The organism is Cognatundibacterium jejuense, from assembly GCF_014284255.1.
Classification (GTDB): Bacteria; Pseudomonadota; Gammaproteobacteria; order Burkholderiales; family Burkholderiaceae_D; genus Undibacterium; species Undibacterium jejuense.
On sequence record NZ_JACOFV010000006.1, the window covers coordinates 173,015 to 226,688 of the forward strand.

Below are 53,674 nucleotides of genomic sequence, written 5' to 3' on the forward strand. Positions count from 1 at the left end.
CATCACGCCATGATTGACCAGTAAGCGCAAGCGGGCAAGCTGGTCAGCTTGTTGCAAACAATCGGCGAGCTCGGAAGCTTGCTCAGTTGTCCCATGTTTTCTGGCAATCGCGCGTAATACTGGTTCAGGGAATTCCCATTGTTCGCCAACATGTAAAGTGAGTAGTTCAGCCTGTTTAAAAAATGCCGCCTGAAAACCAGCAGACATCGGCAATTTTTCTGTGACGCCGGTTCTATCGACCAGCCTGAAAGCAATCACTAAGCCGACGTTTTGTAATAAGCCTGCGAGGAAAGCTTGGAAACTATCGAGTTGTCTTTGCTGCGCGAGCAATTGACATGCAAGTGAGCTCTTTTCAGAGTGCTCCCAGATAACTGGTGCGAGTTCTTTGGCAAGTTTTCCACTTTGCGTCTGGATAATCGGGCGAAATGCGGTACGCGCAATCAGCATACGCAAGCCATTAAAACCAAGTAACTGTATTGCACTATCAAGGCTGGTCACGCGGTTGATCGGACTGTAATAAGCACCATTAACCTCATGCAACAGTTCCGCGACCAGTGCCACATCTTTAGAAATTTGATGTGCCAGATCGCTAGCAGACACATTGCTTTCACGCAGGCTTTTTAATACCTGTAATAAAACGGTGGGAACCCTGGGCAATAACTGAGAAGCGGCAAGATCGGATTGGCGTAGTTTTTCTAGTCCTGAGAGTATGGTTTTTTCCACATAAGGGCTGGCTGCACCAAGGTGGTTTGACATCATCCATTTTAAATATAAATGATCAAACTTTTTATCTGGATTCCATACTTCTGGTGGTTTTTCGATGATTTCAGGTACTGGTACTGTCGCAGGTTCGATTTTCGCGACGACGGCAACTGGCGGCTGAAATGTTGCCGGTTGCGCAGTCTTTCCAAAAAGTCGTCGAAAAATATCTATCACTACCAATTCCTATCATAGCTTGAAGAACGGAAGACAAGAAAAAACGAACACGGCGCGATCTGGAAAGGATCGCCACGCCATTGATGCATTTTAGATAAAAAGATATGGCCATGGTATCCGATATCATCAGCATTACACAAGGTTGCGCCTATATTCTGTGGGTTTCCGGATATGGCATACTGTGCACGCATTTTGCGTTAGTCCAAAGAAAGTACCCACCTATGAACACAGAAGAACGCCTGGTTGATCTGGAAATTCGTTTGTCGCGCCAGGATGATCTGGTCGATACTTTAAACACCCAAGTCTATCGCCAACAGAAAAAAATTGATGAACTAGAAGCTTTGCTGACTGCCATGGCGGGCAGAATGCGGGAATTGGCGGTAACGGCTAGCCAAAGGACTGCGGTAGTAGACGAGCGTCCACCTCACTATTAAAAAGGACTTCGGCAAAAACGCCCCAGCTACGTTATGGCGCCTTGTCGTACGCATGTACTGCCCGCGTCGTCATTCCTTGCTGGAACGCTTTTGCGAAAGTCCTCGACGGAGCGCAAAAACGCCGCAGCTTCGTTCTTGTCTATTTATTTTAATTGGCCAGACTGGCAATCAGTGACTGCAAATCGTCATCAGATTCGGTAAGAATTTGACGCAATGAGGTCTCTTTAAATGGAAAGTCGATGGTAGCAGCGGTTTGCTCAACCATCACCACATCGCGATGATCAAGCGGTGAGGAACAACTCGCCAAATCATTGGCCAGCAGCAAGGTCTCGCCCAGCGTTTCTGGCGGTGTCGCCCGCGCTCCATACCAGAGCGTTTCTATCGCGCTGACAATTCGTTTGGGTGCAAGCAATTGATGCAAAACTGATCTTCCGATATAGATTTCGTGATCTTCATCGAGAATATCGTCTTTGTCGGTCTGATGGGGCTCAAGCAGCGACGGAAATTCTTCGGCGCGGGATAGGAGGTAAAAACTACTGACTTCGTGAACAACACCTGCAAATAATGCTGTCTCCGGGTCAATTTTGCTGACCTTTCTGGCCAGTAAATGCGCAAGCGCCGCGACATGTGCAGAGTGTAACCACAATTTTTCTATTATGGCTTTGATTTGAGGATTTTTGCTCATTTGGCTCAATTGTCGCATGGCGACTGCAACGACAACTGAGCGCAATGTATTGAAGCCAAGAATCGTAATTGCGGTTCTGATATTCGTAACGCCACCACCAAACCGGCTGTAGGCTACCGAATTGGCGATAGCAACAACTCGTACGGCAATCATTGGCTCTTTAGTGACCAGTTTGGCTGCGGTTTCAATTCCGCAGTCAGGACAATTTAAAGCCTCTTGAATCTCAAGCGTGGCCTGTATATTCGCAGGGAAAGTTAAGTCTCCCGTACGTGCTTGCTCAACAATTTTTTTTAATGCTTCCGATTTTTTCATAGATGTATATCGGCTGATGAGCAAGGCCGCACAAAAACCGAATTAATTAGTTAACATGAAGTCCCAGTGCTTTAATTAATTTTCCTTTTGCGGCAGACAAGCCATTTTCCGCTGCTGGTTCGACTTTGTGAATATTAATACGGTTCCCTGTGTTTGCGGTCGGTGGCGTTCCAAGTTTAAAAGCAGAGACTGCACGCGCGAGATTTTCGGCTTGTTCTTCCATACTTTCCGCAGCCGCAGCCGCTTGTTCTACCAGTGCGGCATTTTGTTGCGTCATTTCATCCATTTGCGTAATGGCACGATTGACCTCTTCAATGCCAGCACTTTGCTCCTGACCGGCGGCAGTAATTTCTGACATGATATCGGCAACATGTTTAACTGACGTGACAATTTCATTCATGGTTTTGCCGGCTGCATCAACTAATTTTCCGCCAGACTCTACTTTTTCTACCGAATCACCAATGAGTGTTTTAATTTCTTTGGCGGCGCTGGCACTACGTTGTGCCAGATTACGTACTTCAGATGCGACCACCGCAAAACCACGCCCTTGTTCACCAGCACGTGCGGCTTCGACGGCTGCATTCAAAGCCAGAATATTGGTTTGGAATGCGATGCCATCAATGACGCTAATGATATCGACGATTTTGCGTGAACTTTCTTTAATCGAGTTCATGGTATCGACCACTTTACCGACTTCTTCACCACCTTTAATCGCAAAGTTGGACGCAGACGTTACCAACCCGTTTGCTTGCCGTGCATTATCTGCATTGTGTCGCACCGTGGCAGTAATTTCTTCCATGGAGCTCGCGGTTTCTTCGAGTGCGCCAGCTTGCGTTTCGGTGCGTGAAGACAAATCGGAATTGCCGGTCGAGATTTCGCCAGAAGCAATCGCAATGGCATCGGTTCCTTGCCGTACTTCACTGACGATATTAAATAAATTGTCGCTCATTTCCTTTAGCGCATTTAATAATTCGCTGATTTCATCGTCACCGGTATCTGCTTCACGGTGAGTTAATTCACCCGCCGCTACGCGTTTTGCAATTTGTACTGCTTCATCAAGTGGTCTGGTAATGCTACGTGTAAGGACGATTGAAAAAGAAATACCCATCAACAAAACGACACCGCCGATAGCGAGCAGAACAGTCACCAGTTTACTAGCGTTGCTTTCAGCGCGACTCGACAATTCGGCAGCCGCGGCATCTTCAAGATCAACCAGTTTATTAATCTCAAGTAAGGCTTTTTGTTGCAGCGGATCGATTTGTGTTGAAATCAGTTTGACTGCTTCTTCACCGTTAAATGATAGCAACATTTTGAATGCTTCTTTGGTCGGGGCATCGACCTGTTGGTCTATGCTGGTGACCGTATCAACGATTTTTTTCTCTTCGTCATTCAAACCTAAAGCCAGCAATTTGTCATGTGCGTCGTTGAATTTGGCGCGCTGATTTTTAATGACTATTTTTTGTTTATCGATTTCGCCGAGATCGGTTTGCATGCCAATATTTCGGATGGCTAAGCCACCTTCGAGCATGCTGCTTTTCATGTTCGCTGCCAGCGCCGTTTTACTATGAGAAAGTTCAATTCCTTTCATCATTGCCTGGCGATTTCGTGCGCTGAGCACGCTACCGGCAATCAGTATCAAAATTAAAGAAATTAAAATAACCCCAAACCCAACAGCAAGACGTGTTCCAATGCGAAGTTGACGAAAATTCATAGTGACCTCCAATATATAATTCTTATAGAACTGTTGCACACTAGCTCCGGTATCTATTTTTGAACGAGCAAAAAAGAGATTAGTTATGAGGAGGTATTAAGCAGTTCGATCGTTGACGATCATGTTGATCAAATAATGCCCATATAAAATGCTAAGAAAAATCAAATCTGACGCTCAGTTATTTCTCAGTTCAGTATGGAGAATTGCAACATCGCAAAAACACTGATCCAAGCTGTGGCGCTAGTTCAATACTATGCCAAAATTTCTCAGGTGCAAAGCCTGATTTGTTGTTGAGCTAATACGTGATCAGATGTTCTGGTTCTTCCCAAAAGAACGATAAAGGGCGAGAAAATTTCTGAGTGGTATTAAGATCTAGCGTAAATCTTCGTTATTTTTGTCCGAACATTGCTTTTTTTACGATGAATGAAAATTAAATCGTTAACTAGTTGATAGCTCGTAAAAAAAAATTGCTCAAATTGGGGAGTGTCCCTGTTCAATAACCTTCATTCGGCAGCTTATTTTGATTTTTAAGGTGCCTCGCTTTTAGGTCGAATTTACATTTGTTTTCAATCATTACGAAACACAACTCCTGCAGAACATCAGAGATCAAACTTTCCGTGGCGACAATAAGCTCGCCACGGTGAACTCGGATCAGTGATATTAAATTTTCTTTTTGCTTAATTCCTGTTCTTGCAAAGTGCGCCACATCACTTTTCCGGTTGCCGATTTCGGCAAGGCGTCGACAAATTCAACGACGCGTGGAACTTTATACGCGGCCATTTTTCTATGTGCCCAAAACATGATGTCTTCGTCTGTTAGCGTGGCATTTGCTTTCTTGACGATGACTGCCTTGACAGTCTCTCCACGGTATTCGTCATGGGTGCCGATGATGCAACAGTCCTGAATCGCTGGGTGCTGATACATCATGGATTCCACTTCAGCGGGCCAGACTTTGAAACCACTGGCGTTGATCATGCGTTTGAGCCTGTCGGTGAAGAAAAAGAAACCGTCTTCATCGATGTAACCTAAGTCACCGGATCGGAAAAAACGCTTGCCGTCGAGTTCTGCGAATGCGTCCTCGGTTTTTTTGGGATCATTCCAATACCCTTTAAACACCTGTGGACCATGTATCCAGATTTCCCCTTGTTCTCCTTGTGCGACTTCTTTACCCGTCGCAGGATCAACAACGCGTGCATCGACGTTAAAAACAGGAATTCCCAGACATTGTTGCTTCATGCGCTGCGGAGGATTGACGTGCGACGGTGCCATAGTTTCGGATAAACCGTAGCCTTCCATATAGACCTGACCCGTCAAATCGAGAAGTTTTTGTGCAATAGCGGCAGGCATTGCTGCACCGCCGCCAGAGACTCGAGTCAGTTTGGAAATGTTATATTGTTCCAACCGTGGATTAGACAAAAAATCAATCATCATCGATGGCACCAGAGTCCAGTTGGTGACCGCATAACGGGTGATCAACTGACCGGCAACGTCGCGATCCCAGCGTGGCAATATCACCAATGTGCCGCCACAATAAATTGTTACATTCATCACTGACTGCATGCCCGTCACATGAAAGAATGGTAAAACTGCCAGGGCAACCTGATTAGGAACGGCGGCACCGGTCCAGACCGGGCTGGCAGCGATATTGAACATAACGCTGCTATGCGTATGGATACAACCTTTGGGATGGCCTGTCGTGCCAGAGGTGTATGGCATACACGCCAGATCGTCGGGTCCAGCGCCATGCTCCGTGGGTGCTAAATTTGCTGCTAAAGCATTTTTCCAGGCAACAATCCCTGCCTGCTGAGGAACATCTGCTGGCGCTCTGACAAATTCAGGAACTGTGAGGCTGGTCTCACTGATCAGATAATCAGAATAAGTACTGACAATGATGTGTTGCAGATGTGACGGTTTGAGTAAGCCTATCAATCTCGGCAATACTTCTTGTGCCACGATTGCTGCTTTTGCCCCACTGTCATCCACATAATGGACCAACTCGTCCTTCATCAACATCGGATTGACAGGAACTACCATCGCATCCGCTCTCAGAATGGCATAAAAGCTGATAACGAATTGCACGCTATTTTGCATATTGAGTAGAACGCGATCGCCTTTTTTTACACCGCAAACCTGTTGCAGGTAGCCTGCCAAAGCTAGCACTTCATCGTTCAATTGCCGATACGTGAGAATGGAGTCATAAAAAATAAGCGCAGGCTTATCTGGATAACGCAATGTCGATATGTGTAAGTTCTGATACACACTGGTCGCCGGGGCGATCAATTGATACGGCAAACCCGGTGGCCAATGCGCGTAATGCTTGGTATTCATAAAGCGTCTCCAGAGCAGGAAAACTGAGATTCCAGATTGCCACAATTGCGAGCTGTTTGCACTAGTCTTTGTAAAAATGAATATATAAATATCTTGAATTTTATGATTTTGGCAACGTATGAAGGCGGTAGATGAGGCTACAATGAAATCAATTCACCTCTTTCTCACCATTGTTCATACCGGAGCCATTGTGTATTCCAACATCAGATTTGTTCGTCGCGCACTGATCGTCAACTTAGCCTTTGTTTTATCAGCATGCGGAGGAGGAAGTAGTAGTGGTAGTAGCAGCGGATCCAGTACAAGCAATGGCGTAGTCTCTGTCTCTGTCCCGGCACCGATGACAGTTTCGACTGGGGATCCACTAAGCTTTGTTGGACATGCAAGTAGCAGTGCTGGTGGTATCTCCAATATGTACTGGCAGGTCAATACGCTGACTCTTGGTGCAAATCCCGTCACTGCAGTTGGTAACAGCAACTGCGCGACAACACAGGCGGATGCTAGTGGCAATGGTGTCAATTGCACCTTAACTTTGTCTCCACCTGCCTTACTCACCGCTGATAATACTTACCAACTTACTTTTTTTGCGACGGATGCAAAAGGCAATACCAACAGCTCTTCAACCACGCTTAAAGTTTTGCAATCGGCATCAAGTACCGGTAACCCAGTAGTTACTGCAGGAGCAAATGCCAGCGTTACGTCGGGTGATACAGTACCTTTAACTTGCTCTGCTGTAGCGGGATCGACGGCGCCGAGCGGTGTGACTTTCGCTTATCAGTGGGTGATCAATGATGGCGCCGGTTTGACCTTTAATCTGATCAATTCAACGACAGCGACTGGTAGTTTTGTAGCACCGGTCGTGACGCAAGCGACGACCGTCAAATTGCAATGTCGCGTGACAGACAGTAATCAAAAAACCGGCACAGCGATTCAGACTGTGACGATTAATCCTATCGTGTTACCTACAGCAGTGCCAATTTCAACGAGTGGTGGCAATGTGTTGCCAGGTGCGACACAGCAACTGGATGGCACCGCGAGTAAGTTGTACGATGTGAATGGGAAAGTAACTACCGGCACCATTTATTATTTGTGGAAATACACATCGGCGAATCCCACCACGTCGTCGCCGATTACCGTGATCAATCCAAATAATGCCGTTGCCAGCATTGTTTTTCCTACTGTAGTCACAACCCCGACGACCTACACGTTTACTTTGTATGTTTCAAGTTCAGCGATAGATCCGACCAATCTCAGTGCGTTGAAACAATATCCCGTTGTGTTTTATGTCAGTGCTTTACCGCCTATCGTACTGACGATAACCTCTCCTATTCAGCAAGTTAATAGCGGCGCGTCGGTGTACATTACTGCAAATACGTCTGGCACGTCGACGAATAACGGTACCATTACCCTGCCACCGATCTACTACACCTGGGTGACACTTAAGGTACCAGTAGACCCAGGATTACTGAATATCAATTCGCCAACGACACAATTTATCGCACCGACGTTCCCTGCTGGAACAGCTCCGCAAAACTTTTTGCTGATGGCGTGCGCTTCTTATCAAACTCCTGTTCCATGCCCGGGACCAGGTAGTGCAACTTATAATGCGCTGGTCGTAGTGAGTCCTTAAGCAGACATCAATATCAGCGCGGCAAACGTCGTATTTTGTCGCGCTGATGTTGACGTGAGAGCGTCAGCGTCGCTACAAAAATTTCCCGCATAAAATAAATAAAACTACCAATCAGCGATAAAATCCCACCGACGAATAAGGCTGCAATCAATTTGTCGAGTGTAAGTCCAGTAGCGTCACCCAGAAACAAAGCTGCAATCACCAGACAAATGAGCAAGCCGGTTGTCGTACTGAGGGTGATTGCACGGTTGATCAGATGCGAACGTTGATAAAGTTCATCCAGCTCCTCTTCTAATTCTGCCTCAAGTTCGATTCGCTTGCCTTCCTCTGTACGCAATAATTGTTCGACCGCTCTTGCCCTATCAATGATACGGGCCAGACGGCTGGTTAAAACGGATAATTTGGTTCCTACACCAGTCAATAAAAATACTGGTGCAATTGCAAGTTGGATAGTGTGACCAACGTCGCCAAGTTGCAGACTGATCATAGTAATTTCCTTTCTTATTTTTAGAGGCGAGGCAGCGCTGTCAATGATACGACAGCACCGGGCATGGCGAACCATTCGAGTATCCGATCGTCATCGGGTGAGTGAGCTTGCAACGTGCCTCATTATCAGCCGGAAGCCGAATCTTAGCTATGGTACTCAATACCACAAACTAACGCAAAATCGCATTATTATTTTCACGCATGCGGACAAAAGCTTCCGAGCAGAAAGCGCGGTAAGTTAGTCCTTAGGGGGAATCTGGCGTGTGTGTAGCGGCGTTGCTCCGCTATGATGGTGTCTTAGCCTTGTGTATCGGTCGCCATCATCTGCTCATCGATTCCTGATGGATGTCAGACTTTGGATGAGGTAGCTTGAATCGGGAGTATCAAGCTCACTTCCAGACCGCTCTCGGGCAAATTCGCGAGTTGTAATTTTCCACCATGCTGTTGAGCGATATTTTGCGCAATGGTTAGACCCAGGCCTGTGCCGCCTGATTCGCGTGAGCGTGAAGTCTCCATGCGAAAAAATGGTTCAAACACCTTTTTCTGAAATTCAACTGGAATTCCCGGGCCGCCATCACAAATCGATACCTTTAAGACATCCTCAGAATCATCTTTTGCCATAGACATGCTGACTTTTGCATATTGCCCATACTTCACAGCATTGTCGATTAAATTGGTGAGACAGCGTCTTAAAGCCTGAGGTCGCGCCAAAACGGTGATTCCCGGAATACCCGTAAAGGTGACATTTTGTCCGGCTTCAATGGCATCGCTACAAACACTGTCTAGCAGCGAATCAATATCTAAAGGTCGTAGCGCTTCGCTACTATCCATACTACGTGCCAAATCCAAGCCTTCCCTGATCATCATTTGCATGGCTGACAAATCGCCAATTAATTTATCGCGTAGTTCGGAGTCGTTGACTTTTTCTAACCTTAAGCGCAAACGTGTCAACGGTGTTTGCAAGTCATGCGTAATTGCAGCCAACATGTGAGTGCGTTGAGAAATATGGTGGCGAATGCGGCCTTGCATTGCGTTGAAAGCACGTGTGGCCTGCACAATTTCGCTGGTACCAGTTTCTGGCAATGCTGGGCTATTGATGTCCTGACCAAGGGCTGTTGCGGCTTCTGCCATTTGTTGCAAGGGACGCATTGCCATTTTAGCGATCGCATATGCCAACACCGCAATACTGACAAGAAACAGGGCTATATACTGGATAAAATCACTGTTTAGAGGTGGTTGAACTAACCTTGGCGGTGTCACTACCAGCCGTAAAGCGGTGCCATCATGCAGCACAATGCCCAATGTCTCACAAGGCAGACGAATAACATTGTTGTCTTTTGATTGGCGCGGACACTTATTGGGATCAGTAGGTATGGAGGTAACGTGAAAACTCTTGCCTAATTTTTCACTGACCGCCTTAGCATAGTCGGATTCAGGATAAATATTATTGGTTTCCGCTGCCGTTGACGCAACCTGCAAACCCATAGGTGGTGCGGTTGCCAGAAAACTTTCCCGGCTGGCAGTAGGCAATACATCTAAAGCACGCGCCATTTGTTCGGTACGTTCAATATAGTGCGTGACCCGATAGTCCATGAGCGTTTTTTCACGCTCACCAAATGCCAGCCAGCCAGTCAATGCGGTCGATGAAAGCATACCTATCATCAATACGGCGAATACCCGCCCCCACATTGACGACAAGATCTTCATGTATTCTTTTCGGTAACTACGCTGACCGCTAATACATAGCCACCGTTGCGAACGGTTTTAATGATTTGTGGGGTGCGTGCATCTTCACGCAGTTTTTGTCGTAACCGGCTAATTTGAATATCAATCGAACGATCAAACGGATCGGCATCACGTCCATGTGTCATGTTCAATAACTGGTCACGATTCAGGATGCGGTTCGGGTGTTCAAGGAAAATATTGAGCATCCGGAATTCTGCACCTGACAAAGAAACCACCATATCGTCGGGGCTGATCAGATGACGTGCTGTCATATCTAGCGTCCAGCCAGCAAATTTAATTTTTTGCAAACTCTCATTGCCAGAATTTGAATGCGTATGTTGAGTGCGGCGTAGTACGCTGCGAATACGTGCCAATAATTCGCGCGGTTCAAAAGGTTTTGGCAAATAATCATCGGCTCCCATTTCCAGACCGATAATTCTATCCAAGGGTTCGCCGCGTGCGGTGAGCATAATGACCGGCACATTCGATTTGCCGCGTAAGTTACGACACAAAGTGAGTCCATCATCACCGGGAAGATTTAAATCCAGTACGACTAGTTCAAATTGATGTTCTAATAAAGCTGCCCACATGCCAGGGCCATCAGCAGCCATCACTGTGGAATAGCCATTATGGTCAAGATATTCCGCCAGTAAAGTGCGGATTTCGCGATCATCGTCGACGATAAGAATTTTGTTTGATGTATCCATATGTCCCATTATGTGCTCGGTTCCCAGGAAAAAAATAGTGATTTTGTATCAGCTTGTTATGATAAACCCAAGTGTAGAAACTTAGAAACATCAAAAGCGCTATTTAATTCCGATATGTTACTCAGGGATACAAACCAGCGCATAATTGATATTGTGAGGATACAAGAAAGGAACACTATACATCCAAATTGAGGTGGCTTTAAAAATGGCCAACCCAATTCATGTTGCTCAATCGCAGGTCAATTTTTTTTACCAATGAATTTCTGCAAAGTTTGGGCTTTTTTAGTATCGGAAAAAGAGAAATGATGAAAAATATTCCGCAAACTTTGTTAATGGGTCTGATTTTTGCTGCATCTACTGCAACGTCAATGGCATACGCGCAAATGTCTGCATCTGCTTCAATGGGACCTTCAAACCCAGATATGATGAGGGCACATTCGGCTGAAAATGCCGAAAAAATGAAGGAGCATATGGCAAAGCATCAGGCCGAAATGCATGATAAATTAAAAATCACCAGCGCTCAGGAATCAGCCTGGACCAGCTTCACGCAAGCGATGATACCGACCAATATGCCTGAACGCCCACAAGAGAAGGATATTGAAAAACTCAGTACGCCAGATCGTATGACACTCGCTCTTGAGCGCATGAAGCAGCACGAGGCCTTCATGCAAACGCGCTTGAAAGCCGTAAAAAGCTTATACGCGATATTAACGCCGGAACAGCAAAAAACCTTCGATGAGAGCCATAACAGGATGAGAAAAGATATGCAAGAACGTATGGCAAAACAAATGGACAGAGATGGTAAGTAGGGTGTAATCCTTTTATAAAAAATGGGCTACGGCAGGTGCCGCAGCCCATTTTTTTGTGCGAATTATTTACTCGCCATGCCGAACTCTTTAATCCACTCCAGTAACAAATCTTCTGGCATTGGTCGCCCCATTAAAAATCCTTGACCTTCATGACAACCCATCGCACTCAAAACGTCCCAATGCGTTTGTGTTTCTATACCTTCGGCAATCACCGTTAATCCTAGTTTTTTGCCTAATTGCGTGATGAGTTCAGCAATCCTTGGACCTTCGGGGGTATCAATTTGCTGTACAAACGCACGATCAATTTTGAGCCTGTCCACAGGTAATTTATCGAGATAACTTAAGGATGAAAAACCGGTACCAAAATCATCGATTGCGATATGAATACCCATGTTTTTCAGTTCGTGCAAACGTGCTTCAAACATGCTGGCACTGGCCATTGTGACGGATTCAGTAATTTCTAATTCCAAATGATTTGGCGGTAAGCCGCTATCGTTCAATGCCTTACGCACGTTGTCGACAAAATCATCCTGGCGGAATTGCACTACTGAGACATTGACGGCTATACGCTCAGGTGATATTCCTGCTTTTTGCAGTCTTACCATTAAAAAACAGGCAGTACGTAACACCCAGGCACCAAGGCTAACGATCAGACCAGAATACTCCGCCAGTGGAATAAATTCGGTCGGCGGAATCAATTGTCCATCATCTGTACGCCAACGTATCAATGCTTCCAGACCGATAAAACGCTTGGTACTTAATTCAATTTGTGGCTGGTACATTAAAAAGAGACGCTCGGCATCAAAGGCTTCGTGCAGATGCTGCATCAGGGTTGCACGTTCACGGATCTCCAGTCCCATTTTCCGGGTAAATAAGGTGTAGCTGCCACGCTGGTAGGTTTTACAGCGTTTTAAGGCGATGCTGGCATCTTTTAACGCTTCAGCTCCATCGCTTTCATAACCGGATAATTCGACCATGCCAATAGAGGTGGAGACGGCATGTGCGGTGTCATCAAAAACAAAAGGTGAAATAAACAGTGCTTTTAATAACTCCGGACGCAATTGTGACTCATGACCAAGCAGACCAAACACATCACCTGAAATGCGCGCCAAAAAAATATTTTCGCCAAGATCTGAGCGCAAACGGTCTGCAACAGCCTTGAGTAATAAGTCTCCGTAGTGATGGCCTAGTACATCGTTAATTTCTGCGAAGTCATCAATGTCTATCAACGCCAGCACTTGATGCGCGGTTTTATTTTTGATAATGTCATTGATCTCATCAATAAACTTCAGACGATTTGGAAGTTTGAGTAATTGATCGCGATACGCATGATTTTTAAGTTGATTGACGAGGCTGAGATTATCGATACAAACACCAAGATTAGAACAAAACACTTCTAATAAATTGTGATTGATCTCAGACAGTGCATAGGGCAAATCAATATATGCTGCCAGCGGGCGATTGCCTCTGCCAGCAAAATATAAGGTCATATTATTTTCGCTGAACAGTGATTCACGGTTGGTCAGAACGTATTTGAGTGCATCCCTGATCTTCATATTATCGATATCGTCGATAGCACAATTCATGAGATTGCTATAATGACCAGCCGAGGCAATGACATTGAATTGCTGGCCAGCTTCACCTTCGTTTAATTCACCTTGAGCGCACAGCAAACCTTCTGGTGGCACGCCGCAAAGTGCTGCAATTTGCGTGATGACACCCGCAGCAAATGCCTGGATACCATGATCAAACGTGAATGAAGCGCTGGAAAGGATGATTTGGTGCAAACCACGCCGGCTGGCATTAATGGTACAAATCTGCTCGTAGGAGCGAATCGCTGCCGTCAATGACGTCAGCAGCTTTTTGCGCGTCAGTTCATTCTTGGTCTTGTAATCGTTAATATCGAAATCGCGGATCGCATCTTCTTCAGGTGCATAGCCAGGCTGGCCAGTCCGCAGGATAATGCGGGTGTCACGCCATTGCAATTCATCCCGAATGTAGCTGACCAACTCCAATCCGGCCTGCTCCGTTTCCATGACGACATCAAGCAGGATCACCGCGATATCTGATTCGGTGGCAAAGACCCGACGGGTTTCTTCTTTGGAATAGGTATGGATGAATTCCAGGGGGCGATTCAGGATTTGTGTATATTGCAGCGCAAAACAAGTTGTTTTGTGAACATCTTCGTCGTCGTCGACAATGGCAATTTTCCAGCTACGAACTGGTACGGCAGATCCTGATAATGAGCCTTCATTTGAATCGTCTTCAATGAACAAAGCATCGTCGTCGATAGGCATGCTACCCCCGGGTTGGGAAAATCGATAGGATTACTTCGATAAGTATATCCTACAGATTGCAAACGAAAAGACCGGGGTTAAGTAAATCGGCGTGCTGCATCCAAGCCTAGCCCGGCACCAATACTTCCAAATAAATCACCTTCAACTTTACGTGCATCTGGAACAATTGCGGCGATTTGCTGGCGCAAACCACGCACGCCGCTAGAGCCACCAGTAAAAAACACCGTATCAACCTGGTCTGCCCGTATTCCGGCGTCTTGTATCACCTGAGATACAGCGCCGGCAATACTTGCGCTCAGATGTCCAACAGCTGATTGTAAGTCTTTTTGCTCCATGACCAGTGAGCAGCTTGCGGACGCTTGTTTGCTGCGTAAGCGTTCTAATCTCAGATCGATACTGTCGACATCCGACAGCAAAATCTTCGCTTCTTCGGATTTAATTGCCAGCCAATGTCCATCACGGTCTTCGACCAGATTGAGCAAGCGTTCAAAGCGCATGCGGTATTCCGGATTCTGAATATCACGATATACATCTAACAACTCGCGTCCTACTTTTTGCGTGTATACCTGATTAATTGTATGCCAAGTGGCAAGATTAAAGTAATAACTCGATGGGATATCCGTCTGATTTGACAATCTTCCACCAAGTCCAAGTAAAGGCATGATTTGCGCCAGGCTCAGATACTTATCAAAGTCTGTACCACCAATATGGATACCGCCATTGCCTAAAATATCGGCACTCCGGTCTAGCACGTGTGAACGTTCGGGTGACAAACGTACCAGTGAGAAGTCCGAGGTACCACCGCCAATATCGGCAATCAACACCAATTCTTCTTTGGCAATACGTGACTCGTAATCGAAGGCAGCAGCAATTGGCTCAAATTGGAAATGGACTTCCTTAAAACCAACGGCAAGTGCAATATCTTCCAAGGTGTTTTGCGCAATTCGGTCGGCATTTCGGTTGTCATCAATAAAATGCACCGGGCGACCTAACACGGCGTAGTCAAACGCCAGGCCAGCGGACGTTTCTGCGCGTCGTTTCAATTCACCGATAAATTGCGCCAATAAACCACGGAAAGGTACAGATTTACCCAGTACCTCGGTCTGACCGTCCATCAAACTGGTGCCTAGCAAGCTTTTCATGGAGCGCATCAGGCGCCCTTCATAACCTGCCAGATAATTCGTCAGCGCAGCGCGACCATAGCTTACTTCATCATCTTCGGCATTAAAAAACACCACCGATGGCAAGGTGACTTTATCTTGCTCCAGTGTTAACAGTGCTGGCTGATTGGCTTGATGCCAACCCACTGTTGAATTTGAGGTACCAAAATCTACTCCGCAAGCTTGAGACATGAAACTTTCCTGATAAAAAACGAAAACGCCGTCAACCTGATGCTGGCGGCGTTGAAATTCTGCAAATTATTTTTAAGACGCTGGTGCCTCGTCGACACGAACCACCAGCAATTGATCGATACGATAATGGTCAATATCGACGACTTCAAATTTGTACGCACCCACCATGACGTAGTCAGTACGTTTCGGTATTTTTTTGAGCATCGTCATCATGAAGCCTGCAATAGTCTCATAGCTGCCCTGCTCGGGCAAGGAATCAATATCAAGCGCCCGGCAGACATCTTCAATTGTTGTCGCTCCATCAATGAGCCATGAATTACCATCGCGCTGTACGATCTGATCTTCAAGGAAAGGATGCACCAGATTGCCCATCAAGGTACTTAATACATCATTCAAGGTGATCACCCCGACCACCAGTGCATATTCATTCAAAATTACTGCAAAATCTTCACGCGTGCCTTTAAATTGCTCCAGCATCTCAGATAAAGTTAAAGAGTCCGGCACTGCTAAGGCGGTACGTATTGACAACTCCTGGACTTTTGAGAACGCTTGATTGGTTAATACCCGCTTTAAAATATCCTTAGACTCAACATAGCCAACTACGTTGTCAATATGTCCATCACAGACCAAAAATTTGGTATGTGGATGCTCGGCAATCTTTTGGCGTATCACGACATCGCTGTCTTGCAAGCTGAAATAGACAATGCTATCTCGTTGTGACATCGCGCTGGGTACTGTCCGGCTTTCCAGTTCAAACACATTGCCTATCATGTGATGTTCACGTGCTTGCAGGACACCGGCTTCGGCACCGGCATCGACCATTGCATAAATTTCGTCAGATGTAATCTGCTCGTTTCTTTCTGTTGGCAAACTTAATAACCCGAAAATCAGATTCGACAGCCCGTTAAACACCCACACTAAAGGCTTAAACACACGAACGCATAACAACATCGGCGTGACAACAAAAATTGCCACCGCTTCGGGTGCGATCATTGCCATTTTCTTGGGCATCAAATCAGCAAAGAGAATAAAAATTGAGGTAACGAATAAAAAAGATGTCAGAAAACTGACTGTATCAACCCAGGCAAAATCGCCTAGTAAGGCATGAAACACCTTGGCAAAATAGGGCGTTAAAGCTTGTTCACCCAAGATACCGCCGAGTATCGCTACACCATTCAGGCCAATTTGGACTACCGTAAAAAAGTGTCCGGGCTCTTGCTGTAACTCTAATACTTTGGCAGCACGTAATTCGCCTTCGGACTCCAACACTTGCAATTTCACCTTACGTGCCGCTGCCAAAGAAATTTCTGACATTGAAAAAAACGCACTGATGGCGACTAACAATGCAATCACCAAAAAGTGATCAAATAAGGGCATAAGTGCTCCTGAATACTTATAAGCTGGTTTACCCTGTGCAATATGCTTCAAGGGTAGAGTAATGACTTTTTGGCAAACAATAATTTTGCTTAAGTTCTATGATTTGAATCATATACTATTGCGATTGCATGGAAATGACAGCAAACAACCGGATTGTTGTTTCATTGCTGCATGCTATGCGTTTATATACTAAACGCTGACCCCAACTGAAAGCCCGCACGGATGACTACGCCAGACCAACCTCACTCCACCTCTAGCTTAGCCGCACCAGCAGCTCCGATAGTCCCGACGAACGTTCGTTTCGTTCTGATTACTGTATTTCTGGATATTTTAGGAATCGGTTTGATTATTCCGGTACTGCCACGTCTGGTTGGTGCTTTTACCCAACAAGCGGATGCGCAAGCGCATTGGTATGGGGCGATCGTCGCCATTTACGGTGTGATGCAATTTTTCTTTGCGCCGGTTATTGGCGCCTTGAGTGACCGTTTTGGACGCCGCCCCGTCTTACTGACTTGTGTGTTTGGTTTGGGTCTTAATTTTATCTTACTGACCCAGGCAACCAGCATTTACTGGCTACTCATCATACGTGCTTTAGGCGGCGTAACGGCGGGAAATCTGTCCGTTGCCAACGCGTATATTGCCGATGTATCAAGTCCTGAAAATCGCAGTAAAGCTTTAGGTAAAATTGGGGCGATGTTTGGCTTAGGATTTATTTGTGGTCCTGTTACTGGTGGTCTGTTGGGTGAGGCGAATATACATTATCCGTTTTATCTGGCCGCTGCGGTGTCCTTATCTAACGTGGTGTATGGTTATTTCTCTTTACCAGAATCCTTGCCATTAGCGAACCGCAAAGCATTTTCCATTAAATCCGCGAACCCGTTCGCAGGGCTGAGTGGTCTTGCTCATTTACGCGGCGTAGGTTCTTTGGTCTGGGTCTACGGTTTAACCATGTTTGCCCAATTCACATTACAAACCACCTGGGTTTTATCGACTGAATTGCGCTTTGGCTGGACGCCTATGCAGAATGGTCTTTCCTTGTTTATGGTCGGCATTTCCAGCGTCGTGATGCAGGGCGTGTTCCTTGGTCGCTATATCAAATTGGTGGGTGATGCGAATGCTATCTTGTTTGGTCTGATTTCTTCTTGTGCCGCATTGACCTTGTACGGCTTGGCCACGCAAGGCTGGATGATGTACGTGCTGATATTGTGTAATGTGCTGGCCTTTGCTGCAGGACCGGCTTTGCAGGCGTTTTTCTCACGAGCTGTCGATGCACGTTCGCAAGGCGTTGCGATGGGTTCTCTCAGTGCGCTGGCAAGTATCATGAGTGTTGCTGCGACCTTAGCTGGCACCAGTTTGCTGGCGCAGGTCAGTCATGCGCCGCGTGGTAGCCTTCTTCTCGGAGCACCGTTTTTTATGGCTGCTTCAGTTCAATTCATGGCTTTAATTTTGGCTTTTCTACATATGCGAAAAACGAAGCAGTCCACAGTGAAAGACTGAATGAAAATTTAATGAATAAAAAAATAGCGAACCCGAAGTTCGCTATTTTTTTTCAACTCATAATCAGAAAATTACGTCAGAGAATTACATATGCTTGGACGTTGAAATCATCGCTTCGTGTTCGTCCTGATGTTCAAGTTCAGCGACTGGTTGATTGTTTAAGACCTGATTGAGGCGCTGCATATCAACATCGTTACCCCATTTACCAACCACGATCGTTGCCACACCATTGCCGACCAGATTCGTCAACGCGCGGGCTTCTGACATAAAGCGATCAATCCCAAGGATCAGTGCCAGACCTGCAACGGGCACATCACTGGCAGCTGACAAGGTTGCGGCCAAAACGATAAAACCACTTCCAGTGATGCCGGCAGCGCCTTTGGATGTCAGCAACAGAACCGCGAGTAAAGTGAGTTGTTGCAACAAGCTCATCGGCGTATCTGTCGCTTGTGCAATAAATACCGCAGCCATCGTCAGATAAATCGAAGTGCCATCGAGGTTAAATGAATAGCCTGTTGGGATCACCAGACCCACCACTGACTTTTTAACACCGAGCTTTTCCAGCTTGCCAATGATGCCCGGCAATGCGGATTCGGAAGAAGACGTACCAAGCACAATCAGTAGTTCTTCTTTGATGTATTTGACAAATTTCCAGATGCTAAAACCATGGAAGCGTGCAATTGCACCAAGAATGACGAAGACAAAAATCAGGCAAGTGCCATAAAAGGTTCCCATCAGGTAAATCAATTTCACGATGGAGCCGACACCAAATTTACCAATCGTAAATGCCATCGCACCAAAAGCACCAATCGGCGCGACTTTCATGATGTAGCCGACAATCGCAAATAAGACTTGAGAGATTTTTTCGATGAAATCAAACACCAGCGTGCCACGACCACCAAAACGGTGCAAAGCAAAGCCGAAGAAAACCGCGATCAGCAACACTTGCAAGATCTCGCCTTTCGCAAAGGCGTCGACAATGGTTGAAGGAATAATCGCCATCAGGAATTCCACCGTGGTTTGCATCTTACCCGGTCCTGTATAAGCTGTAATGCCTTTGGTATCGAGAGAATGCACATCGATGTGCATACCTACGCCGGGTTGCAGAATGTTGACCATGAATAATCCCACAACCAGCGCTAAGGTACTGACAATTTCAAAATATAGTAAGGCCATGCCGCCGGTTTTTCCGACTTTTTTCATGTCCTCCATACCCGCAATACCGATGACTACCGTACAAAAGATAATTGGTGCAATCATCATTTTGATCAGTTTGATAAAGCCATCACCGAGCGGTTTCATGGCGGCGCCAGATTCGGGGTAAAAGTGGCCAAGTGCGACGCCCAAAATGATGGCGACGATCACCTGAAAGTACAGGGATTTGTAGATTGGTTGCGGCTGCATATTGTCTCCGTTATGTAGGAAGGTGTCGCCTTGGGTGATTCTGGCAACCCTGACGCGGAATATTGTTCCGTCGCTTGACTCATTATCAAAAATTACGCCCTACCCGGATATTGTGGCTTTCCACACCGTGTTGTTTTAAAAAACTAATTAATTAACAACGGTTTGAGTGATTTGTATAAATTAATTAACGATTGTTAATCGTTTGCGGAAATTTAAGCAGAAGCCACTTTTTTTATACGTGCCAGATCAAGCACGATACGTCCTAAAACACCTAAAGCTTCTTCCAATTCGTGCGAATAATGTGTGCCGCAATTGAGTCTGAGGAAATGATCAAACCGGTTTGAATTCGAATACAGCAAACCAGGTGATACCAAAATATCCTGACGTAATGCTGCATCAAACACGGCGCGCGATGAGACTTGCGGTGGCATTTCTACCCACACCGACACGCCGCCATCAGGCATCGTCAAGCGAGTGCCTTCCGGAAAATAAGTCGCAATACCTTCCGCCATTTTTTCACGTTGTTGTGTCAAGGTGGTGCGCAGCTTACGTAAATGACGGTCATAGCTACTGGATTGTAAAAAGGTCGCGGCGATCAACTGCGATAGTTCTTCGTTGTAGCGAGTTTGTGCGTATTTGAACATGCTGATACGTGCCTGCCAGCGACCGCCAAGCATCCAGCCCAAGCGTAAGCCGGGCGCTAAAATTTTATGTAATGAAGCACAGTAAATCACGTTGCCAGTTTGATCCCAATGTTTAGCGGCGGTCGGGATTTTGTCGCCATTGGCCAGCGCACTGTAAGAGTCATCTTCAATCAAGGGGATATTCTTTGCTTCGCAAAGCGTAACCAATCTTTGTTTGTGCGAATCTGGCATGATGCTGCCAAGCGGGTTTTGCAGATGAGGTACAACGACGACTGCTTTAATGTTGTCATAGGTTTGCATCGCCAGCTCTAGGGCTTCAAGTGAGATGCCTGTACTTGGGCTGGTTGGTATTTCCAACGCCTTCATACCCAAACTTTCCAGCACTTGTAGCAAGCCGTAAAAAGTCGGCGACTCGACAGCGATGACATCACCAGCGTGGGCTACGGCGCGCAAAGCGAGATTCAATGCTTCGATGCAGCCATTAGTAACGATTACTTCATCAGCACTGGTGCTAATCCCCACATCGAGCGCGCGTTTGGCTAATGCTGATTTTAAATCACGGTTGCCACCCGGCGAAATTGCTTTGGTCAGCAACAATGGATACTGGCGCAGCAGGCTACTCGCGAGTTGCCGCAACTGTTTGTGCGGATACAAATCCGGCGCACCAGTTGCGCGAGCCAGGTTGATTTTAACCGGACGCTGTCCCTGGGCAATGATGGACGATACCCGTTCATGGATGCCGACAAATTGCGCCGGATCGATTACTGTTGCTGGTTTTGGCTCTAAAGCGGGTGCCAGACGTATGCGTCTGGGTTGGCGTACAAAATAGCCAGATCGTGGTCGTGCCTCCAGCCAGCCTTCAGCTTCTAAATAGCGACACATTTGCAAGGCTGTCGATAAGCTGACCTCATGTAATTGCATCAGTTTTCGCACTGATGGCATACGGTCACCTGTGGCTAAGGTGCCATGACGAATTGCGCTGAGATAATGTTCCGCCAGTTGTCGGTAAAGTGTAGGTGCTTGCATAAAACAGATCTTGCGTCGTCAGTGGTTGCTGGCAAAGATACAGTTCGCAAAAATTGCGACCATAACAGATGAGGATTTTACCGCATGATGCGATACAGATAGTGAAATTCTGTACCTGTTCGCCTATTCTTGCGGGTCGTATGCTGTGCACCTAATCAAGCATTCGTGAGAACCTGCCATGCAAACGATATCTATCCAACGTCATCAGACGCTGTCTTTTTATGCAAAAAAAGGCACTTTCCTATATGTGAACAGCGGTCGATTATCTGTTGAGGAAAAGCCTTGTCACCTTGACGGCTACAGTACTATTTTCAGCTTGATGTTGACGCAAGAACAAAGTCATACCGTGTCGTGCAACACTTGGATAAAGCTGAATGCGTTCAGCGACAGCCACGTTCTGTTAGAACAAAAACAATCCTTGCTCGCACGCGTGCGACAACAAGAACCAACTGATATCGCAAACGCCTTTGCGCTTTTGGGAGCAAGCTTGTACAGACTTAGCCGAAAAATTCTTTTCTGAGGAAGGTTTCCAGCTGTTCGCTATCCTGTGGTCGTGCTGATAGCGTGACCACACGACCCAGACGTCGTGATTCCCAACTAAAATCACCGGGGTAATGCGAGCGAATCAATTCGATCATACGTCTTATCATTGCCAATTGTAGATCGCCACCTAAGCCTGCATCGACTTCTATCGTTTGTTTCCATGTGCTTCCAGAAGTGGGCTTCCAGCCGCGGAATGAAAAACTACCGACACGTGTACTCATACTAATAATTTGGAATACGCCATTAGTACCATCGCGCCCTGCTGCTTGTTGCATACTGTGCCTGACATTGGCTTCTGCAACCTCTTGCGCACTCATACCGCGATTCGACTGATTATTGGCCTGGTCTTCTTGATTTGCCGCTTCCTGTTGAGCACGGCGGCGCTCACGCGCAGCATTTAACATACTCATCATGTCTTGTTGCGGCGGCGCTTCGACGATCGGCGTGGGCGTATTTACCGTCGTTTGAGCTGACTGCACTGGTGCGACTGGTGTTGGTGGCGTGATGGATTTTTTCGTATGTGGGATGAGCGGTGGCTTAGGCGTTGATTTTTTGGGTGCCGGCGCAGCCATTTTTGCTACGACGGCTTTATCCAGAATCAACACCATCGGCGTGCGCGAGCCCGCATCATCACCTTGTTTTTTCTTTTTTTCTACTTGTATGTTGAGTAAGAAATATAACAGCAGAGCGTGAATGATGAGAACGATAGCGATCCCGATGAAATTGACGGGCCGAAATCTCAGATGCAGGTGAACCTCGCCAGGTTCAGCAATTTCGTTGTCAGGTGCTTCTATACTCAACTTCATGGATGCTGTTTCAGGGTGACTGGATTTTGAGTTGCCAAGGATACCTCAATCTTAACGCCTAACTGTAACAAAGCTTTCTTAAAAAATACCTGATGTACAATTTTTTTCATGTCATTAAAACGTAATGTGTAACAAAAAATTTCAGGAGTCATTCGCGATCGAAAATTTTTCCTCTATGAAAACCCCTATTTTAGATGACCTGGAAATTAATTTGTAACGAGTGAAACAACAAATTCCGATAGGCAATCCTTAGGCAATCCCCTAATCTAGCAATCATCGAACAATAGTCTCGTATTACATGGAGCAAGTCATGCAAGAATCTGGTGAACAAATAGAATACCTGCCACAGCAGGAGAGCGAAGGTACACAATTTTCTACCGTCAATTCCACTGGAACAGTGGCGTTGGCCGTTGGTGCCAGTTTGCTTCTTGAAGCCTGTGGTGGGGGCGGGGGCGCGACGGGTGGCAGTGCGAACGGATCAACCTCTTCTACAACACCTCCGACACCTCCGACACCGGTTACCGATATACAGGCCGCCCGGTTTCTAGCGCAAGCTTCGGTGGGTGGCACGCGGACACAAATGGCGCAAGTACAGGCCTCTGGTTATGCAGCGTGGATTGATGCACAAATGGCCATGCCGCAGTCTAGCAGTCGCTGGAGCTGGCTCAAGACCAAAGGTTTTGATGCCGCGGCAAATATTTTCACGCAAAATGGTTTTGATTCTGTCGCCTGGTACAAGCTGATTAATTCACCAGACACCCTGAGACAAAGGGTGACACATGCACTGGCCGAGATTTTGGTGGTTGGTATCGATGGTCTGACAGGAGCCAGTTGGCAGGCTTTTGCAGCAGCAAATTATCTCGATTTATTAGAAGCCAATGCCTTTGGCAATTACCGCAAATTATTACAAGCGATATCTACCAATAGTGCGATGGGGCAGTATCTGACTTTCGCCGGTAATCTGAAGGCAAATCCGGCCAAAGGCACTCTTCCGGACGAAAATTATGCCCGCGAACTCATGCAGTTGTTTTCTGTTGGTTTGTTGAAGCTCAATCAGGACGGCACGCCCATCACGGTCAACGGAGTTAATCAAGAAACTTATACCCTCGATGACATTACTGGTTTAGCGCGGATCTTCACAGGTTGGGATTTTGATGTATCGACAAGCGATAAAACGACCCCTGACTTTCTTCAACGTCCTTTAACGCAAATTGCAAGTCGTCATGAAACCGATGCATCGACTTTCCTTGGCAGCACTGTGCCAGCGGGGTTGGATGGGCCACAAAGTATGGCGGCTGCGCTCGATATCATTTTCGCCCACCCCAACGTGGCGCCTTTCGTCAGTCGGCAACTGATTCAGCGTCTGGTCACCAGTAATCCGTCACCTGCTTATGTGCAACGCATTGCAGCAGTTTTTTCGAACGATGGCACCGGCGTTAAAGGAAATCTGGCTGCAGTGGTTAAAGCCCTGTTATTGGATGACGAAGCGCGCAATAGCAGCAATCTGAGTAACCCTCAATTTGGCAAATTGCGTGAACCGATTTACCGCTTTTTGAGCTGGGCGCGCTCCTACAGTGTGACCTCACCTAGCGATTTATGGAATGTCGGTAACACCAGTGATGCAGCTTCCAGATTGGGACAGAGTCCGTTACGTTCAGGCTCGGTATTCAACTTCTTCCGTCCGGGTTATGTGCCGCCAAATACCTCGATCGCGAACGCCTCTTTAGTGGCGCCGGAATTTCAGATAACCAACGAATCGACAGTGATTGGTTACGTCAATTTTATGCAAAGAATGGTCAGCAAGGGCAATACTGATCTGGTGCCGGACTACAGTAGCTTACTTCCATTGGCGGCTAATCCGACTGCCTTATTGACTGAAATTAATTTGGTCATTGCTGCGGGTCAGCTTAGTGATGCCACGATTGCGACTTTAGCGACAGCCATCAGCAGCATGCCCAGTGGCACCGGTATTGCGACTGACACACCAACACTTAACCGTATTTACGCCGCATTGACCTTAGTCTTCGCTGCGCCAGAATATATCGTACAGAAATAAGGATTTCATCATGACCAATAAGCCAACGATGAATGCGTCACGCCGCGCATTTTTACAGCGTGCCTCTACCTTATCGATCGCCGGTGTTGCAACGCCATGGGCATTGAATTTAGCAGCCTTGTCGGAAGCATCTGCTGCGAATGCAACCGATTACAAAGCCACTGTTTGCATCTTTTTGTACGGTGGAAATGATTACGGTAATACCGTCGTCCCCTATGATACGAGTGGCTATAACGCCTATTTCAATTTGCGCCCAAATTTGGGTTATGCACAAAGCTCGCTGACCAATACCGTACTGAATCCACTCAATACTCCGGTCGACAGTGCCGGGTTCAGTCATCAATATGCATTGGCGCCAGAGTTAGCACCTTTAATGCCTATATTTAACGCTGGCAAAATGGCCGTGATATTGAATGTGGGGACATTAATGCAGCCAACAACAAAGCTGCAATACACGAACAAAAGCGTCCCTTTACCACCAAAACTGTTTTCACATAACGACCAACAGTCGGTCTGGCAATCGACCTCATCTGAAGGCGCAAAGTCCGGCTGGGGTGGGAAAATGGGGGATTTGTTTCAATCAGCAAATACCAATTCGACCTTTACCTGCATTAACGTGTCGGGAAATGCTGTTTACTTGTCGGGAAATACAGCAGTGCAATACCAAATTTCGACCAACGGCTCAGTTCCTCTTAATGGGCTCAAATCACCATTATTCGGTTCCACCGCATGTTCGACCGCTTTACAAAATTTAGTGACTCAGACACGGTCAAATTTGCTGGAAAACGAATACAACCGCATCAATGCGCGCGCGATCGGTGCCAATCAGATTTTGACAGGCGCTCTGGCAAGTGCACCAGCATTAAAAACAGTATTCCCGACGCAAAACAATTTAGGTGACCAATTAAAAATGGTCGCGCGCATGATATCTATTGCTGCGACGACAGGTGCAAAACGTCAGGTATTTTTTGTGTCCATGAACGGATTTGATACACACGATGGTTTGGTGACGATCCATCCGAAATTGATGACAGGCCTGGCGGATGCGATGTCGGCGTTTTATAACGCCACCGTGGAACTGGGTGTTGCGAACAACGTCACCAGCTTTACTGCTTCTGATTTTGGCCGTACTTTAAGTGGCAATAATGATGGTTCAGATCACGGCTGGGGAAGCATGCATTTTGTGATGGGCGGTGCAGTCAATGGTCAGCGCTTCTACGGCACGCCACCGATCATTGCCAACAATGGCCCTGATGACGTTGGACAGGGACGTTTATTACCAACCACGTCAGTGGATCAATATGCGGCAACATTGGGTAAATGGCTGGGCTTATCTGACAGCGATTTGCTGACCTTGTTACCAAATCTGACGAACTACAATGCGAGTAGCCGGAATTTGGGTTTTGTTTGATCTTGAGATAAGGGTGCAATCTGTGTAGGTGGTCTGATAAAGATGAATGGTTGTATTTGAATCAGTTCCTGTTTCATTTAAGTAATCAGCATTGTGACCACCCTCACCGCCACCTTCGCCTTTCATTTGCGTTCTTTTTTTGTGACGCAAAGAAAAGAACGCAGCTCTAGGGCGCACGCGGTTTGGTTCTAAGGAGTGGGAGCGTTTTAGATATGAATCAGCCGTAAAAAATCATATCGACTACACCAGCCCAAACCATCCCAACACGGCACCCAAAGCCAGCAACCATAGCAGATGAATTCGGGTGCGCCAGACAACCAAGGAGCACAAGGCGGACAGCATCCAGATCGGCCAATCTTTGGACGGGATGTTATGTGAGGCACACATAATCCAACCCGTGGAAAGCAACAAACCCACTACGATCGGTGCCATGCCAAGTTTAAAACTGCGGACAATACGCAATTCACGATTCGCATGGCCCCAACGTGCCGCCATAAACGTCAGCGTCGTGCTTGGTAATAAAATTCCACTCATTGTAATCATCACGCCCAACAAACCTATCCACATACTGCCAGCATTGAGACCGACATTCCAACCCATTAAAGCAATGAACAAAACATTAGGTCCAGGTGCTGCCTGAGCAATGGCGACCGAGGAATTAAATTGGGTGTCAGTCAGCCAGTGTTGTTGACCAACGAGATAGCGTTGCATATCAGGCAAAGTGGAAATCGCACCGCCTATCGATAACAAGGACAACATTAAAAAATGCATCCACAAATGCAGCCAATCAGACCATTGCATGTGTATTGCTAAGATATGCTCAGGAATCGCCATTATTTTTTTAGCTTTTTAAAGACCAGAGACCAAGATACCGCGCCCAAACCAAGCAAGACGTACACTAATGGAACACGAAACAGAGCGATGCAGATAAAGCAAATCGCACTCAAAAGCAAAGCGGCACGTTGGCTTAATGGATGGTTTTTCAGTGTGGGAATAAGCTTTAGGCCAGATGCGAAAATCAATCCGGCGGTGACTGCACTCATTCCCCGTAAGGCTCCTGCAACGCCTGGATGATTCGCATATTGGGCATACATGACTGCTAACATCAACACAATCACGAGTGGTACTGTAATCATTCCGGCTAAGGCAGCAAGCGCTCCGCGTAAGCCGAAATAACGATTACCGACCATCATCGACAAGTTAATGACGTTCGGCCCCGGCATAATTTGCGCCACTGCCCAGTCTTCAACAAATTCTTCCGGCGTTAGCCAACGTTTCTTTTCTATCAGCTCACGCTGGACGATTGCCAGTACGCCGCCGAAGCCTTGCAATGCCAGCAGAGTGAAAGAAAAAAACAGATCCGCAACGGACTTTGGGCGCGGATGATCTGGAGGAATTTCGTCAGACATGTAAATTATCGTGTCAACAGAGAGATTCATTCTAAAGCAAACTAACTATTCGCGCTTGTGGCTTATTCACATATAGCCACATCGTCTACGTTAAACAATGTACTTCAATCTTGCGATTGACGATGCGCACGTATGCGGGCACGCCATTCTCCCAATACAGTCAGGGCAGCCTGAAATTCGCGTTCAATTAAGTCAGCTTCAGCATCTGTAATTACTCCATCCAGTAAGGCTGTAGAAACTGCTTCAGCCACGTCGCCAACCTGACTCATGACGCGGCAAACGGTGCGCGACAAATCATCATCTTTAATTTGTCCGGGCTCAGGAATGACAAAGGCTGCCAGCCCATGCCGTCCTAAGAGTGCATGCAAAGGTAAATGGGCATCACTAACCCCTGCCGCATCGCAGCACTCAACAATTTGCGATAGCTCTTCAAACGAAGGGTAATGCGTATCGATACCTGGTGCTAACTTGTTTCTCAATACATTCACCGACATATCCAGCTTGGCGGCAAGCGCTTCCAGGCCACCTGGATAGGCGCGTGCGACTTTGTACAAGGCGTCATGCTGGTTCATATCGGAATATCTGCGTGTCATTTTTTTCTTTCCAGGTTAGCTCAGGTAAATCATTGATCACGATGTTCGCTGGCATCAACACGCTTGCCCAAATTTGACAACCAATGGTCAACGCCATCGGCTTCACTGATGACCTGAGCAAATTCTGTCACAGTGCGGGCGGCTCTTTCCAATAGTTGAATATCAGCTTCATGTTGTCGTGCAACATGGGGATCTTCAAGGAATAGAATGCGTCGGATTTCACGGTCTAAAACCAGCTCTGCCAATTGTGCATCACCACCTAATGGACCAGACAAATAAGGTTTAACCCAATCACGCCCAGCATCCTCCCCTTTGATTTTTTGTGCGAGTTGATTCAGCAAACCACCGGTCGTTCCCGTCGCGTAACGGTGTTTAAACTGGTCAAGTAGTGCAAAATGTTTTTCAGCAAGTAACAACATCTTTTGTTTCATTGCATCATGTGCGATGAGGGCGATGCCTTCTTGTTGCAACTTAAAGCTGTGATCGAGGCTGATATCAGGTGGCGCCCCCGCCGAATGCGCTTCCAATTCCAACCATTCACGCGCACTTGCTAACGTCGCCAGAAACGGCTTTTTATGAATCACACATTGGCGTTTAAGTGCCACTGCTTCGGGAAAAATGGACGAAGGATCGACCGGATCAATCAAATAGATCACCGCATCAACGGCTTTGAGCGGATCATGATCAACCACTCTTGATACCAATTTCATCAAGCCTCCATCACGGCCGTACGGGAAGCGTTCAACTTGCGTACAAATTTCCATCAGACCGTGGGCGATCATGGTATCGAGCGTTCGACCAACAACGACAAATTCTGGCTGCAAAAACGAGATCGCATGGCGGGATCCACGTATCAGTTGCACTAAGGCTGAATCTTGTGCATCCTGATGGGATCTGTTTGCGATTAAACCGATACGATATTTTTTTTTGGTGACCTGATTCAAGGTTTAGCCCTTCCATTTAAATTTCTATTAGTGTACCTTGCGACTTAACAGTTAGTGTGTTTCTACTCAACAATTCGTTACCTTATTCGACACGAAAGAAACATGTTTTTATGTATGAAAAGCGTAGTATCAAATCAAGTCTAAAAAAGCGAAAGAAAATGATGAAAAAGTGGCCCCATCTTTTTTTTGCCTTGCTGATATTCACCTCATGTGCGAGTGCGTTGGGTGATGATGATTTCGATGAAGATGAAATGCAAGTTCAGCATTGGGCATTGTTGGGAGACATGGAAGCGCAGAATACTCTGGCATTGGCGTACTTGAACGGTGATTTTGGTTATCAAAGTCCGGAGGAAGCGAGATTATGGTTTGCGCGTGCCGCAGAGCTTGGACATCCAGGTGCCCAAACAAATTTGGGTTTACTTTATCTGACCGGCGAAGGTGCTGTAAAGGATGACGCATATGCTTTGGACTTGCTCAATATGGCTTCCAAACAAAATTTTTCATCGGCACAGTTGATTTTAGGATCTCTTTATGAACTTGGCCAAAGTGTTACACAAGATTTTGAAAAAGCCGCCGCCTTCTATCAAAAAGCAGCTTTGCAAAAAAATCCAGCTGCACAGTACCATCTCGGGTTAATGTATAGAGATGGACATGGCGTGCCAAAAGATGAAAAAAGGGCGGTTGCTTTATTCGAGCAAGCTGCAAAGAAAGGTTTGTCTTCCGCGCAGTTTCAGTTAGGTAGACAGTATTTGTACGGCATTGGTGTAGAAAAAGATGTCGTTACCGGTTATCAGTACTTACTCCAAGCAAGTATGAATGTTGGTAGTAAATTGATAGATAGCCGCGATCTGGTCAGATCAGGTTTGACTCAGGAACAAATTGCCTCCATTCAGGAAGAAACTCGCAAGTGGCAGGCTAAATTATGAGCGTCCTGTAAAAAGTGTCGTTCAAATTCTTCAACCGACATCGCCGGTGCAAATAAATATCCCTGCAATTCGTCGCATTTTAACGCACTTAAAAAACTTCGCTGCTGTTCAGTTTCGACACCCTCAGCGATAACCTGAAGCTTCAGTGCGTGGGCCAAATGAATGATGGCTGTGACGATCGCCGCGTTGCTTTCATCTTCCGGTAAATCTTCGACAAACGAACGATCAATTTTTAATTTGTGAATCGGAAAACGCTTCAGATAGCTGAGACTGGAATAGCCGGTTCCGAAATCATCAATTGAAAGTTTAACGCCGAGTTTGGCGAGAGCATTGAGCTTTTTCAGATTCTCATCAATATCCTTGATCAGTACCGATTCGGTTAGTTCAAGATCGATACAGTCAGGGCTCAAATTATTCGCTTCCAGCTCGGCAGCCACCAATTCGACAAAATTCGATTGTTGAAATTGCAAACCTGAGACATTAAAGCCCATCTTTAATGTGTGCCCTTGTTGATTCCACAGAGCGGCCTGGCGTATCGCGGTTTGCATGACCCAGTGACCAATTTGAACGATCACACCAGATTCTTCAGCGATGGGAATAAACTGCACTGGGCTTACTTCGCCTAAATCCTTATCATTCCAGCGTATCAGCGCTTCTACCCCAAAAATTTTTCCAGTATGCAAATCAAACTGTGGCTGATAATGCATTCGGAACAGATTTTTTTCCAGAGCCTGGCGCATCGCATGATCAAGCTTCATGCGGGATAGCAAACCAATATTCATCTGGCGCTGATAAAAGCGGAAGTCTGAGCGTCCACGTTCCTTGACATGGTACATTGCGCTGTCGGCATTTTTAATCAGGTCATCCATAGTGATACCATCGGCAGGGTATAGCGCGATACCGATACTTGAGGTGACCGTAAAATTCATTCCGTCTAACGTAATTGGTGCCGTCAATTCTTCGAGTACACGCTGTGCACACACTTCCGCACCATCAGCATCCGCTTCGTGCAGCAGTAATACAAATTCATCGCCACCTAAGCGCGACGCTGTATCAACTTGCCGGATGCAGCGTTTCAAACGTTCCGTCACTTCAAGCAACACACGGTCTCCGAATGGGTGGCCGAGAGAATCATTGATTTGTTTAAAATGATCCAGATCCAAAAATAGCAAAGCAAAAGTGCCGTCTTTACGGCTGGCGTGCGTGATCGCCTGATGAATCCGCTCTGCGAGTAACAAACGATTTGGAAGACCTGTGAGGGCATCAGAAAAAGCGAGTTCTTCTATCTTTTGTTTGGCGGCATGCGTCTCTGTCCGGTCTTTGAAAAAGCCAATGTAATTGATAGTTTTACCGTGGTCATCCTGTAATTTAACCAAGGTAATCATGCATAAATACGCATGGCCATTTTTACGGCGATTCCATAATTCGCCTTCCCACGAGCCATTGATTTCGAGTTTATGAAGTAATTGGTCAATTAAATCGACATTGCTTTCAGTGGCAAAAAAGGCGCGCGGTGTTTTACCGCGCATTTCTTTTTCGGTGTAACTGGTGAGTTTTTCGAAACTAGGATTAATTGTAATAATTTTTTGTTCGTGATCGGTAATGAAAATCGCATCGGTGCTTGATTCAAAAACTTTGGCAGCTAATTGCAAGCGCGCTTCGTCTGCCAGCTTTTGGGTAATATCACGATACGAGTAGACTCGACCTATCGGACGCCCGCGGGCGAATTGCGGCAAGGTAACCCGTTCAAGAATTTTGCCGGAACGCAGTACCAGTATGTCGGTCGCTTCCATTAATGGCGAGCGGCCTATGGTCCCCAGACGTTCGGTGTAACGATCAGCATCTATCATGCACTTGTCCATCCATGCATAGATGGCGCCATCATCACGCTGGGTCATCAATTCATCAGGCAATCCCCATAGTTCCGAAAACAAATGGTTATAACTGCGTATGCCGCCATCGAGGTTGGTCACCAGAATGCCATCGGCAGTGGATTCTAAGGTGCCTCTTAATTCAGCAATCAGTTTTTCAAGTTCATTCTCGATTTTTCGCTGACTACTATGATCACGGATAGCAACGACATAGAATGAAGTATCCATGCCTACTTTCACCAGGCTCACCCGGCGTTCTACTTGTACTATGCTTTTATCTGAGCATTGCAATAGTGTTTCGGAATAAATATTTTCAGATAAACCACCTGCCACATCTTCCCAAAAGAATAGATCTTCTGGCGCTGCAACGATTTCGACGATACCTTTTCCGATAAGACTGCCTGGCTCAACTTTGAGTAATTGATGTGCAGTGCGGTTGGCTGTGAGGATACGCAGCTGAATAGGATCCACCAGTATGATGGCTTCTAGCATCCCCTCTATCATTGGTTGCAATTGATGTGGTTTCATGCGCTGCCTTCAACCGAAAAGTCGGCGCTTACTTCCAGTCCGCGCTCAAAGAAGTAACATAAACGCTTGCGTGGCGATAGATAGTCATACGCAGCCTTAGGTAATTGCAAAGGTTTAAGACTGCGGTGTATACATAATTGCTGTTCCTGTTCCAGATTGATGATGAGCGCTTCCTCGCGGGGATAGGTTGGGTCGTGAATAATGACTTTTGGTTTGATCGGCCTGGCGGAATTCACTGAGACGACCAGCGCATATCGCTCATCGGTCAGTTGTACAACAGAACCCGGCGGATAGATTCCCATCATGCGGATAAAAGCGGTCAGGGTCGGTGCGTGGAAATGCGCTTTGTGCTGGGTAAAAATCTGTGACAGGGCTTCATGCGGCGTGATTGCTTGCGCAGGGTTAGCTGGATTGCACATATTGTCATAATGATTCACCAGCGCAACGATGCGGCTTAAAGGAGACATCTTTTCTCCCTTAACACGACTAGGGTAGCCACTGCCATCAAAATGCTCATGATGTTGCGCGATCAAGAGCATCGCATTGGCGGAAAGATTCATTTTGCGTGCCAGGTTCACGCCGTGGCTGACATGCTCATTAAAAATTTGATTTTCCGCGTAATTGAATTGTTCTCCTGACCAGCGTAAGCGATCCGGTAAATCAATTTTCCCAAGGTCGTGGACTAGCGCACCAACGCCCAGGCTGTGCATGTCGGCTTTGCTCAGATCTAATGCCTTGCCAAGCAGCAAAGACATCACCGTCACATTGATCGAATGCAATGAACTTTTTTCACCCGCTTTTTCAGAAAGCAAACGAATTGCTGCCTCATCTTCACCCAAAATCTGGCCAAGAAAATTTTGGATCAGCTGTTCGGATAATTCCCGCGCTAAAGCGGGTTGTGCATGCGCTTGTTCTCCAATTTGCTTAAAAGTCTGAGCAGCGTTGGTAAACTGACGTTCGCACACTTGCAAGCTGACCGCCTGATCTGCGAGCAAATCACGGCGCAAGCGTAGTGCTTGTTCTTCCGGACTTTTTTTATTTTTCTCTGACAAATCAACAGCGTTGTCTGCCACAGTTTCAGTATTGACATCCTTATCTGGCGGTACGCTTTTATCAGGTGAGTAACGTATGCGTTCTAAGCCTAAGGAACGTAAAGTATCAATTTGTTCTTGACTGCTGATCTTGAAGTTACTAACAGGAAACGGATGATCCATCCAACCAACATCGAGATATACAAACATCCCGACGCGTAGCCGGGATAGGTCGATAAACTTTGTATGAATATCAGTCATTGCATCCGCTCATCAAAGGTTTGCGGCCTAGGGACACATATCCCATTTGTAAATTTAGCATTTTGAGGCAGAAAAACAAATTATTTGTATGATAGTACATTAATACTTTGTAAAAAAAACTACATCTACATCATAAAAATAAGGATTTCTATGTCTTTAAAAAGACTTTCAGTTTAAAGGGCGATAAGTGTCAGGATACTATGTCACGAAATGAATTCTCGTGCCGAATAATGCTGCAAAAAATCAGTTTTTACGACAGCTTATTTGCCGAACTACCTTGCAAATTTAATCATGTAAAGTGTAGAAGCAAAGGTATGTAAAAATTGTATCTAACAATCGCTTCGCCGCCACAATCTCTTCCGACCATCTTATAACTATAGAACTTCCATGAAAGAAGTATAGACTTTTGCCTGAAAACTGGTTTTCAGCTAAACATTAGTCACGCGTCCCACCACAAAATTGTGACTAAAACGGCGGATTAGTCTTGTCGTGATTTTAAATTCTGATTTGCCAATTTATCGACCAGCACATGCTCGCATAGTTTAAATAGGAGATAAAACATCATGGCGGCAATCGCATTTCTGATGATCTCAAATAACTGTTGCAAGCCTCCATCGATAAGACCTGCCCATCCATTGCTGCTGATATATTCGGCGTTGGCTAAAATCACTTTGGCGAGGTCGACACTGAGTATGCCAAAACCCAGAAAACTGCTGGTCAAGAGCACAAATGTCCATACCGGATGAGCGCTTAACCAAGAAGAAAGTTTGCCTTGTTCTGCCATGGCAGATCCCTTTGCAAAAAAATGCAGGTTATCGGAACAGTCTGATACTTCCTTGGTAAAACAAGTGTGCCTGAATTTCAACGACGATAAGTGCTATTTTCAAAAAACGTTTAAAAATAGCGCTTAGTGTTGCTCATTTTTTACTGAACCCAAAGTTTATAGATTCGGCGCTAGCCAGCGTTCCACTTCTTCTTTCGCCACAGATCTTCTGGCTGCCATATCACTGACCTGATCGTCACCAATTTTACCGACGCTGAAATACTTGGATTCGGGATGTGCAAAGTAGAAACCGGATACCGCAGCGCCAGGTATCATCGCCCAGGATTCGGTGATGTGCATGTCAATTTCTTCGCACTGCATTTGTTGGAACATGGCAGTTTTGACCGTATGTTCAGGACACGCCGGATAGCCAGGTGCCGGACGGATGCCCTTGTAGCTTTCCTGAATCAGTTCTGCATTCGTCAAATTTTCATCGGCAGCATAACCCCACAAATCTTTACGGATACGTTCGTGCAGATATTCGGCAAATGCTTCTGCTAATCGATCGGCTAATGATTTCAGCATGATGCTGCTGTAATCATCATGTGCATCTTCAAAACGTTTTTCGTGCTTTTCTATACCCAAACCTGCAGTAACTGCAAACATGCCTATGTAGTCAGCGATGCCGCTGTCTTTGGGCGCGATAAAATCCGATAAACATTGGTTAGGGCGAGCCACGCCATCAATCACCGGCTTTTCAGTTTGCTGGCGGGTGCCGTAATAAGTGAAAGCTACGTCATGGCGGCTATCGTCGGTATAGATTTCTATGTCGTCATCATTTACCGTATTGGCTGGTAACAACGACACCACGCCGTTGGCGGTGAGCCAGCGCCCTTCGATGATTTTTTTCAACATTGCCTGACCTTCAGCGAATACCTTGCTCGCAGCTTCACCAACCACTTCATCGGTCAAAATCGCAGGATACGGACCTGCCAAATCCCAGGTCTGGAAGAACGGACCCCAATCGATGTAATTGGCAAGCGTCGCGAGATCAACGTTTTTAAATACGCGACGACCGATGAACTTAGGTTTGACGGGTGTATTGGCGCCGTCAAAACGGAGTTTCATTTTATTGGCACGAGCTTGTGCCAGCGTCACCATTGGTGTGGCTTTTTTATTCGCGTGTTGAACGCGGATGCGCTCGTAATCAGTGCCTAAATCAGCGATATATTGGTCGCGGCTTTCTGGTGTCAGCAAGGATTGTGCGACCGATACCGAGCGCGATGCGTCCGGCACGTAGACCACCGGACCTTCGTAATTCGGCGCGATTTTGACGGCCGTATGAGCGCGACTGGTGGTCGCGCCACCAATCATCAGCGGTATCTTCATCATGCGGAAATGCGGATCGCGTTGCATCTCTTTAGCGACATAGGCCATTTCTTCGAGTGATGGCGTGATCAATCCTGACAGGCCGATGATGTCGGCGTTTTCTGCTTTTGCTTTCGCTAAAATTTCTGAACACGGCACCATGACGCCCATGTTTACCACTTCAAAGTTATTACATTGCAAAATGACGGTGACGATGTTTTTGCCGATGTCATGCACGTCACCTTTGACGGTGGCGATGACGATTTTACCTTTGGGTTTATTGTCGCCGCTGCGCTTCTTTTCTTCTTCGATGAATGGCACCAGATGCGCAACAGCTTGCTTCATAACACGCGCGGATTTGACGACTTGCGGCAGGAACATTTTGCCCTGACCGAATAAATCGCCGACGATATTCATGCCCGCCATCAGCGGACCTTCGATGACTTGAATTGGGCGACCGCCATCGTTCATGATCTCTTGTCGCGCTTCTTCGGTATCTTCAACGATCCATTGTGTGATGCCATGTACCATCGCATGTGCCAGTCGTTTGCCAACTGGGTCGCTACGCCATTCCAGCGTGGCTTCTTCTTTTTTGCCACCGGCTTTTAGGGTGGCGGCAAATTCAATCATGCGCTCGGTCGCGTCGTCACGGCGATTGAGTACCACGTCTTCCACGCGTTCGCGTAATTCAGAATCGAGCTCACTATAAACACCGATCATGCCGGCATTGACGATGCCCATGGTCATGCCAGCTTGAATCGCGTGGTATAAAAATACGGTGTGAATTGCTTCGCGTGCGGGGTCGTTGCCACGGAAAGAAAAACTGACGTTAGACACACCACCGCTGATTTTTGCGCCTGGCAGGTTTTGATGTATCCAACGTGTCGCTTCAATAAAATCCACTGCGTAATTATTGTGTTCTTCAATTCCGGTGGCGACAGCAAAAATGTTTGGATCGAAAATAATATCTTGCGGATCAAAGTTTAATTTGTCGACCAAAAGGCGATACGCACGTTCGCAAATTTCAATCTTGCGCTGATACGTATCGGCTTGCCCTTTTTCATCAAACGCCATGACGATGACAGCTGCACCATAACGTTTGCACAGTGTTGCCTGACGCAGGAATTCCGCCTCGCCTTCTTTCATCGAAATGGAATTGACAATGGCTTTACCTTGCACGCATTTCAAACCAGCTTCAATCACCGACCATTTCGATGAGTCGATCATCAAAGGTACGCGTGCAATATCCGGTTCCGATGCGATCAGATTCAAAAAGCGTGTCATCGCCGCTTGTGAATCGAGCATTGCCTCATCCATGTTGATGTCGATAACTTGTGCGCCATTTTCCACCTGCTGACGTGCAACGGCTAATGCTTCGTCGTATTGCTCATTTAAAATTAAACGGGCAAACGCTTTGGAACCCGTGACGTTAGTACGCTCACCAACGTTGACGAACAGCGATTGCGTATCAACGGTAAACGGCTCCAGACCTGATAAACGCATTGCAGGTTCGATGGTTGGTAACACGCGCGGTGCCTGTGTTTGCAAAATATCGGCAATCGCTTTAATGTGCGGTGGCGTGGTGCCGCAGCATCCACCGGCGATGTTGATGAAACCTGCTTCCGCAAATTCTTTCAGCAATGCTGAGGTATCGGCAGGCAACTCATCAAAGCCTGTATCGCTCATGGGGTTAGGCAAACCGGCATTTGGATAAATACACACAAAGGTGTCGGCGATTTTAGATAATTCTTCAGCATACGGACGCATCAGCGCTGCGCCCAAAGCGCAGTTCAAACCAATGGTCAGCGGTTTAGCATGACGGACGGAATTCCAGAAGGCTGGCACAGTTTGACCGGACAAAATACGCCCAGAGGCATCCGTCACCGTGCCAGAAATCATAATAGGCAAGGTCTTGCCAGTTTCTTCAAAATACTGATCAATCGCAAACAAGGCGGCTTTGCAATTAAGCGTATCAAAAATGGTTTCAACCAGCAGCACGTCCGCACCGCCTTCAACCAGACCGCGGGTTTGTTCCAGATAAGCCGCAACCAGTTGATCGAATGTGACATTACGTGCGGCAGGATCATTCACATCGGGAGAAATCGATGCAGTTTTTGGTGTTGGCCCCAAAGCACCCGCGACAAAACGTGGTTTGTCGGCGCTCGAATATTTGTCACACGCAGCACGCGCAATTTTTGCGGCTTGCACGTTCATTTCATAGGCCAGATGTGCCATGTGGTAATCGTCTTGTGCCACCGTGGTCGCGCCAAAGGTATTGGTCTCGATCAGGTCGGCGCCAGCAGCCAGATATTGCTCGTGAATTTCTTGAATGATATGCGGCTGGGTTAAGGTCAATAATTCGTTATTGCCTTTGACGAATAATTCTTTGCCGGGGACGACAAAATCTTTAAAGCGCTCGCCGCGATAGTCTTCTTCGGTCAGCTTGTAGCGTTGGATCATGGTACCCATCGCACCGTCCAGTATCATGATGCGTTGTTGCAAGATTTCACGCAAACGGATTTCGGTGGCAGAGACTGGCAGGGATAAGTTCATGATGTTCACTCGCTAAAAGCAAAAAACCCGATCGGCTTGTGCATGCAGGCGGATCGGGCGACGTCCTTTTAGCAGCACTTATTACGCGCCCGCAATCTGAATCTCAAATCGGCGCTGGAAGAAATAATTATACGTCAGATCAAGGGCTTGGACGCATGATGCAGGGTTTTTACGGGTTTTTGCTTATACATTGTGGTTACATGGATATGCGTTCTTTGCTTAAGAGTAAGCGAGAACCAGTAATACGGATCAATTATTGATAAAAAAGGGCATATCCTTTATAAAAAGATATGCCCAAAGGGAAATCAATACAATGCTTATCAGATCTTGTGCTGATTGCGGCTGGTTAATAAGCTAGCAACGACGGAGCCACCAAGGATGACACCAATGACCATGAGAGAAACATCGGTAGGCACATGCATCCATTCAACGATCAGCATTTTGATGCCGACAAACATCAGTACAAATGCCAGACCAAATTTCAATAAATGGAAACGATCCGCCATGTCCGCCAACAGGAAATACAAAGCACGCAAGCCCATGATGGCGAAGATATTCGAGGTGAACACAATAAATGGGTCGGTCGTCACTGCAAAAATGGCCGGAATTGAATCAACCGCAAAGATCACATCTGAGACCTCAATCAGAATTAACACCAACAGCAAAGGGGTGAAAAACCGTTTTCCGTCTCGTTTAATGCTGAATTTCTCTTCATGAAACTCATTGGTAAAGGGTAGGAGCTTCTTAGCTAACTTCAATACCGGATTGTTTTCGACATCTGCCTCGTGATTTGAAAACAACATTTTTGCGCCAGTAATGAGCAAGAAAATGCCAAACAAATACATCACCCAGGCAAACTGCGTCACGACCCAACTTCCGGCCAAAATCATGATGATGCGCATGGCGATGGCACCAACGACACCATACAACAGGACTTTGCGCTGGTATTGGACAGGTACAGAGAAATGACCAAAGATCAGCAAAAACACAAACACATTGTCGACTGATAGTGATTTTTCAATCACGTAGCCAGTCAGAAATTCCATGGCTTTTGCGGTGGCGATTTCTGTACCCGCCGTTTGCTTCAGATAGAACCAGAGACCGGCATCAAAGCCTAATGCCAGGCTGACCCAGATGACCGACCATACCGCCGCTTCCCGGATGCTGACTTTGTGTGCACGTGAACCACCAAGTGCGAAGACATCGACCGCCAGCATGGCAAACACAAAGCCTATGAAGACAACCCACATCCAGGGTTCTGCGACAGAATGCAACATGGATTAGTCTCTTTCTACAAAGCCCAACAACTGTAACAAGCTGATGAACAGGTTGAAAATGGTTACGTACAGATTGACAGTAGCCATGATGTAATTTGTTTCGCCGCCATTGATGATATTGCTAGTTTCAAACAAAATCATGCCAGACATCAATAACACCATGACTGCAGAAATAGTCAACGACAACGCGGGGATTTGGAAGAAAATCGCACCCAGACTAGCTACCAGAACCACGATCATGCCTGCCATCAGGAATCCGCCCATAAAGCTGAAATCGCGTTTGCTGATCAGCACGTACGCGGATAAGCCCATGAAAATCAGACCAGTCATGCCCATCGCTGTCATCACGATAGAAGTGCCGCCAGGTAAGTGCAAATAGTGACTCAGGATAGGACCAAGGCTATAACCCATAAAACCAGTTAATGCGAATACGGACAAGATGCCCCACGCGCTATTACGCAGCTTAGTCGTTGCAAAAAGCAGACCAAAATAGGCAACCAGAGTCAGGATGGAACCAGGACCAGGAATGGCATAGGCAATGGTTAAACCTGCGGTCAACGCAGAAAACAGCAACGTCATCGAAAGCAACATATATGTGTTGCGTAAGACTTTCAAACTCTCGCTCGCTGTGCTGTCGACATAGTCAACAGTTTGCACGTCACGTGCAGTGGTACGACCTGTGATTTTCATACGTTTCTCCTGAAATAATGAAGACATGAATGCAAATTTTGCAAATTGATGCAAATACAATTGTCTTTGCCCTTTATTAGAAGGGATGACACAAGTTTAGTTGCAAGTGAATTGAAATAAAAGTCGAATATAATTGATAAACACTTCGTAAAATTCGATGTATTTTATTTTCAGGCTGACAATGTCCAATTTAAATTACAAACATCTGCATTACTTTTGGGCTGTTGCCAAAGCGGGTAGTATCGCGCGCGCCAGTGAGCAACTGCATCTTACGCCTCAAACCATCAGCGGACAGTTAAGTTTGTTTGAGCAGAACCAAGGCGAGGCCTTATTTCGTAAAAACGGGCGCAATCTGGAACTGACCGAAGCTGGACGTCTGGTATTGAGTTACGCTGAAGATATCTTTGCACTGGGGCAGGAGCTCGAAGAAGTATTGCATCATCGCCCCACCGAACGCACTTTGCAATTACGGGTTGGCGTGTCCGATGCATTGCCAAAAATCGTCGCCTACAAGCTTTTAGAGCCCGCCATGCAATTGCCGCAGACCCTGCGTATCAGTTGCCGCGAAGGGAAATTTGATGTCTTGTTGGCTGAATTGGCTGCCCACAAACTCGACGTGGTAATCTCAGATAGCCCGATGCCAGCGAATGCAAAAGTCCGCGCCTATAATCATCTGTTAGGCGAGTCGGGGGTGAGTTTTTTTGCGACGACGGCTTTGAGCGAGCAATATCCGCAGAATTTTCCATTCTGTCTGGAAGCTGCGCCATTTTTAATGCCGGGTGAAGATGCAGCAATGCGTTCGCGTTTATTGCAATGGATGGATCTGCAAAATCTGCATCCACGAATTGCTGGCGAGTTTGACGATAGTGCCTTGATGTGTGCGTTTGGCCAGGCTGGCGCTGGTATGTTTGCCGCACCAAGTGTGATCGCCGATATGGTGATGCGCCAGTATGATGTGAAACTGATAGGTAGCACCGAGGATATATGCGAGCAGTTTTATGCCATTTCTGTTCAGCGCAAATTAACCCATCCGGCAGTCTTAGCGATCAGCCACGCGGCGCAAGGTGCGATGTTCAAAACTTAATTGCAAATAACAAACGGAAGGGGGAGTATCAACCAAATTACTCTCTGTAGCATTGAAATAATTGGGCGAGAGAGTTACCAATTTTTATACTGGCGGGGAGTATTTATACTACTTCCAGCCTCACTAAAGGCTGGAAGTAGTGTCGGGACGCTATCTTAGTGGCGACCGAGCAAAGACTTGACAGTTCTGTCCATTGGCAAAGCGTAGTCGTAAGTACTGAGAACGATGTTGTCACCTGGACGTATCAATTTCAGATTAACGAAAACCATTTTTTCGCTTTCCGCATAGGTACCAACGATTACTGCCTGAGCGCTATGATCCTGTGCGACTTCTTTAATTTCGCGGGTCAGCAATAATTCACCAACGTTTTGTTTAATGAAGACTTTATCGCGGAATTTCATTTCCACCATTTGATAACCGGCACGGGTAAATTGTCCTGAAACTTGTTCAGCCACGATACGCCCTAATGGTGAAGACTCTTCCAGCGCATTGATGTTAGCCAGTGTAGCGATGATTAATGGACGAGATTTATCGAGAGAGTTACCAGCCGCAGCAATCAAAGCCGTTGCTGCTTTTTGGTTGGTAGGGATAAATTCGTTGGTTTCCGCTTCTTTCCAGGACAGCGCCGCAGCAGAAGTGCCAGAAGAATTGATCCCGAAATTGCCCATGTTTGAGCATCCGCTAAATAACACGCCGCAGCTAACAGCAAGTACAAGTTGTTTAAACATTATTGGCCTCCGGTAATTTTAAATTTAAATTCAGCATCTTTGTTATACAGTGAAGCATCGTATTCATTGACAGGATATGCATCGGTGCGACGAGTAACGTATTGAGAATTTTTGATCAATGATGTTGTCACGATGACTTCGTAAGTCGGTTGCGCTTCTGACCCGCTTGTTGAAGAACCAAATCCAGATATGCCGAGGAAATGACGATTTTCGGTCTTATCTGAGGAGAAACGAACTAACTGTGTATCAATGTCAACAATTTGTGCCGTACCATCACTGAATTTTCTAACTGTTACGCCTTGATTGACGAGGGATGTGACAACCTGGTTATAAAACGCTTGCGCAAATTTGCTGCCGTCATTTGGTGGCGTAACAAATACTGGCGCTCCAATTTTGTCTGTGCCGATCTTAATTTGATTTGCGACGTCCTTAGCAATCAACAGCCAATTCGACGCCACATGTAGCTCAGATGGCTTTTCTGCCGCAGGACCAGCTGTATTTGCGGCGTCATAAAACGGAGTGGAACAACCCGCCAGCAGCATAGCCGCAACGGCAACGGGTAAAAGTTTCTTCATGCGCTTACCTTTTTAAATTCTTTTCAGTATCGTCACGGCTGAAAATACTCGTGATGACCGATATTGAGCCTAAGAGAATACAACAAGTCTTAATCGACAACAAAGAATTTGCTCTGCACCAACAAGTAAACGCTGGTTTTCGATCTGAATGCGTAACTTGTTGGTGAATTTGTTCAGAAGCTGTCGTTTTTTTGCTGCACTGATGATGATTTTAAGGCGAACGAACTTCCGCAAGGGAGTGGGAATCCTTGCAGAAAATCAGCCGCAGGCAAGCGCTTTCCACCAGGTTTTTGTAATTCAGTGAGTTGTAAGCAGCCTTCTCCGCAGGCAACAGTGATGCCGTCATGCGCCGAGGCGCTCAGGACTGTACCTGGTTCCACATCGTGGCTACTTTTGGCAACGGCATGAGCGGCAAAAATCTTAATCGCTTTGTCGCCGTATTGTGCATGGGTGGCAGGGAATGGATTAAATGCGCGGATTTTTCTGGCCAAAGTGTCGGCCGATTGCAGAAAATCCAGGCTGGCTTCTTCTTTGCTGATTTTGGCGGCGTAAGTGACGCCCTGCTCTGGCTGTACTGTTGCGGGCAACTGACCTTGTTCAAGCAAGTGCAAGGCTTCCACAATCATTTTCCCACCCATAGCCGCTAGCGTATCGTGCAAACTACCGGTTGTGTCTGTGTCTTTGATCGCAACGCTTTCAGTCAAGAGCATAGGGCCAGTATCTAAACCCTCTTCCATTTGCATGATCGTGATGCCGGTTTCGCTGTCCCCGACTTCAATGGCACGATGAATAGGTGCTGCTCCACGCCAGCGTGGCAATAATGAACCATGAATATTCAGGCACCCCAAACGCGGGATATTGAGAACCGACAAAGGTAAGATCAAACCGTATGCCGCAACGACCATGACATCATGTGGCGTACTGTGTAATAAGGCGTGCGCTTCGGTTGCAATTTCAGGGTATTTCCCGTCTAAACGCAACGACACCGGCTGCACCACAGGCATGTTGTGAGCGAGCGCATATTGCTTGACGGCTGACGCCTGCAATTGCATGCCGCGCCCCGCCGGACGATCGGGTTGGGTTAACACCAACACGATTTCATGCCCCGCTTGATGTAAGGCGGCCAGCGCTATCGCGGCGAATTCCGGTGTGCCGGCAAAAATCACCTTCATCTGCGGTTTGCCTCTTTGCGAGCGATTTCGCGCTCTTCTTTGATCATTTTGGTTTTGATGCGATTGCGCTTCAGTGGCGACAGATATTCGACAAATACTTTACCGAGTAAATGATCCATTTCATGCTGGATGCAGACCGCAAGCAGACCATCGGCATGGATTTCAAATGGATTGCCATTCGCATCGAGCGCCTTAACTTTGACTTCAGCCGGGCGTTCTACACCATCGTAGACGCCAGGAACGGACAAGCAGCCTTCATCGTAGACTTTCTTTTCCGCACTGGCCCAAGTGATTTCAGGGTTAATAAAAACTTGTAACTGATCGTTCGTTTCTGACGTGTCAATCACGACCAGTTGTTCATGGACATCTACCTGGGACGCAGCCAAACCGACACCGGGTGCGTCGTACATAGTTTCCGCCATATCGGCGATGAGTTTTTGTAAATTTTCATCAAAAACAGTAACCGGTTTTGCCTTTTTATGAAGGCGCGGATCGGGATAACGCAATATATTTAATATGGACATAAGACTTTTCACAACAAGCCGATGAGGCAATTGCGTAGTTTTTCTTGCTAGTTCAAGGATTTATGGGCAGAATTTGATCCAATTTGGCAAGTTTTGCAAGCGTTTGCCTGCATGCGAGCCAGTTTGCTGTTTTGCAGCATTTTGTATCGGATAATGTACATGAAAAAGTTTAGCACAATCACCGCCATCCTCGTTGCTGGTATTTCATTTGCACCTGGAGTTTCGTTTGCGACCCCCGCTGATGCCAGCATAGCGCAGGCACAGGCAGTAGCAAATAGTAGTAAATGTACATTTTTACCAGATGCGCCGGATAAGCACGAGGTTGTCAAAGGAGACACTTTGTGGGCGATTTCAGCGCAATTTCTGAAAAATCCGTGGTGCTGGCCGCAAGTCTGGGGAATGAACAAAGAAGATATTCGCAATCCGCATTGGATTTATCCTGGTCAGATTGTGTATTTCGATCGCGTCAATCAACGTTTGCGACTTGGTAATGTGTCTGGTACCAATGGTGCTGGTGGGGGCGTCCCTAGTGTGAAGTGGACACCGCATTCGCGCGTAGAGGGGTTGGGTGTCGATGCAATTCCGTCTATTCCTTCATCCGTGATTGAGCCATTCTTGTCGCAGCCACTGATTGTTGAACGTACTACGTTGGACAGAACGCCGCGTATTGTTTCTGCCAGTGAAAGCAGAGTCAATCTTGGTCAGGGTGAGAAAGCCTATGTGCGTGGTGATTTGGATGGCGGTACCTCATTTCAGGTGTTTCGCCCTGGTGTAGCATTGAAAGATCCGGAAACTCAAGTCGTGATCGGTTACGAGGCTGCGTTTGTCGGTACCTTGAAATTGGATCGTGAAGCGGGCGACGAAGGCGATGTTCACACTTTCATCGTCGTCAATTCCAAAGAAGAAATGTCGGCTGGTGATCGGTTGTTACCATTGCCGCCAACGCCAATTTTGAGCTATGTACCACATCCGCCTTCAGATGATTTGAGAGCACGCATCGTCAGCGTGTATGGCGGCGTGTCGGTGGCAGGTCAAAATCAGATTGTGACGATTAACCGAGGTAGTGAGAGTGGCGTTGATGTCGGTACTGTCATGGCCTTAGAACGCCACGGCGCCACCATTCGAGACCGAACTGATGACAATCGTGAGGTGAAATTGCCAGATGAACTATATGGCAATGTGTTTATTTTCCGCGTTTTTGACAATATTTCTTATGGCTTGGTCATGCAGGTCAGAGATTTTGTTAAGGTTGGTGACGTGGCGCGGTCTCCGCAATAACAGCCGCGCTGTGCATTACATAATAGGATGTTAATTTGTATCCGGACTTCTCCCCCTGGTTGCGACTGGAGCAAACACCAGGGGTTGGTTCGGGAACAGCGCGGAAGTTATTGACCGCATTTGGTCTGCCTGAACAGATATTTGCATGCAGCTACGAACAACTGGCTGCCGAAGTTGGCCCCAGAATTGCTAAAGCGTTACTTCAACCCCCTTCCTCCGCCTTGTTGGCGCTGACAGAAAAAACGTACGAGTGGTGTCAACAAGCTAATAATTATGTGTTGACGCTCGCTGATAGCAACTATCCATCAGCGCTGTTGGAAATCCCTGACCCTCCGGTCGTGTTGTATGTCAAAGGCCGCCTTGATTTACTGTCATCGCCGGGAATTGGGGTGGTTGGTAGTCGTCATGCAACCGCGCAGGGCATACGCAATGCAGAGTTGTTTTCAGAAACTCTCAGTCAAGCCGGACTGACCATTTCCTCTGGGTTGGCTGCTGGCATCGATGCTGCTGCTCATCAGGGTGCATTGCGCGGCATGGCTTCTACGGTTGCGGTGATAGGTACTGGCGCTGATATTGTTTATCCTGCCAGAAATCGCGAGCTTGCCCATGCTATAGCTGAATTAGGTTGCATAGTAAGTGAATACTCACTTGGTGCGCCCGCGGTGGCGTCCAATTTTCCCCGCCGCAACCGCATTATTTCCGGTCTGGCACTTGGTGTGCTGGTTATTGAGGCTGCGGCACAATCAGGCTCTTTGATCACGGCACGCATGGCAGTTGAACAAGGGCGTGAAGTATTCGCGATCCCCGGTTCTATCCATTCACCCTTGGCAAAAGGTTGCCATCAACTCATTAAGCAAGGGGCAAAATTAGTTGAGTCTGCACAAGATATTGTAGAAGAACTGAAATTCTCACTACCCAGGCTTAAACTACCTAGGCTTAAAGATCTTTCCGGAATAACGCCTGAAAGTGAGTTGTCGCATGCAAACATTCCCACCTCGGGTTTATTAGCAAATATTGCATTCGATCCGACACCAATGGATACGCTGGCGCTGGTAAGTGGTTTAGATATGGGATGTTTGAATGCTCAACTATTAAACCTGGAATTAGATGGGCAAATTGAAGCGTTACCTGGTGGACTTTATCGTCGCCTGGCATGAGTTGGCAAACACGGACTTCCTCAAGAATTGTACTTTATTTGTTGCTGAACTTCGATCTCGGGCTGTTGCATAAGTTCGCCCTGATGATAGGAGGTATTTTTTAATATTTTAATGATCACGATAATTGCCTGTATGTATGCGAGCATACTCGGTGAGGGCATATATAATTGCAGAAAACTCTGTCGTAATCGCACGTAAAGGACTTGTCCGAAACCTCAGCAACAGATACAGTAGTGCCATGTTTGATATTCTTGTTTACCTCTACGAAACTTATTACCGTCCTGACGCATGTCCGGACACGGCAGCATTAGTGAAAAAATTGTCTGCTGTTGGCTTTCCCGAAGACGAAATTTCTGAAGCGTTAGACTGGCTCACTGGCTTAGCCATGACGACCGATCAGACTCAACCTGCGCCTAAAAGCTCCACAGGCTTTCGCGTATATGCGCCGATCGAGGTTTCCGCTTTAGGAACCCAGGCAATAGGTTTTATTCAATTTCTTGAATCTGCTGGTTTATTGACTTCTCTGCAACGCGAAATTGTTATTGAGCGAGCGTTGGCAGTGAATGAGTCTCCCTTGCCTTTGGATAAGTTGCGCATCATCGTCCTGATGATGTTGTGGAGCCAGGGTGCGGAACCAGATATGTTGATGTTTGATGAATTATTGTTGTCAGATGACGACAATGCCACCCGCCTTTTGCATTAATCATTTCAATATTCAGAGATTTCTGACAAAAATCGCATATTGATTGCGATTTTTAGACTGTCACGCTTATCATTCCCCGCTAATTTAGGTTAGTCTTACGCTTATTTACGGAAAATGTTGTACATTCGACATTGTTTCCTTGCACAGAACACCATTCGAGAACCCCGAAATGACAAAAACGCTCATCATTGCCGAAAAACCCTCAGTCGCCGCCGATATTGCGAAAGCCTTGGGAGGTTTCACCAAGCATGATGATTATTTTGAATCCGACGATTATGTGCTGTCTTCAGCAGTCGGTCATTTATTAGAAATCACTGTTCCCGAAGAATACGATGTCAAGCGCGGCAAATGGAGCTTTACCCATTTACCTATGATCCCGCCCTACTTTGCATTGAACCCGATTGCAAAAACGGAAACGCGCTTAAAAGTACTGACGAAGTTGATTAAACGTAAAGATGTATCCGCACTGATCAACGCATGTGACGCGGGTCGCGAAGGAGAATTAATTTTCCGTTTGATCGCTCAGCATGCGAAAGCAAAACAGTCGGTAAAGCGCTTGTGGTTGCAATCGATGACGCCAGGCGCGATTCGGGACGGGTTTCAGAAATTGCGTAGCGACGACGACATGATGCCTTTGGCAGATGCCGCGCGTTGCCGTTCCGAGTCTGATTGGCTGATTGGCATTAATGGTACCCGTGCCATGACCGCATTCAACTCCAAAGAAGGCGGTTTCTACCTGACCACGGTTGGACGCGTACAGACGCCAACCTTGTCTATCGTGGTTGAACGCGAAGAAAAAATAAAGAAATTCGTATCCCGTGACTTCTGGGAAGTTCGTGCCGAATTTGTCTGTGCGGCCGGTATTTATGAAGGTCGCTGGATGGATCAGCAGTTCAAAAAAGACGAACACGATCCAGAGAAAAAAGCCGAACGTCTGTGGAGCAAACTGGCTGCCGACACCATCGTTGCCGCTTGCCGTGGACGCCAGGGCAATGTGACTGAAGAATCCAAGCCAGCGACACAGATGGCGCCGGGTTTGTTTGATCTGACGAGTTTGCAACGCGAAGCGAATGCGAAATTTGGTTTCTCAGCAAAAAATACTTTGGGTCTCGCACAGGCGTTGTACGAAAAGCACAAAGTCCTGACTTACCCACGTACCGATTCGCGCCATTTGCCCGAGGATTATCTGGATACGGTCAAGCAAACCTTGAGTACCATTTCTGAGAACAATAACTACTATCAGTTTGCCAGCCAAATTTTAAAAAGTAATTGGGTTAAACCGAATAAGCGGATTTTTGATAATACTAAGATCAGTGATCACTTTGCGATTATCCCCACTGGTCAGGCACCGAAAAACTTGTCTGAACCTGAACAAAAATTGTACGACCTGGTGACGCGTCGCTTTATGGCAGTGTTCTTCCCGGCCGCAGAATTCCAAGTTACAACCCGTATTACCGAAGTCACAGGTCATCACTTTAAAACCGAAGGCAAAGTCATGACCAACGCTGGTTGGTTAGCGATTTATGGTAAAGAAGCTCTGGAAGAAAAAGATACCGAAGGTAAAGGCACCCTGGTTGCCGTTGCGAAGGGTGAAAAAGTATTGGCAGACCAAGTTACATCCCATGGTCTGGTCACAAAACCCCCCGCTCGTTATAGCGAGGCGACTTTATTGTCGGCAATGGAAGGTGCCGGAAAACTGGTCGATGATGGCGACTTGCGTGATGCAATGGCTGGCAAGGGACTGGGTACGCCGGCGACGCGTGCTGCGATTATCGAAGGTTTGCTGACCGAAAAATACCTGCTTCGCGAAGGGCGTGAATTGATGCCGACCGCTAAAGCTTTCCAATTGATGACTTTACTGCGCGGCCTTGGCGTCGACGAACTGACTTCACCAGAGTTGACTGGCGAGTGGGAATACAAACTATCGCAAATGGAAAAAGGCAAAATTAGTCGCGAAGAATTTATGCGCGAAATTGCCCAAATGACCCAAATTATCGTTAAGCGTGCCAAAGAATACGACAACGACACCATTCCTGGTGACTATGCGACCTTGCACACACCTTGCCCACATTGTGGTGGCGTGGTGAAAGAAAACTATCGTCGTTTCGCTTGTACCAAGTGCGAATTTTCTATGAGCAAAACCCCAGGCAGCCGCCAATTCGAAGTGGCTGAAGTTGAAGAGCTCTTGGCAAAACGTGAAATCGGGCCACTGCAAGGCTTCCGCTCTAAAATGGGACGCCCGTTTGCGGCTGTCTTAAAAATTGTGGCCGATACCGAGCACAATAATTTAAAGCTGGAATTTGATTTTGGTCAGAGTCAGGATGATGGTGAAGACGGTGAAGGCATGGACTTCAGCACCCAAACATCACTTGGGCCGTGTCCTAAGTGCGGCAGCGGGGTCTACGAAATGCCACTGAATTATGTATGCGAAAAATCCATGGCTAAGCCAAAAGCTTGCGATTTCCGCAGTGGTCGTATTATTTTGCAACAAGAAATTTTGCCTGAACAAATGGTGAAATTACTGGTTGATGGCAAAACTGACTTATTGCCAGGCTTCGTTTCTCAGCGTACCCGTCGTCCTTTTAAAGCCTTCCTGGTCAGAGCAAAAGACGGCAAGGTTAGCTTTGAATTTGAAGAGCGCAAAGCCAAGGCGCCAGCAAAAGCAAAGTCCAAAGCAGCGGACGCCGGTGATGCTGAGGTGGAAGTTAGCACACCAGTGAAAAAAGTTGCTGCACGCAAAAAGAAAGCTGCATGAGTCGGATTTTTTAGCCAGAAACTTGCCTTAGTTTACATAAAGTTGCAAACTAAGGCTGGCATTCTGTATATTGTATGAAGTAATTTATGCAATAGGATCAGTATGCAGCCGAAGGAACTATTAACACGTACCCGTTCAGAATTTTTCACGACGTTTCAAAATGCGATCCAACATATCGTAGCACCTGCTATTGAGACCATGTTTGCTAAGGCGAATTCTTGCAATTCGCCCTCAGAGCAAACCGAAATTTTCCGCGCTCGTGCAGCGCTGCAAGAACATCGTGAAATGCTGGCGCAACAATTGAGCCTGAATTTGGATCAGTTGCTCGACCGAAGCTTAGAAACAACTTACCAAAATTTCCGTCCATCTTCCTCTGCGCTTTCTTTGTCGCTCGATAATATCGGTTTGCTTGATTCATCGACTTTTGAAAGCTCCCTGCGCTTTAATAACATAACCCAACTCTTCCGCGATGCCGCTGGGCAGGAATTGGTTGATTTGAATATCCGTCTGGCAGTTCTGTTCGGGCAAGACGATATCTGTGAGCGGGAAAATCCTTTCCGCCCTTACCTGATCGCGCGTTGTATATCACTATCGGTTGAGGCATTAAAATTGCCACCAGAACAGACGGCGATATTGATCACCCAGATCGGTGAAACACTCAGTAGCAATGTTCTTGAAATGTACCAACGTGCAAATGCTAATTTGGCAGAACAAGGAATTAGCGCGCAATTAGTATTGAAGATAAACAAAACCCCAGAAAGCTTGCCCTCACGTTCAAATGTTTCTTCAGTGTTTGCCGATACACAGCAACATCATTTGGGTGTTGGTCGTCCTGTTCAGAAAGAATTTTCCGCGCCTGCTCCTTTTCGGGGCGCGGCACAAGATGAATTCCCTGAACTGATGACCAAACCAGCCATCAACATAGAACAATTATTTCTCGCAGTACGTGGTCGTGCAGGATTCTCCAAAGCACCTCAAGATCAGATTGTGCTGAGTGAACATGAATCACATTCATTAGGGTGGTTGGAGGGCGGTGCTGGTCTTGGTGACATGTTACGCATTGCTTTCGGCGCTGAAGAAGACTTAAGCTGGGAGAGTAAATCCAGAACACGGCCACCTATACAAACTTCAAATTTGCGGGGAAGTTCTGGTAGCCAGAATTTATCAGTAGTGCGTCAATTGGTGCATCAATTGCAGGTCGCACATGAAACGACGATCTCCGCAGGGGGCGGAGCCGCTGCGGTTACAAAATTTTCTTTTGCAGGATTAGATTTTCCAGCAATTGTTGGTCAAATGCATAAATTGCTGACACCGCCGATAGCGAAAATGTTGAACGAGCATGGCGAAGTCAGAAATCTGATCCACGAGCAGCGCGAAGTATTGTTTCAGTTGGCGCGGTCTACTGCGGAGCAAATGAGCATCGATGTCGTGGCAATGGTATTTGAGTCGATCTTGTTTGATTCCGTGTTGCCCATCAATTTGCGTGTGCAGATTGGGCGCTTGCAATTTTTGCTTTTGCAGTTAGCGCTCTCTGATCAAGAATTTTTGAGTGGTAAGCATCATCCTGCCAGAGTGTTACTCAATCGTATTGCGACTGTTGCTTTGGGTGTGCAATATGTGGAATCCAGCGCAGAGCAGTTTGAGCAAGAATTCGGACGTATCTTCAAAACTCTGGGCAAGCACGATTGTGAAATTCCAGGTCTGTTTGAAAGAATTTTGAATCGCTTTGACACCTTCGTCATGCGCGAGTTACGCATACAAGACAAAGTAATCAGACGCACTGTCAAATCAATAGAAGAAGCGCAGATACGATATAGCCAATTTGAACAGACTTCACGTACACTGAAAGCAGCTTTGGCAGTAATGAACTTGCCACCACAATTTTTAGCCTTTCTTGAGAATGAATGGGTGCGGGCGATCAATCTGGCAGATCGCAGAGAACCAGAGTTGGCACAGCGCTTCAGAAAATTTGTGCCCGAAGTAATCTGGAGTATTCGTCCAAAGCGGAGTAATGAAGAGCGTCAGCAGTTTTCGGTTTTGTTACAGCCAATGCTGGAAAGTCTGCGCTTTGGCATGGACATGCTCGGATGGGGGCAGTTTAAACAAAATGCTTTATTGAATTGGCTCAATGATGCACATGGGCGCGCGTTGAAACCAGGGGACGAAGCCGTTTCAGATTTGTCACTGGAAAAAATGTATGCGATTTTTGACGAGTTTGTAAATCAACCGCCAGTCGTCATTTCTGAAATTGCCACAGAAGACAAATCTCCGGAAATGCAGAAATATTTATTAAATATTCTGGAAGAACTCGGATTGACCGTCACGATGCTCGATGCAGATAGGGTTGGCCTTCGAGAGTCAAACGATGGAATGATACGCCTCGGCAAGCCTGCGCGCGCCGTCGACACGCAAGAGTTGCGTTCCCGACTTATTAGTGGTGTCCCAATTGAAATGAATCTGGACGGTATCTTTTACCGGGGCTGCGTACATTGGGTCAGCCCAGGTACTAATAGCATGGTACTTAGTTTTAAATCACATGAAGCACCGGCCGTTATTTCAATAGATGGCTTCTGCCAGCATTTGACCCACGGCACCGCACGCATGGTCGAAAGCGCGAGTTTATTCGACCGTGCGATTGCATCTGTATTAAAGTCCGCGGACGCGCTTGACCGTTAGTCATATTCCCCGGTTCAAATTCAGTGTAAATAATTTACGTTACTCCCTTGCTTTTAAGGGGCGAACTTTGCTATAGTTCGCCTCCCGCTAAAACGGGAGGCAAGAAGAAAGCAGCAGCCAGCAACTCCGGCGGTTTGATTTGATGAAGTTGACGCGAAAGCGACAACATCTGCATAAGATGCATCGAAACAAACAGCAAAAGCAATCAGGGAGTTGACAGGGTAAATAAAGTGCTGCATAATCTCGCTTCTCTGCTGCAAACGAACACAACGCTTCGTTGCTAAATCAGGTAAAAATACTTCGGTTTGAGCGGAAAAGAATTTAAACCATTCGGTTCTTTAACAATTAACAGTCAATAAATGTGAGCACTTGATGAAAGCGCACCGATTAGTTTCTAACTGATCGGAATGCTTAAAAAATATCAAATGCTTCACAAGAAATAAATAATAGGAAAGTCGTTCAGAAATGAATGACGGAACTGTCAGTATTTTGAGTGAGCGACCTGTCTGCAAGGACAGGGTTCAGAAATGAACACAAAAACAGAGATTAAACTGAAGAGTTTGATCCTGGCTCAGATTGAACGCTGGCGGCATGCCTTACACATGCAAGTCGAACGGCAGCGCGGGGCAACCTGG

Annotated in this window: 40 protein-coding genes and 1 rRNA gene (1 of these 41 only partly in view); 14 read left to right on the forward strand and 27 right to left on the reverse strand. The window is 46.6% G+C overall.

All coding sequences use genetic code 11. From position 1 onward, the window contains the following. Positions 1 to 936, reverse strand: partial view of an HDOD domain-containing protein gene (locus tag H8K32_RS08495; protein WP_186912046.1) — the 5' portion only. It extends 84 nt beyond the left edge of the window; the window shows 936 of its 1,020 coding nt (coding positions 1–936); the start codon lies at positions 934 to 936; its stop codon lies beyond the left edge, outside the window. Positions 937 to 1,046: 110 nt separating this feature from the next. Between H8K32_RS08495 and H8K32_RS08500 the strand changes: the two genes are divergently transcribed. Further along, the gene (locus H8K32_RS08500; RefSeq protein ID WP_343067957.1) at positions 1,047 to 1,370 is read left to right on the forward strand and encodes a SlyX family protein; all 324 of its coding nucleotides are present in this window, start codon (positions 1,047 to 1,049) and stop codon (positions 1,368 to 1,370) included. A 148-nt stretch (positions 1,371 to 1,518) separates the two neighbouring features. Here H8K32_RS08500 and H8K32_RS08505 read toward each other — a convergent pair whose 3' ends face one another. From H8K32_RS08505 to H8K32_RS08515, 3 genes are all read right to left on the reverse strand, one after another. Continuing rightward, entirely contained in the window at positions 1,519 to 2,367 is an 849-nt protein-coding gene (locus H8K32_RS08505) for an HDOD domain-containing protein (protein WP_186912047.1), read from the reverse strand. A 46-nt stretch (positions 2,368 to 2,413) separates the two neighbouring features. Next, positions 2,414 to 4,078: a methyl-accepting chemotaxis protein gene (locus tag H8K32_RS08510; protein ID WP_186912048.1), complete on the reverse strand. Its 1,665-nt coding sequence runs from the start codon at positions 4,076 to 4,078 to the stop codon at positions 2,414 to 2,416. A 660-nt stretch (positions 4,079 to 4,738) separates the two neighbouring features. Next, positions 4,739 to 6,406 (reverse strand): long-chain fatty acid--CoA ligase, encoded by a 1,668-nt coding sequence (locus H8K32_RS08515; RefSeq protein ID WP_186912049.1) that lies wholly within the window; start codon positions 6,404 to 6,406, stop codon positions 4,739 to 4,741. Between the two features lie 142 nt (positions 6,407 to 6,548). Between H8K32_RS08515 and H8K32_RS08520 the strand changes: the two genes are divergently transcribed. Continuing rightward, positions 6,549 to 8,033 (forward strand): hypothetical protein, encoded by a 1,485-nt coding sequence (locus H8K32_RS08520; RefSeq protein WP_186912050.1) that lies wholly within the window; start codon positions 6,549 to 6,551, stop codon positions 8,031 to 8,033. Between the two features lie 13 nt (positions 8,034 to 8,046). Here the strand turns inward: H8K32_RS08520 and H8K32_RS08525 are convergent, their stop codons facing one another. From H8K32_RS08525 to H8K32_RS08535, 3 genes are all read right to left on the reverse strand, one after another. Next, positions 8,047 to 8,517 carry a DUF2721 domain-containing protein gene (locus tag H8K32_RS08525; RefSeq protein ID WP_186912100.1) on the reverse strand — a complete coding sequence of 157 codons (471 nt, stop codon included), beginning with the start codon at positions 8,515 to 8,517 and terminating at the stop codon, positions 8,047 to 8,049. Positions 8,518 to 8,867: 350 nt separating this feature from the next. Beyond that, the gene (locus tag H8K32_RS08530) at positions 8,868 to 10,226 is read right to left on the reverse strand and encodes an ATP-binding protein (protein WP_186912051.1); all 1,359 of its coding nucleotides are present in this window, start codon (positions 10,224 to 10,226) and stop codon (positions 8,868 to 8,870) included. Further along, complete coding sequence (locus tag H8K32_RS08535; protein ID WP_186912101.1) at positions 10,223 to 10,951, reverse strand: response regulator; 729 nt, start codon at positions 10,949 to 10,951, stop codon at positions 10,223 to 10,225. Before H8K32_RS08535 ends, H8K32_RS08530 begins: the two co-directional genes overlap by 4 nt. Positions 10,952 to 11,253: 302 nt before the next feature. On the opposite strand from H8K32_RS08535, the gene H8K32_RS08540 reads away from it, so the two are divergent. Then, positions 11,254 to 11,760, forward strand: a complete 507-nt coding sequence (locus H8K32_RS08540; RefSeq protein ID WP_222613058.1) for a Spy/CpxP family protein refolding chaperone — start codon at positions 11,254 to 11,256, stop codon at positions 11,758 to 11,760. Between the two features lie 62 nt (positions 11,761 to 11,822). Here the strand turns inward: H8K32_RS08540 and H8K32_RS08545 are convergent, their stop codons facing one another. From H8K32_RS08545 to paeA, 3 genes are all read right to left on the reverse strand, one after another. Next, positions 11,823 to 14,057 (reverse strand): bifunctional diguanylate cyclase/phosphodiesterase, encoded by a 2,235-nt coding sequence (locus tag H8K32_RS08545; protein ID WP_186912053.1) that lies wholly within the window; start codon positions 14,055 to 14,057, stop codon positions 11,823 to 11,825. Positions 14,058 to 14,134: 77 nt separating this feature from the next. Then, entirely contained in the window at positions 14,135 to 15,409 is a 1,275-nt protein-coding gene (locus H8K32_RS08550) for an Hsp70 family protein (protein ID WP_186912054.1), read from the reverse strand. 72 nt (positions 15,410 to 15,481) lie between these two features. Further along, complete coding sequence (gene paeA, locus H8K32_RS08555; RefSeq protein WP_186912055.1) at positions 15,482 to 16,786, reverse strand: polyamine export protein PaeA; 1,305 nt, start codon at positions 16,784 to 16,786, stop codon at positions 15,482 to 15,484. A gap of 222 nt (positions 16,787 to 17,008) precedes the next feature. On the opposite strand from paeA, the gene H8K32_RS08560 reads away from it, so the two are divergent. After that, complete coding sequence (locus tag H8K32_RS08560) at positions 17,009 to 18,283, forward strand: TCR/Tet family MFS transporter (protein WP_186912056.1); 1,275 nt, start codon at positions 17,009 to 17,011, stop codon at positions 18,281 to 18,283. 84 nt (positions 18,284 to 18,367) lie between these two features. Here the strand turns inward: H8K32_RS08560 and H8K32_RS08565 are convergent, their stop codons facing one another. The 3 genes from H8K32_RS08565 to H8K32_RS20345 all read right to left on the reverse strand — a co-directional run bounded on the left by H8K32_RS08565 (position 18,368) and on the right by H8K32_RS20345 (position 22,706). Continuing rightward, complete coding sequence (locus tag H8K32_RS08565; RefSeq protein WP_186912057.1) at positions 18,368 to 19,687, reverse strand: dicarboxylate/amino acid:cation symporter; 1,320 nt, start codon at positions 19,685 to 19,687, stop codon at positions 18,368 to 18,370. Between the two features lie 212 nt (positions 19,688 to 19,899). Then, the gene (locus H8K32_RS08570; RefSeq protein ID WP_186912058.1) at positions 19,900 to 21,357 is read right to left on the reverse strand and encodes an aminotransferase-like domain-containing protein; all 1,458 of its coding nucleotides are present in this window, start codon (positions 21,355 to 21,357) and stop codon (positions 19,900 to 19,902) included. A 497-nt stretch (positions 21,358 to 21,854) separates the two neighbouring features. Continuing rightward, entirely contained in the window at positions 21,855 to 22,706 is an 852-nt protein-coding gene (locus H8K32_RS20345) for a hypothetical protein (RefSeq protein ID WP_186912059.1), read from the reverse strand. Positions 22,707 to 23,016: 310 nt separating this feature from the next. On the opposite strand from H8K32_RS20345, the gene H8K32_RS08580 reads away from it, so the two are divergent. Together H8K32_RS08580 and H8K32_RS08585 are read left to right on the forward strand one after the other, a co-directional pair. After that, the gene (locus H8K32_RS08580) at positions 23,017 to 24,762 is read left to right on the forward strand and encodes a DUF1800 domain-containing protein (RefSeq protein ID WP_186912060.1); all 1,746 of its coding nucleotides are present in this window, start codon (positions 23,017 to 23,019) and stop codon (positions 24,760 to 24,762) included. Between the two features lie 10 nt (positions 24,763 to 24,772). After that, positions 24,773 to 26,173: a DUF1501 domain-containing protein gene (locus tag H8K32_RS08585; RefSeq protein WP_186912061.1), complete on the forward strand. Its 1,401-nt coding sequence runs from the start codon at positions 24,773 to 24,775 to the stop codon at positions 26,171 to 26,173. Between the two features lie 240 nt (positions 26,174 to 26,413). On the opposite strand, the gene H8K32_RS08590 is transcribed toward H8K32_RS08585, so the two are convergent. From H8K32_RS08590 to H8K32_RS08605, 4 genes are all read right to left on the reverse strand, one after another. Continuing rightward, on the reverse strand, positions 26,414 to 26,974 hold the full coding sequence (locus H8K32_RS08590; RefSeq protein ID WP_186912062.1) for a chromate transporter: 561 nt from the start codon (positions 26,972 to 26,974) through the stop codon (positions 26,414 to 26,416). A 32-nt stretch (positions 26,975 to 27,006) separates the two neighbouring features. Then, complete coding sequence (locus H8K32_RS08595; RefSeq protein WP_186912063.1) at positions 27,007 to 27,582, reverse strand: chromate transporter; 576 nt, start codon at positions 27,580 to 27,582, stop codon at positions 27,007 to 27,009. Positions 27,583 to 27,686: 104 nt separating this feature from the next. After that, entirely contained in the window at positions 27,687 to 28,175 is a 489-nt protein-coding gene (locus tag H8K32_RS08600) for a phage regulatory CII family protein (RefSeq protein WP_186912064.1), read from the reverse strand. A gap of 29 nt (positions 28,176 to 28,204) precedes the next feature. After that, the gene (locus H8K32_RS08605) at positions 28,205 to 29,119 is read right to left on the reverse strand and encodes a methylglyoxal synthase (protein ID WP_186912065.1); all 915 of its coding nucleotides are present in this window, start codon (positions 29,117 to 29,119) and stop codon (positions 28,205 to 28,207) included. Positions 29,120 to 29,229: 110 nt separating this feature from the next. On the opposite strand from H8K32_RS08605, the gene H8K32_RS08610 reads away from it, so the two are divergent. Continuing rightward, a complete protein-coding gene (locus H8K32_RS08610; protein ID WP_186912066.1) occupies positions 29,230 to 30,045 on the forward strand; it encodes a tetratricopeptide repeat protein in 816 nt (271 codons plus the stop codon). On the opposite strand, the gene H8K32_RS08615 is transcribed toward H8K32_RS08610, so the two are convergent. The 6 genes from H8K32_RS08615 to H8K32_RS08640 all read right to left on the reverse strand — a co-directional run bounded on the left by H8K32_RS08615 (position 30,009) and on the right by H8K32_RS08640 (position 40,387). Then, entirely contained in the window at positions 30,009 to 32,444 is a 2,436-nt protein-coding gene (locus tag H8K32_RS08615; protein ID WP_186912067.1) for a sensor domain-containing protein, read from the reverse strand. The genes H8K32_RS08610 and H8K32_RS08615 overlap by 37 nt on opposite strands. Beyond that, positions 32,441 to 33,736, reverse strand: a complete 1,296-nt coding sequence (locus H8K32_RS08620) for an HD-GYP domain-containing protein (RefSeq protein WP_186912068.1) — start codon at positions 33,734 to 33,736, stop codon at positions 32,441 to 32,443. Before H8K32_RS08620 ends, H8K32_RS08615 begins: the two co-directional genes overlap by 4 nt. Positions 33,737 to 34,214: 478 nt before the next feature. After that, positions 34,215 to 34,520 (reverse strand): hypothetical protein, encoded by a 306-nt coding sequence (locus H8K32_RS08625; RefSeq protein ID WP_186912069.1) that lies wholly within the window; start codon positions 34,518 to 34,520, stop codon positions 34,215 to 34,217. Positions 34,521 to 34,676: 156 nt separating this feature from the next. After that, positions 34,677 to 38,420: a methionine synthase gene (gene metH, locus H8K32_RS08630; protein WP_186912070.1), complete on the reverse strand. Its 3,744-nt coding sequence runs from the start codon at positions 38,418 to 38,420 to the stop codon at positions 34,677 to 34,679. 320 nt (positions 38,421 to 38,740) lie between these two features. After that, a complete protein-coding gene (locus H8K32_RS08635; RefSeq protein WP_246447223.1) occupies positions 38,741 to 39,697 on the reverse strand; it encodes a TerC family protein in 957 nt (318 codons plus the stop codon). 3 nt (positions 39,698 to 39,700) lie between these two features. Continuing rightward, positions 39,701 to 40,387, reverse strand: coding sequence for a Bax inhibitor-1/YccA family protein (locus H8K32_RS08640; protein ID WP_186912071.1), 687 nt, complete (start codon positions 40,385 to 40,387; stop codon positions 39,701 to 39,703). A 181-nt stretch (positions 40,388 to 40,568) separates the two neighbouring features. Here H8K32_RS08640 and nhaR point away from each other — a divergent pair, with 181 nt between their 5' ends. Continuing rightward, positions 40,569 to 41,471 carry a transcriptional activator NhaR gene (gene nhaR / locus H8K32_RS08645; RefSeq protein WP_186912072.1) on the forward strand — a complete coding sequence of 301 codons (903 nt, stop codon included), beginning with the start codon at positions 40,569 to 40,571 and terminating at the stop codon, positions 41,469 to 41,471. A 155-nt stretch (positions 41,472 to 41,626) separates the two neighbouring features. On the opposite strand, the gene H8K32_RS08650 is transcribed toward nhaR, so the two are convergent. The 4 genes from H8K32_RS08650 to def form a co-directional block, all read right to left on the reverse strand. Next, positions 41,627 to 42,199 (reverse strand): FlgO family outer membrane protein, encoded by a 573-nt coding sequence (locus tag H8K32_RS08650; protein ID WP_186912073.1) that lies wholly within the window; start codon positions 42,197 to 42,199, stop codon positions 41,627 to 41,629. Next, positions 42,199 to 42,774 carry a hypothetical protein gene (locus H8K32_RS08655; protein WP_186912074.1) on the reverse strand — a complete coding sequence of 192 codons (576 nt, stop codon included), beginning with the start codon at positions 42,772 to 42,774 and terminating at the stop codon, positions 42,199 to 42,201. Before H8K32_RS08655 ends, H8K32_RS08650 begins: the two co-directional genes overlap by 1 nt. Positions 42,775 to 42,947: 173 nt before the next feature. Then, on the reverse strand, positions 42,948 to 43,946 hold the full coding sequence (fmt, locus tag H8K32_RS08660; RefSeq protein WP_186912075.1) for a methionyl-tRNA formyltransferase: 999 nt from the start codon (positions 43,944 to 43,946) through the stop codon (positions 42,948 to 42,950). Then, complete coding sequence (gene def, locus H8K32_RS08665) at positions 43,943 to 44,470, reverse strand: peptide deformylase (RefSeq protein WP_186912076.1); 528 nt, start codon at positions 44,468 to 44,470, stop codon at positions 43,943 to 43,945. Before def ends, fmt begins: the two co-directional genes overlap by 4 nt. Before the next feature lie 159 nt (positions 44,471 to 44,629). Here def and H8K32_RS08670 point away from each other — a divergent pair, with 159 nt between their 5' ends. The 6 genes from H8K32_RS08670 to H8K32_RS08695 form a co-directional block, all read left to right on the forward strand. Continuing rightward, the gene (locus tag H8K32_RS08670; RefSeq protein WP_186912077.1) at positions 44,630 to 45,748 is read left to right on the forward strand and encodes a LysM peptidoglycan-binding domain-containing protein; all 1,119 of its coding nucleotides are present in this window, start codon (positions 44,630 to 44,632) and stop codon (positions 45,746 to 45,748) included. A gap of 35 nt (positions 45,749 to 45,783) precedes the next feature. Further along, positions 45,784 to 46,905 carry a DNA-processing protein DprA gene (dprA, locus tag H8K32_RS08675; protein ID WP_186912078.1) on the forward strand — a complete coding sequence of 374 codons (1,122 nt, stop codon included), beginning with the start codon at positions 45,784 to 45,786 and terminating at the stop codon, positions 46,903 to 46,905. Positions 46,906 to 47,143: 238 nt separating this feature from the next. Further along, positions 47,144 to 47,608 (forward strand): Smg family protein, encoded by a 465-nt coding sequence (locus H8K32_RS08680; RefSeq protein WP_186912079.1) that lies wholly within the window; start codon positions 47,144 to 47,146, stop codon positions 47,606 to 47,608. Between the two features lie 169 nt (positions 47,609 to 47,777). Further along, positions 47,778 to 50,363, forward strand: a complete 2,586-nt coding sequence (locus H8K32_RS08685) for a DNA topoisomerase III (RefSeq protein ID WP_186912080.1) — start codon at positions 47,778 to 47,780, stop codon at positions 50,361 to 50,363. A gap of 102 nt (positions 50,364 to 50,465) precedes the next feature. Then, complete coding sequence (locus tag H8K32_RS08690) at positions 50,466 to 53,039, forward strand: DUF1631 family protein (RefSeq protein ID WP_186912081.1); 2,574 nt, start codon at positions 50,466 to 50,468, stop codon at positions 53,037 to 53,039. A 548-nt stretch (positions 53,040 to 53,587) separates the two neighbouring features. Further along, positions 53,588 to 53,674 (forward strand): 16S ribosomal RNA (locus tag H8K32_RS08695); the annotation flags it as partial.

What these genes read in the sequence shown, in the direction of transcription:
- H8K32_RS08640 (WP_186912071.1), bottom strand. Translation starts at nt 40,387, where the DNA reads ATGAAAATCACAGGTCGTACCACTGCACGTGACGTGCAAACTGTTGAC.
- H8K32_RS08615 (WP_186912067.1), bottom strand. Translation starts at nt 32,444, where the DNA reads ATGAAACCACATCAATTGCAACCAATGATAGAGGGGATGCTAGAAGCC.
- H8K32_RS08515 (WP_186912049.1), bottom strand. Translation starts at nt 6,406, where the DNA reads ATGAATACCAAGCATTACGCGCATTGGCCACCGGGTTTGCCGTATCAA.
- H8K32_RS08690 (WP_186912081.1), top strand. Translation starts at nt 50,466, where the DNA reads ATGCAGCCGAAGGAACTATTAACACGTACCCGTTCAGAATTTTTCACG.
- H8K32_RS08535 (WP_186912101.1), bottom strand. Translation starts at nt 10,951, where the DNA reads ATGGATACATCAAACAAAATTCTTATCGTCGACGATGATCGCGAAATC.
- H8K32_RS20345 (WP_186912059.1), bottom strand. Translation starts at nt 22,706, where the DNA reads ATGAAGTTGAGTATAGAAGCACCTGACAACGAAATTGCTGAACCTGGC.
- H8K32_RS08680 (WP_186912079.1), top strand. Translation starts at nt 47,144, where the DNA reads ATGTTTGATATTCTTGTTTACCTCTACGAAACTTATTACCGTCCTGAC.
- H8K32_RS08625 (WP_186912069.1), bottom strand. Translation starts at nt 34,520, where the DNA reads ATGGCAGAACAAGGCAAACTTTCTTCTTGGTTAAGCGCTCATCCGGTA.
- H8K32_RS08510 (WP_186912048.1), bottom strand. Translation starts at nt 4,078, where the DNA reads ATGAATTTTCGTCAACTTCGCATTGGAACACGTCTTGCTGTTGGGTTT.
- metH (WP_186912070.1), bottom strand. Translation starts at nt 38,420, where the DNA reads ATGAACTTATCCCTGCCAGTCTCTGCCACCGAAATCCGTTTGCGTGAA.
- H8K32_RS08570 (WP_186912058.1), bottom strand. Translation starts at nt 21,357, where the DNA reads ATGCAAGCACCTACACTTTACCGACAACTGGCGGAACATTATCTCAGC.
- H8K32_RS08585 (WP_186912061.1), top strand. Translation starts at nt 24,773, where the DNA reads ATGACCAATAAGCCAACGATGAATGCGTCACGCCGCGCATTTTTACAG.
- H8K32_RS08610 (WP_186912066.1), top strand. Translation starts at nt 29,230, where the DNA reads ATGTATGAAAAGCGTAGTATCAAATCAAGTCTAAAAAAGCGAAAGAAA.
- H8K32_RS08505 (WP_186912047.1), bottom strand. Translation starts at nt 2,367, where the DNA reads ATGAAAAAATCGGAAGCATTAAAAAAAATTGTTGAGCAAGCACGTACG.
- H8K32_RS08595 (WP_186912063.1), bottom strand. Translation starts at nt 27,582, where the DNA reads ATGTCTGACGAAATTCCTCCAGATCATCCGCGCCCAAAGTCCGTTGCG.
- H8K32_RS08600 (WP_186912064.1), bottom strand. Translation starts at nt 28,175, where the DNA reads ATGACACGCAGATATTCCGATATGAACCAGCATGACGCCTTGTACAAA.
- H8K32_RS08540 (WP_222613058.1), top strand. Translation starts at nt 11,254, where the DNA reads ATGATGAAAAATATTCCGCAAACTTTGTTAATGGGTCTGATTTTTGCT.
- H8K32_RS08520 (WP_186912050.1), top strand. Translation starts at nt 6,549, where the DNA reads ATGAAATCAATTCACCTCTTTCTCACCATTGTTCATACCGGAGCCATT.
- paeA (WP_186912055.1), bottom strand. Translation starts at nt 16,786, where the DNA reads ATGCCCTTATTTGATCACTTTTTGGTGATTGCATTGTTAGTCGCCATC.
- H8K32_RS08655 (WP_186912074.1), bottom strand. Translation starts at nt 42,774, where the DNA reads ATGAAGAAACTTTTACCCGTTGCCGTTGCGGCTATGCTGCTGGCGGGT.
- nhaR (WP_186912072.1), top strand. Translation starts at nt 40,569, where the DNA reads ATGTCCAATTTAAATTACAAACATCTGCATTACTTTTGGGCTGTTGCC.
- H8K32_RS08545 (WP_186912053.1), bottom strand. Translation starts at nt 14,057, where the DNA reads ATGCCTATCGACGACGATGCTTTGTTCATTGAAGACGATTCAAATGAA.
- H8K32_RS08580 (WP_186912060.1), top strand. Translation starts at nt 23,017, where the DNA reads ATGCAAGAATCTGGTGAACAAATAGAATACCTGCCACAGCAGGAGAGC.
- H8K32_RS08500 (WP_343067957.1), top strand. Translation starts at nt 1,047, where the DNA reads ATGGTATCCGATATCATCAGCATTACACAAGGTTGCGCCTATATTCTG.
- H8K32_RS08620 (WP_186912068.1), bottom strand. Translation starts at nt 33,736, where the DNA reads ATGACTGATATTCATACAAAGTTTATCGACCTATCCCGGCTACGCGTC.
- H8K32_RS08565 (WP_186912057.1), bottom strand. Translation starts at nt 19,687, where the DNA reads ATGCAGCCGCAACCAATCTACAAATCCCTGTACTTTCAGGTGATCGTC.
- H8K32_RS08670 (WP_186912077.1), top strand. Translation starts at nt 44,630, where the DNA reads ATGAAAAAGTTTAGCACAATCACCGCCATCCTCGTTGCTGGTATTTCA.
- def (WP_186912076.1), bottom strand. Translation starts at nt 44,470, where the DNA reads ATGTCCATATTAAATATATTGCGTTATCCCGATCCGCGCCTTCATAAA.
- H8K32_RS08635 (WP_246447223.1), bottom strand. Translation starts at nt 39,697, where the DNA reads ATGTTGCATTCTGTCGCAGAACCCTGGATGTGGGTTGTCTTCATAGGC.
- H8K32_RS08560 (WP_186912056.1), top strand. Translation starts at nt 17,009, where the DNA reads ATGACTACGCCAGACCAACCTCACTCCACCTCTAGCTTAGCCGCACCA.
- H8K32_RS08650 (WP_186912073.1), bottom strand. Translation starts at nt 42,199, where the DNA reads ATGTTTAAACAACTTGTACTTGCTGTTAGCTGCGGCGTGTTATTTAGC.
- H8K32_RS08550 (WP_186912054.1), bottom strand. Translation starts at nt 15,409, where the DNA reads ATGTCTCAAGCTTGCGGAGTAGATTTTGGTACCTCAAATTCAACAGTG.
- H8K32_RS08530 (WP_186912051.1), bottom strand. Translation starts at nt 10,226, where the DNA reads ATGAAGATCTTGTCGTCAATGTGGGGGCGGGTATTCGCCGTATTGATG.
- fmt (WP_186912075.1), bottom strand. Translation starts at nt 43,946, where the DNA reads ATGAAGGTGATTTTTGCCGGCACACCGGAATTCGCCGCGATAGCGCTG.
- H8K32_RS08685 (WP_186912080.1), top strand. Translation starts at nt 47,778, where the DNA reads ATGACAAAAACGCTCATCATTGCCGAAAAACCCTCAGTCGCCGCCGAT.
- H8K32_RS08590 (WP_186912062.1), bottom strand. Translation starts at nt 26,974, where the DNA reads ATGCAATGGTCTGATTGGCTGCATTTGTGGATGCATTTTTTAATGTTG.